Source organism: Promicromonospora sp. NPDC059942, assembly GCF_042731755.1.
GTDB lineage: Bacteria > Actinomycetota > Actinomycetes > Actinomycetales > Cellulomonadaceae > Promicromonospora.
Genome location: NZ_JBHWLR010000003.1, coordinates 323,098 through 379,524, shown reverse-complemented (window position 1 = coordinate 379,524; position 56,427 = coordinate 323,098). Strand labels below are relative to the sequence as shown.

The following is a 56,427-nucleotide window of genomic DNA, read 5'->3' as shown; positions in this document are numbered from 1 at the left end:
GCGTGGGCGCGCAAGCTGTCCGTGCCCACGGTCCCGGTGCTCATGGGTATAGCGGTCGTGCTCGCCCTCGTGAACCCCAACGTGGCGATCCTGGTCTCGGGCCTGACCACCGTCGTGACCTCCGACGTCCCCCTCGGGACGCAGGAGCTCGGCGTGCTGATCCTCGTCGTGGCGAGCGTGCTGGACTACGTGATCCCGACCGCGCTCTACGCGGCCGCTGGGATCCCCGGGCGCCGTCAGCTGCGCGACCTGCGGTTCTGGCTGATCCGACGCGACCGGGTCATCGGCGCGGTCGTGCTGCTGGTCTTCGGCGTGATCTTCACGGCGCGCGGGCTGTCCCGGCTGCTCGCCTGATCCCTGCTCGCCCGCTCCCGGCGGGTCTCAGGACTCTTCGGCGGGTTCTTCGGCAGGGGCCGGCTCGACCCGGTGGACGACGTCGTCGCTGTCGTCGTGGCCGCCGTCGCGGCGACGCTCGACCGCCGCGAGGGCCGCCCGGGTCGACTCGCCCAGACGCGGCGTCGCCCGGCGGACGTGCGCGCCGGCGAGGGTGCGCACCGTGCCGTCGCGTTCCCAGGCGTCGGCGACGTCCGGGTCCACGCCCGTGAGGTAGAGCGCGCCGTCCGCCCGGGCCAGCGAGCGGGCGTAGTCGCCGATCACCTTGAGGAACGTCGCCCCGAGCGTGGTGCGGCCGCGCAGGCGCAGGACCACCACGGGGCCGTCGTCCGAGCCCGTCGGTTCGCGAGTCGGCTCGGCCTGCGCCGGTGCGGGCAGACGGCGCTGGAGCGTGCGGGCGCCGGCGTAGAAGAGGGAGCCGTACGCCTCCAGGACCACGGTCTCGCCGGCCGACACGGTCCGGGGCGGGTCGGACTCCACGACGTGCCCCGCCGCGTCCCGGGCCAGGCGCACGACCCGGAGGTCGAGGGCCTCCTGGTTGAGCTGCAGGAGGAGCGAGACGATGACGCCGACGCCCACGGCCTGGGCCACCGGCAGGACGAGGACCGCGACGAAGGTGGCGGTCATGGCGAGCGCCGGGATCCGGCCCGCGCGCGCGACGGCGACGAGCTCCCGGGGCGTGACGGCCTTGGCCCCCGCGTAGATCAGGATGGCCGCCAGCGTGGGCATGGCCACCTTGCCGACCAGGCCGGAGAAGGCGAGCAGGATGATCGCCATCCAGATCCCGGACCAGATGCCGGCCCACCGGCTCGCGGCGCCGGCGGTGACGTTCAGCGCCGTCTGCCCGACGGAGCCCCCGACGGGCTGGCCGCCGAACAGGCTGGACAGGGTGTTGGCGATGCCCTGGGCGGCGAAGTCGCGGCGCGTCGAGCTGGGCGAGCCGTCCGTGTCGGGTACGGCCTCGGCCACGCCCGCGCCCTGGATGAGCACGAGCGCCGCGACCGCCGCCGCGCCGCCGACCAGGTCGACGCTCAGCAGGCTCAGGTCCGGCAGGGCCGGCAGCGGCAGTCCGTTCGGGATCCGGCCGGTGTCCTCGACCAGCGCGACCGAGGTGGCGCCCAGGAGCAGGACGCCGAGCGTGGGCAGCAGCAGGGCGAGCAGGGAGCTCAGCACCGACAGGCGGGTCAGGCCGAGGAGCACGAGGAGGGCGAGGGCCGCCGCGCCGCAGAGCGCGGCGGCCGGCTCGGCGTCGGCCAGGTGCGTGACGGTGTACCAGGCCTTGGTGACCGACACGGAGCCCTGCGCCTGGATGCCGAGCAGGTCCGGGATCTGGCCGAGCACCATGTTCACGGCGATGCCGGTCAGGAACCCGAGCATCACCGAGTACGAGACGAACCGGATGTAGCGGCTCAGCCGCGCCAGGGCGGCGCCGATCATGAGCAGGCCGGCCAGCAGGGTCAGCAGGATCATCGCGGCGGACCGGTCGCCGTCGGCGTACGGGGCGAGCGCGGAGCCCGCGGCCAGGGCTGCCGCGCTCGTCGTGGTGACGACCATCAGCCGGGTCGAGCTGGTCAGGCCCCCGCCGATCGGGCCCACGAAGGACGCGTAGAGCCCGTGGGCGGGGTTGACGCCGGCCAGGACGCTGGACGCCATCCCGTCGGGCACGCTGGAGATCGCGCCGGGCAGGCCGGCGATGATGTCGTCGCGCAGGTGCCGGCGGCGCGGCAGGACCTCGGCGGTCTCCGCCCGGACGCGCCGGCGGGCGCGCCGGGCGGCCCGGCGCACCCGCGGCCCGAACAGCGACGCGAGGTCGCGCTCGCCCGCGCCGCCGTCCCCGCCGGTCCCGGTCATTCGCGGGCCAGCGCCGCGGCCGCCTCCCGCTCGAGGTCGAGGTACTGCTCCTCGCTGACGTCGACCCCGACGCCCAGGATCGTGCCCCCGGTGAACCGGAACGGCGCCTGGTACAGGCGGCTGACGGGGTCCGCGCTGTCGTAGCCGACACAGAGGCCGTCGCCGCACAGGGTGAACTTGCCGACCTGGGCGCGCATCGGCGCCTCGGCCACGACCTCCTCCCCGACGAAGAGCCGGGCCCGGCCCACGGACTCGCCGTGGTCGCCCGCCGACTCCCGCACGAACTCCACGCCGAGCACGGCCTTGCCCGGTTCGAGCACGTCCGAGGTCAGCACCTGCTCGGGCTGGATGCCGAGGAAGTTGTAGACGTAGTGCAGGCGGTGGTCCTTGACGAAGAGCGTGTGCCCGCCGAAGCGCGACCCGTGCGCGAAGAGGACGCCCTCGGCGTCCGGCGTGAGGTCGACGTCGGCCACGATCTTGTACGAGCGTCCGCGGATGTTGACCGCCACCCCCTCGGGCACGGGGGCCGCGTCCGGGTAGTAGACGTACCGGCTGCGGGGCGCCTCGGCCTGCGGGCGGTCGACCGTCAGCTGCTCGACGGCGGACCGGTCGTCCAGGGGCAGCACGTCGTTGCGCTCCGCCTCCTCGAACCAGGCGGCGATCAGCTCGCGCAGCTTCTCGGGGTGCTCGGCGGCCAGGTCGTGCGCCTCGGCGCGGTCCTCGTCGACGTGGTAGAGCTCCCAGGCGTCCTGGTCGAACCGGCCGTGCCCGCTGATCGGGGCGTGGACCGCCGCGGCCTTCCAGCCGTCCTTCCAGATGGCCCGGGTGCCGAGCATCGCGTAGTACTGGCGGTCCTTCGTGGTCGGCGCGTCGCCGTCGTCGAAGCTGTAGCGCATCGACACCCCGTTCAACGGATGCTGGGGGACGCCGCGGTAGGTGTCGGGCATCTCGACGCCCGTCACGTCCAGGATGGTCGCCACGATGTCGGTCGCGTGGTGGTACTGGTGACGCACCGACCCGCGGGCCCTGATCCCGGCCGGCCAGTGCACGACCATCGGGTCGCACGTGCCGCCCGAGTACTGGGCGTAGCGCTTGAACATCTGGAACGGCGTGGAGAACGCGGCCGCCCAGCCGGTGGGGTAGTGGTTGTACGTCTCCGGGCTGCCCAGGACGTCCAGGTACCCGAGGTTCTCCGCGAGGTCGTCAGGGAAGCCGTTGAAGAACTTGTTCTCGTTGACCGACCCGTTGGGGCTGCCCTCGCCGGACGCGCCGTTGTCGGCGCAGTAGAAGACCAGCGTGTTGTCCAGCTGCCCGGTCTGCTCCAGATAGTCGATGACCCGGCCGATCTGCGCGTCCGTGTACTCGGAGAACCCGGCGAACACCTCGGCCATCCTGCTGAACAGGCGCTTCTCGTCGTCGCTCAGCTCCGCCCAGGGCCGCACGTGGTCTGCCGGGTTGGCGGCGTCCGCCGGCAGCGGGTCCAGCGGCGTGAGGTCGGTGCCCTCGGGCACGATGCCGCGCTCGATCATCCGGGCCAGCACCCACTCGCGGTAGGCCTCGTACCCGTCGTCGAACATGCCCTTGTACTTGTCGATGTACTCCTGGGGTGCCTGGTGGGGCGCGTGGTTGGCGCCCGGGCAATACCACATGAACCACGGCTTGGACGGGTTGGAGGAGTTCTGGTCCCGCAGCATCCGGATCGCCTGGTCGGCCAGGTCCTTGGAGAGGTGGTAGCCCTCCTCGGGGGTGTAGGGCGGCTCGATGAACCGGTTGTCCTCCACCAGGTCGGGGTACCACTGGTTGGTCTCGCCGCCGAGGAACCCGTAGAAGCGGTCGAAGCCCTTCTGCAGGGGCCACTCCGAGCGGCTGCCGCCGCTCGCGATGTCCTCCTCGGGGACGTTGTGGTCCTTGCCCAGCCAGAACGTGGACCAGCCGTTGTCCTGGAGCACCTGGCCGATGGTCGCGCACTCGGCGGGCAGGCGGCCCGCCGCGCCGGGGAAACCATTGGTGGCCTCCATGATCGCCGCGCACCGGTTGACGTGGTGGTTGCGGCCGGTCAGGAAGACGGACCGGGTGGGGGAGCACAGGGCCGTGGTGTGCCACTGCGAGTAGGTCAGGCCGCCCGCCGCCAGCCGGTCGAGGGTCGGCATGGAGATGCGGCCCCCGTAGGTGGACCACGCGGCCATCCCGGTGTCGTCGTAGAGGATCACCAGGACGTTCGGTGATCCCTCCGGCGCCTTCTTCAGCTCGTAGGGGGCCCAGTCCGGGACGGAGTCCCGGACGTCGAGCTCGATACGACCGTTGAACTCCACCATGTTCTCCACCTCACGTGTTGGTGACGACTGCGTTGGTGACGACGACGGTCATCGTCCGCGGCCCGTCTGCCCGGGCGGGTCACCTGGATCGGGTGACGCCGGGCCTCCTCGCCGTCCTCACCCGGTTCTCGCGAGGGCGGGCGGCACGGTGGCGGATACGGTCCGAGCCTGGAGTTCCCGCAGATCCGGAGGTGCCGTCGATGATCACCGTCACGAACGAGAACTTCGTCCGAGCCGAGACCAACCGGATGCTCGTGGGCATCCAGGCCCAGGCCGGCGGCGTGAACCGGTGGAGGCACAACCGGGAACCCGCCTCGGTCGACGAGCAGACGGTCATCCGGATGAACCGCGACACCCTGTACAGCTTCGCCGTCGTGAACATCTCCGAACCCGCGACGGTGACCGTCCCGGACGCCCGGGGCCGGTACCTGACGGTCATGGTCGTCAACCAGGACCACTACATCAACCGCATCCTCACCGAGCCGGGCGATTACCCGCTGACCATGGTCGAGTTCGACACCCCGTACGTCGTCCTGGTCGCCCGGATCCTCGTCGACGCCACCGACCCGGACGACGTCGCCGAGGTGAACGCCCTCCAGGACGGCTTCGCCCTGCAGGCCGCGGACGGCGAACCTCTCGTGCTGCCGGCCTACGACGAGGAGTCGTTCACCGCGACCCGCGAGGCGCTCCTTGCCGAGTCGGCCCATGGCCTGGACACCCACCGCATGTTCGGGGCCAAGAGCGAGGTCGACCCGCAGCGCCACCGGATCGGCACCGCGGGCGGCTGGGGCGGCCTGCCGGAACGGGAGGCGTTCTACGCCGGCGTCGCGCCGCACCTTCCCGTCGGCCGGTACGCCCTCACCGTCAAGGACGTCCCCGTCGATGCCTTCTGGTCCGTCACGGTCTACGGAGCGGACGGGTTCCTGCACAAGAACGGGCTGGACGCGTACAGCGTCAACAGCGTCTCCGGGACCACGAACGCCGACGGCTCGATCACGGTCACCTTCGGGGGCGGCGCTCGCGACCCGAACCCGTTGCCCCTGGACGAGGGCTGGAACTACACCGTCCGCATGTACCGGCCACGACCCGCGATCCTCGACGGGTCGTGGGTGTTCCCGGCGTGCGAGCCGGTCACCTGACGCCGGCTCGTCACGCCGTCGGGCCGATCGTCGACAGGCCGGCGACGGCCACCTGCAGGGTGCGGTCGAGCCGCGCGGCGAAGTCCACCTTCGTGGGGGCGAGCCGCGAGTCCCGCAGCGCCTCGGCGACGGCGTCCGACGGCTGGGCGAACGGCCAGAGCCCCGCGGTGTACACCACGGTCAGGGACACGAGTTCGCGCGCCTCGGCCCGGGTGGGCGCGGTCGTGCTGGTCGCCGTCCCGGTGGGCGCGGCGAGGTGGCGGTGGAGCAGGTCCGCCAGGTCGTCGAGCAGCCGGGTGTGCGTGAGCTTGAACTCCAGCGCCGTCTCGGTGGAGATGTTCCGTTCGAGCTCGGGTCCGAGCGCGCTGAGCAGTCCGCACAGGAGGGGCCGGGCGGCCAGCGACCGTGCCAGGGTGCCCGTGACGACGGCGGTGTCGGCGGCGGTGCTGGTGGTGGCGGCGTCCGCGGTCTCCAGGGCGGACAGCTCGCCCGCCAGGTCCGCGGTCCACTGTGCGAGCGAGCGGTTGAGGAGCTCGAAGAAGACCGCTTCCCGGGTCTCGAAGTAGCGCACGACGTTCGTCTTCGACAGCCCGACGCGGCGGCTGAGCTCGCGGAGGCTGATCTCCCCGACCGGCATCTCGTGCAGCAGCTCGGCGGCGGCGTCGAGGATGGTCTGCTGGCGGATCTCGCGCTGCTCGGCGCTGCGGGCGCGCTGGAAGCCTGTGGTCGGGCTGTCTGTCATCGTCGCTTCCTCAGTGAAGGTCTCCTGCGGTCGAGGGTGCCGCCTGCGAGCAACCATAGGCGCACGGGTCCGGACCTGTGTCGCAGGTCCGGACCCGTGGGTCTGCAGCTGCAGGTCCGGAACCGTGGGTCAGACGGACTCGCTCACGTGCCGCCACGCGGCGTCGCCCGCAGCGAGGGTGTCGGCCACGAGCTGACCGACCCGCACGGCGTCCTTCCCGAGGAGCAGGCGCAGCGGCGGCTCGTCGGCCTCGACGACGTCCAGGAGGATCTGGGCGACCCGCCGCGGGTCGCCGGCCTGCTTGCCGTCGGCCGCTCGTTGCCGCGCGATCGCCGGCTCGATGACCTCCTGGTACGGCTCGCTGACCGCCGGGGTGGCCATGGACGAACCGGCCCAGTCCGTGCGCATGGCGCCCGGCTCGGCGACGGTGACCTTGATGCCGAGGTGGGCCACCTCCTTGGCCAGGACCTCCGAGAAGCCGCCGACCGCCCACTTGGCGGCCTGGTAGGCGCCGAGGCCGGGACCCCCGATCCGCCCGCCGACGGACGAGATCTGGATGATGTGGCCCGCGCCCTGCTCGCGGAGAACCGGGAGGGCGGCGCGGGTGACGTTGACGACGCCGTAGAGGTTGGCGTCGATCTGGGCGCGGAAGGCCTGCTCGGACATGTCCTCGATTGCCGCCATGTCCGCGTAGCCCGCGTTGTTGACGACGACGTCCAGGCGGCCGTAGGCCTCCACGGCGACATCGACGGCCCGGCGTGCGGCCTCGGCGTCGGTCACGTCGAGGGTGACCAGCCGGATCCGGTCGCCGTACGTCTCGGCGAGGTCGGTCAGCGGTTCGGTACGGCGGGCCGTGGCGACGAGGTTGTCCCCGTTCGCCAGGACGGCCTCGGCGACGGCGCGGCCGAGTCCGCGGGAGCTGCCGGTGATCAGCCAGGTCTTGCTCATGATGATGCCTCTGTCTCGTTCTCGTGGGTGGGGGTGGGGGTGGGACGGTGTGGTGGGTGGGTCAGACGAGGAAGCCGCCGTCGACGGCGAGGTGCGCGCCGGTGATGTAGGAGGCCTCGTCCGAGAGCAGGAAGGCGACGGCCTGCGCCACCTCCGTGCCGGTGCCGAGCCGGCGCGCCGGGATCTTCTCCGCGATCCGCGCGACCTCCTCCGGGTTGCCCTGCTGCCGCGGGACGGGGATGACGCCGGGCTGGACCTCGTTGATGCGGATGCCGTGCTGCGCCCAGTCGGCGGCGGCCGCGCGCGTCAGCCCGCGCAGGCCGTGCTTGCTGGCGCTGTAGGCGGCGCGGTGGGACAGGCCGCGGTCGGCGAAGACGCTGGAGATGTTGACGACGGCGCCGCCGCCGGCGGCCCGCATGGCGGGGATCTGGTACTTCAGCCCGTAGAAGGTCCCGGAGAGGTTGGTCGCGAGGGTCGCGTCCCACTCGTCCTCGGGAAGGTCGGGGACGTCGAAGTGGGCGCCGGAGGTGCCCGCGTTGTTGACGGCGAGGTGCAGCGCGCCGAAGTGGCGGACGGTCTCGGCGACCGCCTGCTCGACGGCGCGCGGATCGCCCACGTCGGCGGGCAGCGCGAGCGCGCGGCCCCCGCTGCCGGTGATCTCGTCGGCGAGCTGCTCCAGCGGGCCGCTCGACCGGCTCACCAGGGCGACGCCGGCGCCGCGGGCGGCGAGCAGCCGTGCGATGTCGGATCCGATGCCGCTTCCCGCGCCGGTGACGAAGGCGGTCCGGCCGGCGAACTGGTCGTCGTAGTTCATGAGTTGCTCCTGTTCGTTGCTGTGGTGTCGTCGAGCGAGGGGTCGTCGAGCGAGGGGGTGTTGCGCGAGGGGGTGTTGAGCGCGCCGTAGCGCGCGCCCGCCACGCGCGCCGGGTCGAAGAGCGCGTCCAGGCGGGCCGTGTCGTCCGCGCTGAGCCGGACCGAGGTGGCGGCGACGTTCTCCCGCACCTTCGCGATGCGCCTGGAGCCCGGGATCGGGACGACGTCGTGGTGCCGGGCCAGCAGCCAGGCGAGGGCCGTCTGGCCGGGCGTCGCGCCGAGGTCGGCGGCGATCCGCTCCAGCCCGTCCACCAGCCGGCGGTTCTGCTCGAAGTTGGCGCCCTGGAACTTGGGCAGGGTCGAGCGGAAGTCGTCCTGGCCGAACGCCGGCCGGGCGAAGGCCCCGGTCAGCATGCCGCGCCCGAGCGGGCTGTACGGCACGAGGGTGACACCCAGGCGCCGGCACTCCGTGAGCACCTCGGCCTCGACCCCGCGTTCCCAGAGGGAGTACTCGCTCTGGAGCGCCGCCACGGGGTGGACGGCATGCGCCCGGCGCAGGATCTCCGGGGTGACCTCGCTCAGCCCGATCGCCCGGAGCTTGCCCTCGGCCACGAGCTCCGCCATGGCGCCCACCGTCTCCTCGACGGGCACCGCCCGATCGAGCCGGTGGTAGTAGTACAGGTCGATCCGGTCCGTGCCGAGCCGCTCCAGGCTGGCCTCGCATGCGGCCCGGACGTACTCGGGGCGGCCGTCGAAGGTGCTGCGGCCCTCGGGGGTCGGCCGGGCGGAGAACTTGGTCGCGAGGACCGCCCGGTCCCGGCGGCCACGCAGGGCCTGACCGAGCAGCCGCTCGTTGTGCCCGAAGCCGGCGACCGGCGCTCCCGGGCGGGCGCTGCTCGCCCCGTAGTAGTCCGACGTGTCGAACAGCTCCACGCCGAGCTCGATCGCGTCGCGGATGGTGCCGACCGACGCGCCCGGGTCGGCCGTCCCGTAGAACTGCGACATGCCCATCAGGCCCAGACCGATGGGCCGCACGGCGATGTCGGAGCTGCCCAGCCTGGTGCGGGCGACAGGTGCTGCGTCGTCGTCCATGGTGCGAACCGCCTTCCGTGGGTGCTGATCCGGCGACCATAAGAGGCCGCTGGAACTTTATGATTCGAGATTAAAGTGCCAGTGGCCTCTTGTCGAGGCGCACGGGTGTGGGCCACGTCACGGCGAGAAGCCGGCCGCCGTGCGGATACGGTCTCAACCTCTGAGGATCCCGGCGCGTGGGTAGGGGCATGAAGACACTTGCGGGAGAGCGGGTCGAGGTCCGCGTGGGTGGCGGGTCGCGGGACGCGGAGTTCGTCGCGTTCGTGGAGGAGGACGGCCCGTACCTGTTTCGGACGGCGTTCTTCCTGGTGGGCGAGCGGGCCCTGGCCGAGGACCTGGTCCAGGGCACCTTCGAGCGGGTCTACCGACGCTGGGACGCGGCCCGGGCCGGGAACCCGCGCGCGTACGCGCGGAAGGTGTTGGTCAACCTCAGGACCGACGCGTGGCGCCGGACGCGGCTGACCGACGTCCCGGGTGACGACAACGTGCCGGTCGATCACGCGGACGACCACGCCGTGCAGGTCGCGCTCCGGGACGAGCTCGCCCGGGCGCTGGGAAGTCTCTCGCCGCAGCAGCGCCGCGTCGTGGTGCTGCGGCACGTCCTCGACCTGCCGGAGGAGCAGGTCGCCCGCGAGATCGGGCGGTCGGTCGGCACCGTCAAGGCCGCGAGCTCCCGGGGCCTCGAACGGCTCCGCTCGCTCCTGACCGACGCGGACCCGGGCGCCGCGGACGAGCCGGTGTTCGACGGCCGCGAGACGCTGACCCGCAGCAAGGCCGCGGCGGCGCGGCAGACCCGCCGTGTCGCGGCGCTCGGCGCCGCCGCCGTCGCGGTGTGCGCCTTCCTCGCGTTGGTCCTGCACGGCCCGGTCGGGGTGCCGGTGCTGGATGCCGTCGCCGGCCCGGCGCACCGCTGGCTCGTGGAGACGTTCCGTCTGCCCGCGGTCGACAGCGACAGTGACGACGGCCCGGTCCGGGACGCCCGCGCGGTGACCGCGAAGGACGACGCCGTCGGGCTGGGCGACGTCGACATCCCCGCGATGGCGGCCGCCGCCCCTGACTGCGCCGGGCAGGACCTGCCCACGCCGGACGCGACCAGGACCATCCCGGTCCCCGCGGACGCCCCGACCGGTGACTTCACGATCGTCCGCGCGCTCGACGCCGAGGACGCCCGTCCGGCGGTCGAGTGCGTCGACTACGTCACCGACCACCGCCTGGACCTGGGGACTCCTCCTGACGTCATGGCCGGTTCGGACCCCAGCGTCCCGTTGGCTGTCCGCCGCGACGGGACCCTGGTCGTCAGGCTGGCCCGGCCCGACGTCGGACCCGGCTCCGAGCCGGTCACCGCGCTGGCGCGGCCGGCGGCCACGGGCTCGGCCGACGAGCCCGCGCTGGAGCACTGGCAGCTCACGGCGGCCTCGCCGGGTGCGGACAACGAGCCCAGCGAGTACGACGGCGTCGGGGGTGCTGTCCTCACCGACACCCAGGTCGCCTGGACCAGGGAGCTCAAGGACGGGTCGGTCCTGGTCAAGGCGCAGGGGCCGGACGGGGAGGTCCGTACCGTCGCGAGCTACCCGAAGGATCCCGACCGGTACGTCTGGCAGATCGCCGCAGGAGGGGAGACCCTGGCGATCCTGCACATCGAGGACGACAGCGCGGCCGGCGCGGACTGGTGCGGAGGGAGAATCGACCTGGTCGACCTGGGTGCCCCCGACGCCGACGCCGACGTCGTCCGCGACGCGGTCACCGACGTCTGCGCGATCTCCGACAGCGACCACGGTGTGGTCGTGTCCCGCAATCCAGCCGAGGGGCCCAGCACGATCGGTCTGCTCTCGGCGGGCTCCGGCCTGCGCGACCTCGTACGGCTGGACCAGGACGCGGTGTGGAACCACTTCGCCTACCTGTCCGGGGACACGCTGCTGTTCGACCAGGGCCGGTGGATCGTGGCGCTCGACACGGGCACGCGCGATGCCACGGTCGTCCTGGAGGATTCCGCGTGGACGGTCAGCGCGTTCGACGACGGCGTCCTCTGGGCCGACGGCGACAACATCTACTTCCTGCGGTTGGAACCGCGGGACGGCGTGGCCGCACCGGCCCTGACCATGCTCGGGCCGGGACCGAACGCGGACGGGACCGCGTGGCTGGACGTCGCGGCCGGTGCGAACCGTGTCGTCTGGATCGAGTACGACCGCGCCCAGATGGAGGGCTTCCAGAGCCAGGACTCCTGGAGCTACGCCGAGCTGCGGCAGACCCTGGTGTACACGCGGACGTCCTGGTGACGTCGCCGGCAGGGCGGACGGGGCTCCGGGGTAACGGCAGAACCTCCCACGACCGCCGGACCGTACGTAGCGTGGAGGGCATGACGAGCTCCATCCCCACCCTGAACCTGAACAACGGTGTGGCGCTGCCTGCCCTGGGGTACGGCGTCTTCCAGACCCCGCCCGCGGAGACGGTCGCCGCCGTCGAGACCGCGCTGCGCACCGGCTACCGGCACATCGACACGGCTGCCGCCTACGGCAACGAGCGGGAGGTCGGCGCGGCGATCCGCCGCTCCGGCGTCGACCGGTCCGAGATCTTCGTCGAGACGAAGGTCTGGATCAGCGACTACGGGTACGACGCCACGCTGCACGCGTTCGACAAGAGCGCGGGCAAGCTCGGCGTCGAGACGATCGACCTGCTGATCCTGCACCAGGCGCTGCCGAGCCGGTTCGACCTGACGATCGAGGCCTACCGCGCGCTGGAGACCCTGCTCGCCGACGGGAAGGTCCGCGCGATCGGCGTCAGCAACTTCATGCCCGACCACCTCGCGCGGCTCGCCGAGGCGACCACGGTCGTGCCGGCCGTGAACCAGGTGGAGGTGCACCCCTACTTCCGGCAGCCCGAGGTGCTCGAGGCGGACGCCGCCGCCGGGATCCTCACCCAGGCGTGGTCGCCCATCGGCGGCATCACGTTCTACCGCGACGCCGGCCACACCAGCACGCTCGAGGACGCCACGATCGTGGGTATCGCGAAGTCCCACGAGCGGACGCCGGCCCAGGTGATGCTGCGCTGGCACCTGCAGCAGGGCCGCTCCGCCATCCCCAAGTCGGTCACGCCGCACCGCATCGCCGAGAACTTCGACGTATTCGGCTTCGAGCTGACCGGCACCGAGCTGGCCGCGATCGACGCCCTGGACACCGGCCGCCGCGGGGGCCCGGAGCCCTCCGACGTCACGCTCGAGACCTTCGGCCGCGAGATCCCGGAGGCCTGAACCCGCGGCGGAGCGTCAGCGGGCGAGCGTCTGGGCCGGTCGCTCGCCGTAGGCGGCCCGGTAGGCGGTCGCGAAGTGGCCGAGGTGGACGAAGCCCCAGCGGCGCGCGACGGAGGCCACGGTGGTGGTGTGCGGGTCGGCGTACACGAGGTCGCGGTGGGCCCCGTCGAGGCGGGCCTGCCGCAGGCGCTCGCGCGGCGTGACGTCCAGGTGACGCCGGAACGCCACCTGCAGGCCGCGCGTGGACAGGCCGACCGCCCGCGCGACGTCGTCGACGGTGATCGGCTCGTGCGCGTGCTCGTCGATGAACGCGGTCGCCCGGCGCACGGCGACCGGAACCCCACGCGGCGCGGGAACCGTGGGAAGGTCGGCCAGCACGATGTTCGGGAACGAGTGCAGCAGGGTGAGCGCGAGGTGGTGCAGGAGCGAGCGCTGCAGGATCGGGCTGTCCAGCGTCGCGCTGTGCTCCCGCATCAAGGTCCCGACGAACCGGGCGGTGTCCTCCCAGAGGCGGCCGTGGGCGTCGTCCACCGGGGTGCCCGCCGTGAACAGGTGGGACGGCTGGTCACGGCCGGCGAGGACGGCTGCCACGGACCGGACGTAGGCACGATCGACGGAGAACCCGTCGGCGTGCAGCTGGTCCCACTGGACGTTGACCGGTGAGGCGTCGTCGAACAGCACCGCTCCCGTGACCGGCAGCTCCTGTCCGGCGTGCCGCAGCCGGCCCGCGCCCCTCAGCGAGAAGGCCAGCACCTGCTCCGGGGAGGCCAGCTCCCCTTGACCGGCCCAGTCGATCGAGTAGCCGACCGAGGACACGCCCGGCATCACCGCGGTGCGGAGCACGAAGTCGCGGAACATCGGAAGGGGGCGGAGCGCCACGCCCGGGAAGATCGTGTCCATGAGCTCTTCCATGGCGGCGGGGTCGTGCGCATGGAGCTCCGCCGCTGTCACCTCGTTGCCCATGCGACGATCGTGGCCTTGGCCTGCGCTCACTCGCATCCCGTTGCCGGGTGATCAATGCCAGGAACGCGCCGCCGGGCCGGGCTGGGTGCGCGTGCGGGCACCGCGTGTACGCGCTGAGGCACAGGCGGTTCCGACGGCGCGGCGCTCCTGCGGGAAGGACGCGTCGACCCGGTGGCCGACGCCGCCGCAATGCGCGCCTGACCAGCGACGGCGTCGCTGTGGGGTGATCGTGCGGAGCATGTCCGGCCGGTGCCTGGGCCTCGGTCCAGGCCGGGTCTCATCCGAACGCATCAAACCAAGAGTGACCTTTCGGGCAATGCGGGCGTCTGGCGTCCCTGGTTCGCGGGCGGGCGGCAGAACGTCTTCATACTCTGAAGGCGCGTGCCCTGGCGTCGCAGGGAGGGCCTCTCAAGGTTGAGACCGCACGCGATCCCCGCTGCAGCCGGGGATGCCCAGTACGACGGCAAGGCGCCCCGCCTCCCCAGAGGGCGGGGTTCCTTGTTTCAGCGCAGGCAGAATTCTTGACCGGAGGTCTGTCGTGGATCCGCGACGAGATCCGCGGGGCGACATCGAGACCCTGATCCTCAGCTTCGAGAGTCAGGGCTGGGTGGGGCGCTGGCTCGAACATCGGTCTGGTCGACGCTGTACGCCGCGGGGTGCGCCGACTCCCGCCGGCCGGGCAGCGCGTCGTGGGTCGCCCACGAACGCCAGCTGACGCTCGCCTGAGCGCAGGTGCCCTGTCGCAATTGCCCTATGTTTCTCGCGTGACGATCCCACCAGTCCTGCGCGAGTCATGGCACGCCCCCGAGTTCTGGGCGCGGTACACGTTCGCCCACGAGGACGGGCCGGGCGCGGACCGGCTCGGTGCACTGCAGGACGTGCTGGACGCGGAGGACGAGCTCGACGACATCGACGACGACGGCGAGGAAGCTGCCGACGAGGACCCTGCCGACGACGACACGTCGCTCGACGTGGCCTTCGAGGTCGGCCCCGGCCATCACGTGGTGCTGAGCGTCGACGTCTCCATCGACCTCCACAGCCTCGGCGTCACCACGCCCGGCACGGCCGAGCCGGCCGAGCTCGGCTGGGACGACATGGCGCACTGGCACCCGTACGCGCTGCGCTGGTCGGAGCTCGACCTGATCTGCCGGGCGATCGCCGCCAGCAGCCCCGAGCAGCCCGCCGGTCTGGCGCTGGCCCTGCTGTGCCGCTTCGCCGCCGTCTTCGAGGACGACGACGTGGACCAGGCCGTCGCCGCCGTGGAGGAGGCCTACGCCGCCCTGCGCCCCGCCGACTGGGACGGCTACTGGCCGCGCGGCACCGACTGGCTCGAACGCGCCGACTTCCGCGGCGAGGGCGTCACGTGGCAGCGCGACGACGCCGGCGACCTGTGGGCCGTCCAGCACGACGCCGACGCCCAACCCTTCTACAGCACCCGGGTCGGACCGGACCCGGGCACGGACCCCGACCCGGGCACGGGCGAAGGCTTTCCCCACGCCCAGCTCCGGGCCGTGCTGGACGCCGCGCGGGCGACGCTCGGCCGGTCGGCGACCGACCGCTAGCCCGCCGCGGCGCAGACGATGCAGGTGCGGGCCGTCGGCCGCGCGAGCAGGCGCTCGCGGGCGATGGCTCCTCCGCAGCGCTCGCAGCGGCCGTAGGTGCCGGCGGCGATCCGCGCGAGCGCGGCGTCGACGTCGGCCAGGTGCTCCCTGGCCGCGGCCAGCAACGTGCTCGCCTGCGAGCGCTCGAACGCGATCGTCGACCCTTCGGGGTCGTGCTCGTCGTCGGACGCGGAGAGCTGACTCGCCTCCACCATGGAGGCGATGCTCCCGGTCAGGGAGGCGATCAGCTCCGAGGTGCGCTCGCGGTCGGCGACCAGCAGCTCGCGCACCTCAGTGATCTGATCCATCGCCTCGCCGCCCTCCTCACCATGAGCCCTTCCCATGATGGACCCTCTTGACGATCATGCGGCCCGGGCGAACGGGCCGTCCAGCGCTGCCCACTGCAGCAGCAGGATCGTCTTGCCGTCGACGATGCGGCCGTCGCGGGCCATGGCGAGGGCCTCGGTGAACGGCACCTCCAGGACCTCGATGTCCTCGCCGTCCTCCTCGAGCCCGCCGCCGGCCCCGGTCCGGTCGGCCGGCGTGTACGGGGCGGCGTAGTAGTGGAGGCGCTCCGTGACGGAGCCGGGGCTCATGTACGCGTCGAGCACGTGGGTGAGCTCCCCGAGGATGACGCCGAGCTCCTCGGCGGCCTCCCGGCGGATCGCGGTGTCCGGGTCGTCGGCGTCGAGCAGCCCGGCGGCCGCCTCGACGAGCATGCCGTCGGGATGCCCGTTGACGTAGGCCGGGTAGCGGAACTGTCGCGTGAGCAGCACGCAGTCGCGCGCGACGTCGTAGGGCAGGACGACGGCGCCGTTGCCGCGGTCGTACGTCTCGCGCTGCTGGGTCTCCCACCGCCCGTCGCGGCGCCGGTAGTCGTATGTGGTGCGGCGCAGGACGTGCCAGCCCTGGGACGTGAGCTCGACGTCGCGGATCACGACGCCGGGGTTGCGGTCCAGGCCGCGCCCGGCCTGGTCGAGGCCCGTGCGTCCGCGGTGGTCCGGGACGTCGACGCCGGGGCGGCCCGTCACGCGATCTCCTGCGGGGTGAGGCGGGGGATCTCGGCCACGTCGTGGTAGACGGGCAGGCCGCGGCGACGGGCGATCGCGACGTCCTGGTCGGCGCCGGCGGAGTCGCCGGGCAGGCGTAGCACGGCGTCGCAGCGGGCGAGCAGCCGTTCGGCCGTCGGGTACAGGACCTCGTCGGCCAGGGGGTCGGTCGGTCCCGCGCCGGCGGAACGCAGGACCGGCAGGGCCACCCATTCCCCGATCATCGGGAGGTGGCCGGCGGCGAACACCGGCCACGCGGCGGCCTCCAGCCGGGCGAGGTTGGCGGCCATGGCGCGCGGGTCGTTGCCGGTGCCGGAGCGGTAGGGGCCGGCGATGAGGATGAGCAGAGGCTTGTCGGTCACGAGTGCTACCGTACATGCAGAAACGTGCAACAACGGGAGAGAATGCGAATGCTGGCCGCCGAACGTCGAGATCACCTGCTCGCACTGCTGGCCCGTGAGGGCAAGGTCGTCGCCAAGGATGTGGCCGCCGACCTGGGGATCTCCGAGGACAGCGTGCGGCGCGACCTGCGGGATCTGGCCGCCGAGGGCCTCGTCCAGCGGGTCTACGGCGGCGCGCTCCCGGTCTCGCCCGCGGTGGTCGACTACGCGGCCCGGCAGTCCGTCGCTCCCGACGGCAAGCGCGCGGTCGCCGCGGTGGCCGCCGGGCTGGTGCGTCCCGGCGGGGCGGTGATCCTCGACGGCGGCACCACGGCGCTCGCCGTCGCCCACGCGCTCCCGCCGGACCTGCGGTGCACCGTGATCACGCACAGCCCGACCATCGCGGTGGCCCTGCTGGACCACCCGGCCGCCGAGGTCTACCTGCTCGGCGGCCGGGTCTTCAAGCACTCGGCCGTGGCCTACGGCGCCGCCGCCGTCGAGGCGGCCCAGAACGTCTCCGCCGACCTCTGCCTGCTCGGCGTCACCGGGGTGCATCCCGAGGCGGGCCTGACCACGGGGGACGCGGAGGAGGCGGCGATGAAGCGGGCCCTGTCGGCGCGGGCCGCGGAGACCTACGTCCTCGCCTCGTCGGAGAAGATCGGGACGGCGTCGCGGTTCCGGGTGCTGCCCTGGGGCAGGGTGACCGGGGTGATCACCGACGCCGACCCGCACGACGCGGTCCTCCGGCAGGTCCAGGAGCTGGGCGTGGAGGTCCTGACCGCCGGCTGAGGCGAAGCGGTCAGACGGTGACGAGCACCTTCAGCGCCTCGCGCGCGTCCATCGCCGCGTACCCGGCGGGCACCTCGTCGATCGACACGGTGCGGTCGAACACCCGGCCGGGCTCGATCGTGCCGTCGAGCACGAGCGGGATGGCCTGCTCGATGTAGGCGCGGACCGGGGCGGGCCCACCGGTGAGCGTGATGTTCCGGCCGAACAGCGAGCCGAAGCCGACCGGCGCGTCCTCGTACTGCGGCACGCCGACGCGGGAGATCACGCCGCCGGCCCGCACGACCCCGACCGACTGCGTGTAGGCGGGCATGTGGCCCACGGCCTCCAGGACGACGTGGGAGCCCTCGCCGTTGGTCAGGTCGACGACCCGCGCGATGCCCTCCTCGCCGCGTTCGGCGACGACGTCGGTCGCGCCCCACTCCCGGCCCAGGTCCGTCCGCGCCTGGTGGCGGCCCATGAGGATGATGCGCTCGGCCCCGAGCTGCTTGGCGGCGAGCACCGCGGAGAGGCCCACGGCGCCGTCCCCGATCACGGTGACCGTCTGGCCCGGCCGGATCCGCGCCAGGTGCGCGGCGTGATAGCCGGTGAGGTAGACGTCCGAGAGGGTCAGGAGCGACGGCAGGACCGCCTCGTCCTTCTCGGTCACGCCGGGCACGGGCACGAGGCTGCCGTCGGCGAGCGGGATGCGGGCCAGCTCGGCCTGCAGCCCCGGAGTCTCCGGGGTGGCGTAGAAGCCGCCGTGCGGGCAGGCGGTCTGGAAGCCGTCCCGGCAGATCGGGCAGGTGTTGTCCGAGAACGCGAACGGCGCGATCACGAGCTCGCCCGGGCGGACGGAGGTGACGGCGGAGCCGACCTCCTCGACCACGGCGAGGAGCTCGTGCCCCATCGTCTGGCCGTGCTCGGAGCCCGGCATCGAGTGGTAGGGGTGCAGGTCGGAGCCGCAGACGCAGGTGCGCACGGTGCGCACGACGGCGTCGGTGGGCAGCAGGATGCTCGGGTCGGCGACGGTTTCGACGCGGACGTCGCCCGCGCCGTACATGACGGTGGCCTTCATGGTGTGTGTGGTCCCTCGGTCGGTGCGGTGTCCCGTTCAGTCTTGGCGGCGGCGCGGGGGAGAGGGAGTCCCTGGCGTGGGGTGTACCGACAGGGCACCCCGCGCCCCGGGCGCCCGACCTAGCCTGGAGGCATGGACAACCGTGCAGAGGTCCGCGAGTTCCTCATGACGCGCCGCGCCCGGCTCACGCCCCAGGACGCCGGCGTCCCCGCGGGGACGCAGCGCCGGGTCGCCGGGCTGCGCCGCAGCGAGGTCGCGGCGCTCGCGGGCGTCAGCGTCGAGTACTACGCGAAGCTGGAGCGCGGCGCGCTGGGCGGCGCGTCGGCGGCGGTCCTCGACTCCCTGTCGCGCGCCCTGCACCTCGACGACGCCGAGCACGCCCACCTGCTCGACCTCGCGCGTGCGGCCGACGGCATCCCGTCCTCGGGGCGCAGCCGCCGTCGGGCCGCCCGCCCGGGGGTACCGCGGCCGAGCCTGCAGTGGATGCTCGACTCCATCACGGACTCCGTCGCCATCGTCCGCGACCAGCGGCAGGACCTCGTCGCGGTCAACACCCTGGGGCGCGCCTTCTGGTCGCCGCTGATCGGGGACGGCGGCCGGACGCCGAACCTCGCGCGCTTCCAGTTCCTGGACCCCGCGTCCCGCGAGTTCTACCCGGACTGGGACCTCTTCGCCGGCATGTGCGTGGCCATCATCCGCGCCGAGGCCGGCCGCGACCCGCACGACAAGGGCATCCAGGACCTCGTCGGCGAGCTCTCGACGCGCAGCGAGACGTTCCGCACGCTGTGGGCGGAGCACGACGTCCGCACGCACGGCACCGGTACCAAGCGGTTCCGGCACCCCGTCGTCGGCGACCTGACGCTGGTCTACGAGGAGCTCGCCCTCACGGCCGAGCCAGGCCAGGTGATGCTCGTCTACAGCGCCGAGCCCGGGTCGCCGTCGGCCGAGGGCCTGCGCCTGCTCGCGTCCTGGTCGGCCGCTCAGCCGCGGCCGGCCTAGAGCGTGGTGCCGGTCTCCTGCGCCAGTGCCGCCAGGAGCCGGTCCTGGAACGCCACGTCGAGGGCCGCGGGGTGCGGCTGCTGCCGTTCCTGGTGGTACCAGTAGCCGCCGGTCGTCAGTGCTTCCGGGTCGTCGCTGGTGACGAGCCACTCCTGCGTGCGGTGCCCCAGCTCCAGGTCGTCCGGTGCGCCGGCCCCGCCCATCCGGGTGGGGACCCACCCGGGGTCGACGGCGTTGCTCGGCACCCCGGGGCGCAGGCGCGCGACGGCGGCCGCCAACGCGGTGACGAACAGCTTGCTGTCGCCGTACGAGCCCGGCGTCCGCCCCTGCCAGTCGACGCCGTCGAGCACCGGCCGGCCGCTGAAGTGGGAGCCGCTGCTCAGGTAGACGAGGCGACGGGGCCCGGGCATCAGGGCCGTGAGCAGGTATGGGGCGACGACGTTGACCGGCATGACGGCGCGCCCGCTCCACACACCGGCGTTGTGGATCACCGCGTCCGGCGGGGTCTCGGCCAGGGTGGCGGCGAGCTCGCGGACGTCGTCCCGCTCGCCGAGGTCCCCGACGACGAGCCGGGCGCCGCGGTCGACCAGCGGCGCCAGGGTCTCGGCGCGGCCGGCGTTCCGGCCGTGCACCACGACGTCGTGGCCCTGGTCCAGGAGGGCCTCGGCCGCGAGGCGGCCCAGGCCGTCGGCGGAACCGGTCACGAGAATTCGGCTCATGGGTCGATCATCCCCCGGAAATGACCCGCCCGGAGGCGGGCACCGCCTTTTCCGACGGCTTTCCTGAAGTCATTCTTCGGCCGTCCGAAAATGCTTCTTCCCAGGTCAGGGGTGTCAAAGTTCCGTGATCGGCGCCACTGGGCCGAACTGTTCACGCGGGCCGGAACCGTCGATATGGTCAGAGCAGCGAAGGGGAGTAGCCCGGCCGGAGCGTGTTTCCGGCAGAGGCGGTCGACATGCTGGCGCGGTGCGCCCGGCCGCCTCGCCGCGGTCCGCGGTGGGCGAGACCTTCGACCAGTCGTCCTTTCTGGTCGAAGGTCCGCACGCCCTGAGCGCGGCCCTCGACCGCTGCCCAGGAGGTCCCCGTGCCCGCTGCCGCCGTCGAGCAGGTCTCCCGCCCCGCACCGCCCGGCAAGACCCCCGGCATGCGCACCCTGGTGCGCTCGCTCGCGATCACCCTGGCGATCATGGCGCCCGCCCTGTTCCTGCGCCTGTCGTCCACCCACCCCGCGCCGGTGCTCTCCCTGGTCCTGTTCGGCGCGGCCGTCGTGGCCGCCTCGTTCGTGCTGGCGTGGGCGGCGGAGGCCGCCCAGGTCGACGTCTCGGGCGGGTTCGCGATCGCGGTCCTGGCGCTGATCGCGGTGCTGCCCGAGTATGCCGTCGACCTCTACTACGCGTACACGGCCGGGTCCGACCCGACGTACGTGCAGTACGCGGCCGCCAACATGACCGGGTCCAACCGGCTGCTCCTCGGGCTGGGCTGGCCCCTGGTCGTGCTCGTCGCGCTGTACGTCGCCGGCCGGCTGGGCAAGAAGCCCGCCGCCGCGCTCGCGCTGGAGCCCGGCAACCGGCTGGAGCTCGGCTTCCTGCTGATCGCGGGCGTCGCCGCCTTCGTGATCCCCGCGACCGGCCACATCCACCTGGTGCTCGGCGTCGCGCTGATCGCCTGGTTCGGCTTCTACATGTACAAGCTCACGCGCGGCGAGGCCGAGGAGCCTGACCTGATCGGCACCGCCGCCGCCGTCGGGAGCCTGCCGCGGCGGGCGCGCCGGACCACCGTCGTCGCCCTGTTCGTCCTGGCCGCCGGCGTGATCCTCGCCTGCGCGGAGCCGTTCGCCGAGTCGCTCGTGGAGTCGGGGTCGCAGCTCGGCGTCGACGAGTTCCTGCTGGTCCAGTGGCTCGCCCCGCTCGCCTCGGAGGCGCCCGAGTTCATCATCGCGGTGCTGTTCGCGTCGCGCGGCAAGGGCACCGCGGCCATCGCGACCCTGATCTCCTCGAAGATCAACCAGTGGACCCTGCTGGTCGGCTCCCTGCCGATCGCCTACCTGCTCGGCGGCGGCACCGCGTCCCTCGCACTGGACACCCGGCAGGTCGAGGAGGTGCTGCTCACCGCCACGCAGACGATGATGGGCGTCGCGATCCTCCTCGCCCTGCGGTTCCACCGCTGGTCGGCCTGGACCCTGCTCGGCCTGTTCGCGGTCCAGTTCGCCGTGACGTCCACGACCGGCCGGTTCGCGCTGTCGGCGGTCTACGCCGCGGTCACAGTCGTCCTCCTGGTCGTCCGGCGCGAGCACGTCCTGCCGACGCTCGCGGCGCCCTTCCGGCGCACCGGGGCGCGGTGACGCTCGCCCCCCCCCCCGGGCGCGGTGACGTTCGCCCCCCACCCGGGGCGCGCGTCACGGGTTGAGTCCGTGCTGGTGTGGCCAGCTCACGTGCACGGCGGGCCGGGTGGCGGCGGGGATGTCGCCCGGGTTCTTCTTCGGCGGATAGCCGACGGCGCCGCGCCGCCGGAGCCGCTCAGCGCCTCGGTGGCGTCGAGGCCCCCGCAGGGTCGGCGCGCGCTGACGGATGTCGTTTTACGCGCCCGGCAGAAGAGTGAGCGGATGTCAGCGGCGCGATCTAGGATCGAACAAACGTCCGTTGGAATGGTGTCGTTGGTTTATGTTTCGGTTCGAAGGGGGTGGCGGCATGGGCAGTCAGTGGTGCGACGACGGCGGCAGCGCGGCGGCAGCGACGTCCCCGGGCGCGGTGTCCGGCGACGATCTTGCGGACGGATCCATGCCCGACGACGCCTGGCTCGCCGCGCTGTTCGCCGCGGGCGAGGCCCTGTTCGGTGAGCGCGACCGGCAGCGCGCCCCGGGCGCACCGGTCGAGCTGGAGCGGTGGCCGGTCGAGTCGCTGTCCGGCGCGCCTGGCGCCGAGCTGGCGTGGGTGGTCGAGGGATACACCGGGCCGGGAGCCGCTGCCGAGGCAGGGTCTGCTCTGCTCGGCGGGTTGTCCGACGATCTGTTGGGGGAGCTGGCCGGTGCGTGCGCCCGGCTGCAGTCGTGGGCGGCTGGTGTGCAGGCGCTCGTCGTGGGGGAGCGGGCTGCGCGGGAGTCGAGTCCGTTGGCGCACAACTCGCTGGTCGGGCAGGTGACGGCTGAGCTGGTGATCACGCAGGCGGAAGGGTCCGAGGTGGTGGTGCGTGCCGAGTCGGGTGCGGAGCATCCGACGGTGATCGCGGCGCTGGTCTCGGGGCGGATCGATGTGCGGAAGGCGCACACGTTGTTGCGGTCGGCGGCGGACCTGACGGTGGCGGAGCGGGCGGAGGCGATTACCCGGTATCTGCCGCAGGCTCCGTATCGGACGTGGCGGTGGTTGCGGAACAAGCTGTTGGCGTTCGCCAAGTCGTTGCATGGTTCGGAGGAGGCCGCGAGGGTCGCGGCGGAGCACCGTAACGTGCAGCTGGACCGGGCGGAGAACGACATGGGTTGGTTGTCGGCGTACCTGCCCGCCGTGGACGCGGCGGCGGTGTGGGGTGTGGTGGACGACATGGCGCATCAGCTGCGGTACACCGCTGGTGAGGAGCGGACCCTGGGTCAGCTCCGTGCGGACTGCCTGACCGGGATCGTGACGGGCCGGCTGCTGCCAGGGGACCGCTTCGCCGCGATCGGGACGGAGGGGGCGCCGGGGACGAGTGCGACGGGTGCGACGGGCGCACGGACTGCTCTGGCTGTGTCTGCCGGCAGGGAGGCCGGCGTCGAGTACGTCGCCACCGCTGACACGGTGACCGGCGCAGGTGCTGATGCTGCCCCTGTCTGCCCGTGTGGTGGTCGGGCGCCCGTGGTGCAGGAGACGGTGGTGCCTGAAGCCGTGGTGCGGGTGATACCGACGCGTCCGGTGGTGCGGGTGACGGTTCCGGCAAGCACGCTCCTGGGTCTGGACGATGTTCCTGGTGAGCTCGACGGGTTCGGTCCGATCCCGGCGGAGACCGCCCGCCTGATCGCCGAGGATGCGACCTGGCAGCGCTTGGTGACCGACCCGGTCACCGGGGTGCTGACCGACTACTCCACGACCACCTACACGCCAGGCAGGGTGCTCCGGGCGGCGGTGGAGGCCAGGGACGGTACCTGCACATTCATCGGGTGCGACACCCCGGCGATGACATGCGACCTCGACCATATCGAGCCGTTCGACCACGACCACGACCGCGACCGCGAAGACGGCGCCGCTGCCGGGGGTGGGGGTGCGCGTGGCCAGACCAACGCGTGGAACCTGCATGCCCTGTGCCGTCGGCACCACCTGCTCAAGACGCACGCGGGATGGGGTGTCGAGCGTGATCCGGTCACGGGCGTCACGACCTGGACCACGCCCGCGGGCAGAGCGCATGTTCGGCGACCGTCGGTGCTGGACACCGGGGTCGACCTGGATCAGGTAGACCCGGGCGCCAGCCAGGATCTGACGCTGCGTGCCTTGACCGGACGTCGGCTGCCCCACGCCTACACCGAGGCCCGACATGCACCCGCTGCCGGCGCCGACGCTCCGTCCGGGCCCGGCGACCCGCCGTTCTGAGCCGCCGTCCGGTGAGCCGCCGAAACGCGCGCCCACCACGTTCCGTGTCCGGACACCCGATCTTCATCCGGGCTTCCGTTACAGGACCGCGGTCTCGTAATTCGCGGCCATCTGCGGGGAGTTCCATATCGATATCGCCAGTCGCGATATCCCGCCGGCCACCGGTCGGCCTCCCGAAAGGAACGCCCATGCGCCCCCGCGCACTCCCGGCTCTAGGCATGCTCGCCCTCGGCACCACCGTCCTGCTCAGCGGCTGCTCCAGTACCGCCTCTGCCGACGCCGCGGCGTCGGACCCGGATGCCCCCATCACCTTCGCCACCACCCCGCTCGGCGACGACCCCGGCGCCGAGAACCCCATCGAGGCGTTCGCCGGCTTGGTCGAGGCCGAGACCGGCCGCGAGGTCGAGATCGTCGACGTGCCCGACTACACGGCCGTCGTCGAGGCCCTGCGCAACCACCACGTCGACATCGGCTTCATGAGCGGTTTCCCGTCGGCCCTCGCGGTCAACACGGGGGAGGTCGACTCGCTGGTCGCGTGGCCGGGCAACGACGACCCGGTCTCGACCTGCCTCGTGCTCGACGGCTCGCCCCTGGCGTCGCTCGACGACATCACGCCCGACACGGTCGTGGCGTTCGCCGACCCGGCGTCCAGCAGCGGCTACTTCATGCCGGTGGCCATGCTGCACGACGCCGGCCTGGAGCAGGACGCCGACTACACCCCGATGTTCAGCGGCGGGCACGACATGAGCTTCACCGCCCTCAAGGAGGGCCAGGTCGACGTGGCCTGCACGTCCACGATCTTCCCGGCGATGGCGGGCCTGGGCGACCCGATGTTCCCGTTCGAGAAGGGTGAGACCCGTTCGATCGGTGAGAGCGCGTCGATGCCGGTCGCCGTCACCGTGCTCGCCGACCAGGAGCTCGCCGACGACAAGCGCGAGCTGCTGAAGCAGGCCCTGCCGAAGGTGTTCGTCGAGGAGAACGCCGACGCGCTCGGCGCGATGTTCGAGGCGATGCAGGGCACCGAGCCGATCGTCGACCCCGATCCGTCGATCTTCCAGCCCTTCGTCGACATCGCCGCGATCGCTGACGTCGACATCTCGGACCTGGGCTGAGCATGACCGGCCCAGCACTCGTCTCGGTGCGCGACCTGCGCGTCGCCTACGGCGACGGCCCCCTCGTGCTCGACGGCGTCGATCTCGACCTGTTCCCGGGCGAGATGGTCGCGCTCCTCGGCTCGTCCGGCTCCGGCAAGTCGACCCTGATGCGCAGCCTCACGGGCTTCGCGCCGATCACCGGCGGATCGGCGCACGTCGTCGGGCACGACCTGACGCGCCTCCCGCGCCGCCGGCTGCGCGACGTGCGCGCTTCGGCCGGCCAGGTGTTCCAGCAGTTCAACCTCGTCGGCCGGCTCAGCGTGCTCACCAACGTGCTGACCGGAGCGCTGCACGACGCCGGCCCGCTCAACCTCGCCGGCGGGTTCTCCGGCGCGCACCGCCGGCGCGCACTGGAGCTGCTCGACCGCGTCGGCATCGCCCACAAGGCCACCGAGCAGGCGCGCTCCCTCTCGGGCGGGCAGCAGCAGCGCGTCGCGATCGCCCGCGCGCTCATGCAGGAGCCGCGGATCATCCTCGCCGACGAACCCGTCGCCTCGCTCGACCCGAGGATGTCGCACGCCGTGCTGGACCTGCTGCGCGCGATCGCGCACCAGGACGGGATCCCCGTGCTTGTGAGCCTGCACGTGCTGCCGCTCGCGCTGGAGCACTCCGACCGCATCGTGGGCCTGCGGCACGGCAAGGTGCTCGTCTCGGCGCCGACCGACCGGCTCGACGCTGCGGCGCTCGACGTGCTCTACGACGACGGGGCTCACGACGACGAGGCACACGACCACGACGACAGGAAGGAGCCCCACCGTGTCGATGATCTCGTCTGATCCCGCGGCCCCGGCCGCGCCCCGGCGTGCCCGGAGCAGCCGGTCCACGCCGGAGCCGCAGCTCGACCCGCGCACCCGCGCCCGCCTGGAGCGTGCGGTGAACGTGCCCCGCGCGCGGTTCCTGCTCGGCCTGCCCGTCGCCGCCGTCCTGCTGGTGTGGTCGTTCGTCGGCGCGGAGTTCGACTTCGCGAAGCTCGGCGAGGGCACCGTGAACATGGGCGACTTCCTGCTGCGGCTCGTCCCGCCCACCTGGGACAAGTTCGGCACCATCGTCGAGCTGCTGGTGGAGACGCTGCAGATGGCGATCGTGGGCACCGTGCTCGGCGCGGTCCTCTCGCTGGTGGTCGCCTTCGGCGCGGCGTCGAACATCGCCCCGCGCTGGCTGTACTACCCGACGCGGTGGGTCATGAACGTGATCCGCTCCCTGCCCGACCTCGTGTTCGCCCTGATGTTCGTCTCCGCCGTGGGGCTGGGGCCGTTCGCCGGCATCCTCGCCATGACCGTCGGCTCGATCGGCTCCATCGGCAAGGTCTTCGCGGAAGCCATGGAGGCCGTCGACGACGGCCCGGTGACCGCCGTGCGCGCGGTCGGCGCCTCCCGGCGGCAGGTCGTCCAGTACGGGGTGCTGCCCCAGGCCGGGCCGCTGCTGGTGTCGTACACGCTGCTGCTCTTCGAGGGCAACGTGCGCGGCGCGACCATCCTCGGCCTGGTCGGCGCCGGCGGCATCGGCCTGGAGCTGACCACGGCCATGCGCATGTACGACTACGGTCATCTCAGCGCGATAGTCATCTGCATCATCGTGCTGGTCACGGTCATCGACCAGGCCAGCGCCGTCATCCGAAGGAAGATCACATGACCACCACCCCCGCGCTCACGCTCAGCGCCCCCGTCAACCTGCGCGACCTGGGCGGCATCCCCGTCGCGGGCGGCGTCGTCAGGGAGGGCTTCGCCCTCCGTGCCGACGACCTCGCCCTCGTGACGGACGACGTCGCCCGCGGCCTGGTCGACGGCGGCGTGCGGGCGATCATCGACCTGCGCTCGACCGACGAGCTCGGCGTGACCGGCCGCGGCCCGCTCGGCACGCACTCGAACGTGAGCTACCACCACGTGCCGCTGCTGGCCGACATCGGCGCGGCCGCCGGCGACGCCGGGGCGCACCTGGCCCGTTCCACGGAGATGGCCGCCGAGATGATGGACCAGACCAGGTTCGGCCGGATGTACCTGCGGATGTACGAGGGCGCCTCCCCGCAGATCGTCACGGCCCTCGCGATCATCGCCCACGCGCCAGGCACCGTCGCCTTCCACTGCGCCGCCGGCCAGGACCGCACCGGCGTCCTCGCCGCGTCGCTGCTGCTCGCGCTCGGCGCCGACCAGGACCACATCGTGGCCGACTACGTGCGCACCGGCGAGAACTCCGCCGCGATCATGGCGCGCATCTCGCCCGTGATGCGGCCGCTGATGAGCCGGTTCGGCATCGAGCTGGACGCCGCGGCCCTGGCCGCCGTCAGCACGGAGTTCTCGCCAGCGCCCATGCACGAGCTGTTCGCGGCGCTCACCGAGCGGCACGGCGACCCGCTGGCGCCGCTGCGCGCCGCGGGGCTCACCGACGGGCTCGTCGCCCAGCTGCGGTCCCGGGCGCTCGCGGGTTCCGGCACGGGCACTGCGCCGGGCACGGCGACGGGCACCGCGTAGGTGGCTGACGACATCCCGCGCGGCCCCGGCCGTCCGCGCGCCCAGGGGCACGACGAGCGGATCGTGGACGCCGCCGTCGAGCTCCTGGAGCGCGGCGAGGAGATCACGGTGAGCCGGGTCGTGGAGCGCAGCGGCGTCAGCCGCGCGGCGATCTACCGGCGATGGCCCAGCATGACCGACCTGGTCGCCACGGCCCTGGACCGGGGCCGCGCGCCGCACACCATCCCGCTGGAGGGCGACCTCCTGCAGAACGTGCTCGACGCGTACACGGTGTCGTCCGCCGGCATGTCGTCCTCCGCGACGCGCGAGACCTACTCCGAGGAGCGGTTCCGGCTGCGCATGCGGCTGGCGATGACGGACCGCAAGCTCGCCCAGGCGTACTGGCGCTCGCACGTCTCGCGGCGGCGCGGTGGCATGGTGGCGGTGCTGCGGGCCGGGATCGAGCGCGGCGTGCTGCGCCCGGACATCGACGTCGACGCCTGCATCGACCTGGTCAACGGGGTCTTCTACTACCAGTTCGTGGTGCGCGGGGTGACCCTGGACGACCCGGAGGCGCTGGCCCGCTGCCGCGAGGGCATCCGGGTCGCGTGGCGCGGGATGGCGGTGGGGGCTGCGTGAGCCCGGCGCAGGAGTTGAGCCCGGCAGAGGAGGTGAGCCCGGCGCAGGGGGTCGAGATCCCGCCGGCCCTCGTGGCGTCGTACACCAGGAGCTTCGGGGAGGCGGGCCGGGCATGGATCGCGGCGCTCCCGGCCCTGGTCGCCGAGGTGCTGGACCGCTGGGAGCTGCGGCGGGACGGCCCGCCCCGCTCGGGAGCGGCGTCGCTCGTGGTGCCCGTCGTCGGGAAGGACGGCGCGGGCGCCGTCGTCAGGCTGCAGCTGCCCCGCGCCGAGACCGCCGCCGCGCTGGCCGGGCTGCGGGCCTGGGACGGGCGGGGGATGGTGCGGCTGCTCGACCACGATCCCGCCACCGGCACGATGCTGCTGGAGCGTCTGGACGGCGCCCGCACGCTCGCCTCGGTCGAGGACGACGCCGTGGCGACGCAGGTCCTCGGCGAGCTGCACGCGCGGCTGCTCGCGGTCCCGGCGGCGCCCGGCCTGCCGCATCTTGGCGACGTCGCCGCGACGATGCTGGAGCAGGTCCCGCGAGCCGTCGCCGGTCTGGCCGATCCGGCCGAGCGGCGTGTCCTGCGGGACTGGGCCGCGGTCGTGGCGGAGCTGGTGGGCGAACCCGGCGACCGGATGCTGCACTGGGACCTGCACCACGACAACGTCCTCGCCGCCCAGCGGGAGCCGTGGCTCGCGATCGACCCGGAGCCGCTCGTGGGTGACCCCGGCTTCGACCTGTGGCCGGCGCTGGACAGCCGGTGGGGCGACGTCGTCGCCGGCGGTGACCCCGGGCGTGTGGTGCGCCGGAGGTTCGACCAGCTCACGGAGGTGCTCGAGCTCGACCGAGAGCGGGCGTCCGGCTGGACGCTCGGGCGGCTGCTCCAGAACGCGCTGTGGGACCTCGAGGACGGCGAGAGTGCGCTCGCTCCCGCGGCGCTGGTCGTGGCGGGAGCCCTTCCCTGACCTGCCCGGACCGCGATCCGGTGTCACGATGGCGCGTATGAGCGAGACGAGAGACCTCCCGGTCCTGGTGGGCGTGGACGGCTCGGACTCGGCCACGGAGGCCGTGCGCTGGGCAGCGCGCGAGGCCGCCCGGCGCGGTGCGCCGCTGGTCCTCGTCAGCGTGTGGACGCCGGTTCCTCCGGGTGTCCCGCATGCCGCCATGCTCGGGTCGTACGAGGACGCGCTGATCGCACAGGGCACGCAGTGGCTCGACGACGCCGCCGCGGCGGCCGCGCGGGAGGCGCCCGACGTCCCGGTCACCACGCGGCTGGCCATCGGCTCGGTGGCGGGGCAGCTCGTGGGCAGGTCGGCGACGGCCGGACTGGTCGTGCTCGGCTCGCGCGGGCTCGGCGGGTTCACCGGGCTGCTGGTGGGCTCCATCGCGGTGGCCGTGGCCACGCACGGGCACTGCCCGGTCGTGGTGGTGCGCGGCCAGGGCGCGGCGTCCGCCCAGGAGGGACCGGTGGTGGTCGGCGTCGACGGGTCGCCCACGAGTCGGGAGGCGATCCGTTTCGCCTTCGACGCCGCGGCCCTGCGCGGCGCACCCCTGGTCGCCGTGCACGCATGGCGCGACGCACCGGCGCCGGCCCTCGGCCGACGGGAGTCCCCGGGCCAGGCCGTGCAGGATCAGGCCGTGCAGGATCAGGACGTGCAGGAGCACGGCGCCCAGGCCCTGGGCCGCTGGCTCGCCGACGCCCGGGCGGACCACCCGGACGTCCGCGTCGAGCGGGTCGTCGCCCCGGACGGGCCCACCGCCGCCCTGCTCGACCGGGCCCAGGGCGCCCAGCTCGTCGTGGTGGGGTCCCGCGGGCGCGGCGGGTTTCGTGGCCTGCTGCTGGGCTCCACCAGCCAGGCGCTGATCTACCACGCCCCCTGCCCGGTGGCGGTCGTGCCGCCGGCGGAGTGACGGGCGCCACGTACCGGGTTCCCCGCGTGGCTTGACGCGGGTGCCCGAAGGATTAAGTTAGGTCAGGCAAACCTAAGTCGCGCCACGCCGTCCGGTCCGGGCGGCGTTCCTTTCGCCTGCACGAGGAGCCTTCCGCATGCCCTCACACCTGCCCGCAGTGACGCAGCCAGTGCCCACCGCTCCCTCGGGTTCGAGCCACGACACGACCGCGCTGCTGCGCGGGGCCACCGCGAGCACCTATGCGGACACCGTCCGCGCGGTCGCTGACGACATCGCCCTCCGGCTCGCGTCCGTGAGCCAGCCTTTCTCGGGCGCGAGCCGCTCCGAGCTGCAGGGTCTGGTGGACGCCGTCGACCTGGACGGCCCGCCCTCGGGCACCCAGGCGGCGCTGCGCGAGGCCGCGGACCTGTACGCGCAGCATGCGATCTGGTTCCACGAACCCACCTACGCCGCGCACCTCAACTGCCCGGTCGTGCTGCCCGCCGTCGGCGCGGAGACGATGCTCGCCGCGATCAACACCTCGGTCGACACCTACGACCAGTCCACGGTCGCCACCCTCATGGAGCGGCGCCTGGTCGAGTGGACGGCGGGCCGCATCGGCTTCGCCCTGCCTGGAGACGGGGGTGGGGACGGGGACGGCGGCGGCGCAGACGGCATCTTCACCTCGGGCGGCACCCAGTCCAACTTCCAGGCCCTGTTCCTGGCCCGGGAGCGCGCCCGCCGCGACGGCGTCCGCCTGGAGGCCATGCGGATCCTCGCCACGGGCGCGAGCCACTTCAGCGTCGCCAAGTCCGCGCTGCTGCTGGGCCTGCCGCACGACGCCGTGGTCGAGGTGGGCACCGACGCCGAGGGCCGGATGAGCCCGGACGCCCTCGGCCAGACCCTCGTCGACATCGAGCGCACGGGCGACACGGTGGTCGCCGTCGTCGCGACCGCCGGCACCACCGACCGCGGCCGTATCGACCCGCTGGTCCCGATCGCCGACCTGTGCGACGCCGTCGGCACCTGGCTGCACGTCGACGCCGCCTACGGCTGCGGCCTGCTGGTCAGCCCCACGCGCCGGCACCTGCTCGACGGCATCGAGCGCGCCCGCAGCGTCACCGTCGACTTCCACAAGTCGTTCTTCCAGCCCGTCTCCTCCAGCGCCCTGATCGTGCGCGAGCAGCCCGACCTCGCCCCCGTGGCCTGGCACGCCGACTACCTCAACCCGGCGCAGGAGTCCGGGGAACCGACCCCCGACCCCAATCAGGTCGACAAGTCCCTGCAGACCACGCGCCGCTTCGACGCGCTCAAGCTCTGGGTCACGCTGCGCGCGCTCGGGGCGGACGGCGTCGGCGCCCTGGTGGACGCCGTCTGCGACCTGGCCGCCGCCGTGCACCAGGACCTCGCCGGAGACCCCGACTTCCGCCTGGTGGGGGGCACCGACCTGTCCACCGTCCTGTTCCGCTACGAGCCCGAGGGCCTCGACCCCGAGCGCGCCGACGCGCTCGTGCCCCAGGTGCGGCGCGTCCTGTTCGACTCCGGCCGTGCCCTGGTCGCCAAGACCGTGATCGACGGCCGCCCCTGCCTCAAGCTCACCCTGCTCAACCCCGACGCCACGCTCGCCGACATCCGCGGCGTCCTGGAACTCGTCCGCTCCGCCGCCCACGGGCTGCTCGCGGGGGAGGCGCTCGCGGACACGGACGAGCCGCCGTGCCGGGACGTGCACCCGCGGCTGGCGCGCGGCGAGGGGGAGACGCGATGAGCAAGGAACAGACGGAACAGACGAGCACGGAACAGATGAAGGTCCACGACCTGCTCGGCATCGGCATCGGCCCGTTCGACCTGGGCCTCGCGGCGCTCGCGCAGCCCCTTCCCGACGTCGACGCCGTCTTCCTGGACCAGCGCGACGGCTTCTCCTGGCACGCGGGGATGCTCATCGAGGGCACCACGCTGCAGGTCCCGTTCCTGGCCGACCTGGTGACGATGGCCGACCCGACGTCGCCGTACTCGTTCCTGGCGTGGCTCAAGGCGACGGGGCGGCTGTACCCGTTCTACATCCGCGAGTCGTTCTACCCGCTGCGTGCCGAGTACGACCAGTACTGCCGCTGGGTGGCCGAGCAGCTCCCGACGCTGCGCTGGGGTCGGCGTGTCACCAGCGTGGTGCGGGTCGCCGACCTGTCCGCCGGAGCAGGCGGGCCGTCCGGCGAAGGTGACTACCTGTTCGAGGTGACGGCGGAGACCGCTCACGGCGTCGAGAAATACTGTGCCAAGCACCTCGTGCTGGGCACCGGCACCCAGCCGCGGCTGCCCGCCTTCCTCGCTGCCCTGGAGGAGGGTCCCGGCGGCACGGCCGGCCCCGTGGTGCACACGAGCGACTACCTGCCGCGCCGAGCGGAGCTCGCCGCGGCCGGCTCGGTCACGGTGGTCGGCAGCGGGCAGTCCGCGGCCGAGGTGTACCGCGACCTGCTGGAGGGCTGCGGCACCGGGCCGGGGGAGCACCGCGTGGACTGGGTGACGCGCTCGCCGCGGTTCTTCCCGATGGAGTACACGAAGCTGACGCTCGAGATGACGTCGCCCGAGTACACCGACCACTACGTGTCGCTGCCGATCGAGCAGCGCGACGTGCTGGGTCGCGAGCAGCGCAACCTCTACAAGGGCATCAGCGGCGACCTGATCGACGACATCTACGACACCCTGTACCGCAAGTCCGCGCTGGGCGTAGAGGTGCCGACGACGCTGCTGTCCGACACGGAGGTGGTCGCGGCGCGGTTCGAGCCTGCGGGCACCGGCCCCGACGGCCTCGACGGCGCCGGCGAGTACGTGCTCACCCTGCGCCACGCCCAGCTCGGCACGACGGCGGAGCACCGCACCCGCGCGATCGTCGCCGCCACGGGCTACGCCGCCGCGGTCCCCGCCTTCCTGGCGCCCGGCCTGGTCGACCTCGACGCGCGCGGCCGTTACGCCGTGCGCCGCGACTACACCGTGGACGACGACGGGCGCATCCACGTGGTCAACGGCGAGGAGCACACCCACGGCGTCACGGCCCCCGACCTCGGCTTCGGCGCCTGGCGCAACTCCGTGATCCTCGCGAACGTCACGGGCCGCGAGCCGTACCCGATCGAGCGCCGCATCGCCTTCCAGCAGTTCGGCCTGCCCGACGGCGGGGACGGGCCGGGACCCAGCACTACGCACCCGACCGACCGACAGACCGACAACGAGATGGAGGCCGCCCGGTGAGCGCCCCGACGACGGTCCACACGTTCGCGACCACGACCCGTCTCGGCGAGGTGACGCTCGAACCCGTCGACCCGGTGCGCGACGCCGAGCTGGTGCAGCGCTGGCTGGCGCACCCGGCGTCGGCGTTCTGGCAGATGAGCGAGCTGCACGTCGACGACGTGCGCGAGTACCTGGCCGGCATCCAGGGCCGCCCCGGCGAGGACGCCTGGCTCGGCCGCCTCGACGGCGAGCCCGTCTTCCTCACGGAGACGTACGACCCGCGCCTGCTGCTCGACGGCGTCCACGACACGCAGCCCGGCGACCTCGGCATGCACCTGCTCGTGGCCCCGCCCGCGACGCCGCGGCACGGGCTGACCGACGCCGTGATGACGGCGGTGATGCGGTTCTGCCTGTCGGGATCCGGCATCGGCACGGACCCGGCGGCCGGCCGCGGCGCCACGCGCGTCGTCGTCGAGCCCGACGTCGGCAACCGGAAGATCGCCGCCAAGAACGCGGCAGCCGGGTTCCGCGTGCTGCGCGAGGTGGACCTGGGCCGCGGCGTGCACGCCAAGCGCGCCGCCCTGAGCGTCGCGACCCGCGAGGACTTCGCGGCGTCCGCCCTCGGGGACGGGTTCGCGCCCGGCAGGGAGCCCGCGACCCATCGGCCCGACCCCATGGTCGCCACGCACCTCACGGCGGAGCACATGGAGCACGCCCACCGGCACCTGGCCGCCAAGGCCCTCGCGGAGCTCGCCCACGAGCGGCTGTTCGCGCCGGAGAGCGACGCCGCATCGGACGAAGGCACGGCCGGCGCCTACCGCCTCGACCTCGACGGCGTCACCTACCGGTTCACCGCCCGCCGGTACGCCCTGGAGCACTGGGTGATCGACCCGGCGTCGATCAGCCGCACGGCCGACGCCGGCGTGCGAGGCGCCGTCGTCCTGCCCGTGGACGCGCTGGAGCTGATCGCGGAGCTGCAGCCGCTGCTCCAGGTACCCGACGCCCTGCTCGCGACCTACCTCGAGGAGCTGTCCTCAACTCTGGCCAGCGCGGCCGCCAAGCGGGAGCGCGAGCTCGACGGCACCACGCCCTCGGTGCGCGGCCTGCTGGAGGCGGCCCGGACGGCGTCCGGCGCGCACGCCACCGCGGAGGCGTTCCAGCAGGTCGAGGCCGCGATGTCCGAGGGGCACCCGAGCTTCGTCGCGAACAACGGGCGTATCGGCTTCTCCCTGCGCGACTACCGCGCCTACGCGCCCGAGCGCGGCCGGCGGCTGCGCATGCTGTGGCTCGCCGCGCGCCGCGAGCACACCCACCTCGCGCTCGCGGCCGACCAGAGCGAGGCCGGCCACTACGGCAGTCCCGGCACCCCGGGCGAGCTGTCCGACGCCGAGCGCGCCGCCTTCGCCGACCGCCTCGCCGCCCGCGGCCTCGACCCCGCCGACTACCTGTACCTGCCCGTGCATCCCTGGCAGTGGGAGCACCGCGTGGCGATCACGTTCGCGGCCGACGTCGCACGCGGCGACCTCGTGCCGCTCGGCCCCGGCTCGGACGAGTACCAGGCCCAGCAGTCGATCCGCACCATGTTCAACCGCACGCGCCCCGAGCGGCACTACGTCAAGGTGGCGCTCGCGATCCAGAACATGGGGTTCCTGCGCGGGCTGTCCCCGGCCTACATGCGCGCCACCCCGGCGATCAACGACTGGGTCGCGGACCTGGTCGGCGGCGACGAGACCCTGCGCCGCGCCGGGTTCGGCGTGCTGCGCGAGCTCGCCTCGGTGGGTTACACGGGCGACGTCTACCACCGCACGCCTCAGCCCAACCCGCACCGCAAGATGCTCGCCGCCCTGTGGCGCGAGTCGCCCGTGCCCCGGCTGGCGGACGGCGAACGCCTCGTGACCATGGCGAGCCTGCTGCACCGCGACGCGGGCGGGGCGTCGTTCGCCACGGGCCTGGTCCGCGAGTCCGGCGTCGCGCCCGAGCAGTGGCTGCGCGCCTACCTCGACGCCTACGTCTACCCGCTGGTGCACTGCCTGCTGAGCTACGAGCTCGCGTTCATGCCGCACGGCGAGAACCTCATCCTGGTGCTGCGCGACGGCGTGGTGCAGCGCGCGATCATGAAGGACATCGGCGAGGAGGTCGCCCTGCTGGGCCACGGCCCCCTGCCGGACGGCGTCGAGCGCATCCGGTCCGTCGTGGACGACGACGAGAAGGCGCTCGCGATCTTCACCGACGTGTTCGACGGCGTGCTGCGGCACCTGGCGGGCATCCTCGCCGAGGACGGCGTGCTGGCCGAGGACCGGTTCTGGGCGCTGGTCGCCGAGACGATCGACCGGCACGCTGCCGAGCACCCCGATGTGCGGGCCCGGACGGGGATCGACCTGCGGGCGCCGCGGTTCGCGCACTCGTGCCTCAACCGGCTGCAGCTGCGCAACACCCTGCAGATGGTGGACCTGACCAACCAGTCCGAGTCGCTGATCTACGCGGGTACGCTCGCGAACCCCGTGCGGCGTCGAGAGAGATGAACCGAGAAAGATGAACCCGGAGAGATGATAGGGAACGTGGACTTCGACCTGTTTCGTGACGACCTCGGCATCCCGCACGTGCGGGCCGCGACCGAGACGGCGCTCGCCTACGGCCAGGGTTGGGTGACCGCCCAGGACCGCGGGCTGCAGGTCGAGGCGGACCGGATGCGCGCCGAGGAGCGGTTCGGCGAGCTCGCCGGCGCGGCGGGGGAGTCGTGGGACCGGTTCGCAGCGCGGGAGCGGCTGGCGGCCACGGCGCGCGCGATCCACGACGCCCTGGCCCAGCCGGAGCGCGACTGGCTGGCCGCGTACGCGGACGGCGTCAGCGCCGGGCTCCTGGCGGGCGGCCGGGACGTGCCGGAGCTGGCCGGGGTGCCGTTCCGGCCCTGGGCGCCGTGGACGCCGATCGGCGTGTTCCTGGCGAGCCACGTCCTGTTCAACGGGTTCCCGGGCGTCCTGTGGCGGGCGCACGTCGCCCGGCACCTGCACGTCCCGGGCGTGCCGCTGGACCGGGTGCTGGGCCTGTTCGTGGCCGACGGCGGTTCCGGGTCCAACGCGTGGGCGGTGCACGGCCGGTTCACGGAGTCGGGCAGCCCGCTGGTCGCGGGCGACCCGCACCGCACCCTGGAGCTGCCGGGCCCGTACCAGCAGGTCAGGCTGGCGTGCACCGACCCCGCCGCGCCCTACGACGTCGTCGGCCTCGCCTTCCCGGGCGTGCCCGGCGTGCCGCACTTCGGGCACGCGGTGGACGGCGCGGCGGGGTCGGGCGGGCGTCCGGCGTCGGCCGTGGCCTGGGGCATCACCAACGCCCTGGCGCACCACGTCGAGGTCGTGTCCGACGGCTCGGACAGCGGCCGGCCCGAGGGCTGGCGCCTGCACTGGCCGGGCCGCGAGCTGTCCGACGTCGGCGTGGGCGCGTGGCGCGCGCTGCTGCACGCCCGCACCGCCCGGGACGTCGCCGACGCGTTCGGCGGCTGGGTCGACCCCGTCAACCGGGTGCTGACCGCGGACAGCACCGGCGAGGTGCTGAGCCTGACGGCGGGAAAGGTCCCGGACGTGCCGGCCGGCGCGCCGGAGCGGGCGCTGCCGACCGCCAAGCCTGCGGACGGCTACGTGGACCTCCCGGCGCCGGCCCTGGTGACCGAGGTCGCCGTCGACGCGAACGAGCGGCCCGTGACGCAGCGGCCCGCCGACCAGGACGGTCGCCCGGGCTCCGGCCCGCGCGACCTGCGTCCCGGCCGCGAGGCGCACGACCTCGGCTGGTCCTACCCGCCGTACCGCGCGGAACGCATCCGACAGCTCCTCGCCGCGGCCACCGCGCCGGAGTCGCCCGCCACGCAGGCCCGGATCCACGGCGACACCCGCGACCTCGGCGCCGCCGGGCTCGTCGAGCACCTGGCGGACGACGCCTCCCCGGCCGCAGTCCGCCTGCGCGCCTGGGTGGCCGACGGCGCCCACGTGGACGCCGCCTCCGCCGACGCGGCCCTGTACATGTGCTGGCGCGACACCCTGGCCCGCCGCCTCGCCGCGCACCCCGTGTTCGCGTCGCTGCACGAGCCGCACGGGCAGGACCCGGCGCTCATGCCGGTGCTCGGCGGCGTCTTCGACGTCCCGACGGCGGTCGGGGCCGGGCTCGCGCGGATCCTGGCGGCCGACTGGCTCGTCGTCGCAGGTCCGGACGGGCGGCGCCTGCGGATCGACGCCGCCGCGGAGGCGAGCGCGGCGCTGGCCGAGGTGGCGCTCATGGACCAGCCCTGGGGCGACCTGCACGTCCCCGCCCCGCTGCTGCCCGTGCCGGACCTGGGCGCGCCCGCCGTGCCGGGCCGGCCGCTCGGCGTGACGCCCGCCCCGGTCTCGGGCAACAACGAGACGGTGCGCTGCACGGGTGGCGCGCCCGGGGTGGCGCCCACCGCGTACCGGGCGTCGGTGGCGCGGTACGTCTGGGACCTGTCGGACCGCGCCAACAGCCGGTGGGGCGTGCCGTTCGGGGCCGACGGGCGGCCGGGCAGCCCGCACTTCGACGACCAGCACGCCACGTGGGCCGACGCCCGCACCTCCGCCGTCGTCACCGACTGGGACCGGCTGCGCCCCGCTGACACCAGCCTGCGGCTGCTGAACGGGCCCCGCGGCGCGGAGGTGTGGCGCCGCGACTTCGGCGCGGACGGCGTCGTCACCGTGCACGTGCTGGACCCGGACGCCGACGCCGACCTGCTGCACGGGTGGTTCACCCGGCCGCGCGCGGCGTTCTGGGGGATGGGGGAGCACACGCGCGACGAGGTGCGCGACACGTACGCGTTCGTGGACTCCCTGGAGACCCACCACGCCTACCTCGTGCGGTGGGACGGCGAGCCCGTGGTGCTCGTGCAGGCCTACCACCCGGAGCACGACCCGATCGGCACCGCCTACGACGTGCGGGAGGGTGACCTCGGGCTGCACTTCTTCCTGGGCAACCGCGGCCCGGTCGCCCGGCAGGGGGCACCCGCGGACGCCTGGTCGGTGCTCGGGCCCGCGATGCGCGGCTTCCTCTTCGCGGGGGCGGGAACGCGCCGCGTGGTCGGGGAGCCGGACGCGCACAACGAGAAGGCGCTGCGCCGCATGCTGGCGATGGGGTTCACCGCGGGTGAGGTGGTGTCGTTCGAGTCGCCCCAGGGGCCGAAGACGGCGCGGATGGCCTACCTGGACCGATAGCGCAGGACCGATAAAGTCCGTGAACCCGAAGTCCAGCCCGGGGCGGTAGCGTCGCGGGATGGTCACCGCACAGCCCGCCGCCCCGTCGGCCCCGGAGGAACTGCACCGCACCCTGCTCGTCCGCCCGCCGTCGCCCGCCCTGGCCGACGGTGAGCTGACGCACCTCGAACGCGTCCCCGTCGACGCGGACCTGGCCGCCCGGCAGTGGGCCCGGTACGTGGACGTGTTCCGCGGCCTGGGCTGGGCGGTGCGCGAGCTGCCCGCGGCCGACGCCCACCCGGACGGCGTGTTCGTCGAGGACGCGGTGGTCGTGTTCGACGGCTCTGCCGGTGGCGCTGCCGGTGGGCTGGTGGTCCTGACCCGGCCCGGGGCCCTGTCCCGGCGCGGCGAGATCGACTCGATGCGGCCCGTGGCCGAGGCGGCCGGCCGCGAGGTCGCGGAGATCGCCGAGCCGGGCACCCTGGAGGGCGGCGACATCCTCAAGGTCGGCCGCACCGTCTACGTCGGGCGCACCGAGCGGACGAACGCCGAGGGCGCGGCGCAGCTCCGCGCGCTCCTGGAGCCCCGCGGCTGGCGCGTCGTGGAGGTACCGGTGACCCGGGCGCTGCACCTCAAGTCGGCCGTGACCGCCCTGCCGGACGGCACGGTGATCGGGTACGAGCCGCTGGTCGACGACCCGGGCGCGTTCGAGTCGTTCCTGGCCGTCCCGGAGGCGGAGGGCACCGCCGTCGTCGTCCTGGACCCGACGACCGTGCTGCTGTCGGAGTCCGCGCCGGCCACCGCGCAGCTCCTGCGGGGGCGCGGGCTCACGGTGCTCACCACGCCGGTCACCGAGTTCGAGAAGCTCGAGGGCTGCGTCACGTGCCTCTCGGTGCGGGTGCGCTGACCCGCACGGTGACGCAACTTCCAGGCCCGCGGGCCTGTGGTGCAGGTCACAGGGAAAGAAGGTGCTTACCGAAACTAACAACTTGCCTCCGGCGGGATAATGGTTGTGATGCCTCCCACAGACCAACGCTCGAATCGATCCGATCCTTCTTCTGACCCCATCAGTCCGCCCGGCGACGAGCGCAGCACCTTCGCCTCGATCCGCCGCCTGTACCCCTACGTCCGCCCCGCGATGCCGCGGCTGATCGGCGGCCTGCTCGCCTCCCTCGGCGCCAGCCTCATGGCGCTCGCCATCCCGCGCGTGCTGCAGTGGGTCACCGACGGTCCGCTCACGGCGGGCGCGCGCGAGCACGACTGGACGGGCCTGATCTGGTCCGTCGTCCTCGTGGCCCTGCTCGGCGTGGGCGAGGCGGGCCTGATCCTGCTGCGCCGCACGCTCGTCATGTTCCCCGGCACGCGCGTCGAGGCCGTGATGCGCATGGCGCTGTTCAAGCACCTGCAGGACCTCCCGGTCGCGTTCCACGACCGCTGGCCCGGCGGGCAGCTGCTCAGCCGCATCATGGGCGACCTCGGCCTGCTGCGCCGCTGGCTCGTCTTCGGCATCCTGCAGCTCGTGGTCAGCTTCGTGACCATCGTCGTCGGCGTCGGCCTGCTCGTCGCCACGGGCGGCTGGCTGGGCATCATCTTCCTGTGCGGCGCGATCCCGGTGACGATCCTGGCTTTCCGGTTCTCCCGCAAGTACCGGAAGATCTCGCGGCTCTCGCAGGACCAGTCGGGCGACCTCGCCACCACCGTCGAGGAGTCCGTGCACGGCATCCGCGTGCTCAAGGCGTTCGGCCGCGGCCCCGACGCCCTGGACTCGTTCACGGACCAGGCGTCCGAGCTGCGCGAGACCGAGATCCGCAAGGCCACGACCGACGCCGGCCTGACCACGGCGCTGCGCGTGATCCCCGAGGTGACGCAGGGCGTCGCGCTCGTGGTCGGCGTCTACCTGGTGGCCCAGGGCGACATGACGCTCGGCGCCCTGGTCGCGTTCTTCACCACCACCGCGGTCATCAACGGCCCGGTCGTCGACCTCGGCATGACCCTGTCGATGACGCTCAACGCGCGCACCGCCGTCGACCGGTTCTTCGAGGTGATCGAGACGATCAACCCGCTCACGGACCCGACGCGGCCCGCTGACCTGCCAACCGGCACCGCCCGGGCCGCTAAGGGCAGCGGGGGCGGGCACGTCGCCTTCCGGAACGTCACCTTCCGGTACGACGACGCCGAACGGCCCGTGCTCGACCAGGTCGACCTGGAGCTGCCGCCCGGCACCACGACCGCCTTGGTCGGCCTCACCGGCTCCGGCAAGTCCACCCTGGCGATGCTCCCGCCCCGGCTCTTCGACGTGACGGCGGGCGTGGTCGAGGTGGACGGCGTCGACGTGCGCGACCTGACCCGCGCCCAGGTGCGGGAGCGCGTCGCCGTCGCCTTCGAGGACCCGACCCTGTTCTCCGCCTCCGTCCGGGACAACGTGCTGCTCGGCGTCTCCGACGACCTGCCAGAGGCCGAGCGGGAGGCGCTCATGACGCAGGCGCTCGACGTCGCCCAGGCCCAGTTCGTGCTGGACCTGCCAGACGGCGTCGGCACCCGCATCGGCGAGGAGGGCATGTCGCTGTCCGGCGGGCAGCGTCAGCGCCTCGCCCTGGCCCGTGCCATCGCCGCCCGGCCGCGCGTGCTCGTGCTCGACGACCCGCTGTCCGCCCTGGACGTGACCACCGAGGAGGCCGTCACCGCCCGACTGCGGGACGTGCTGCGGGACACGACCAGCCTGATCATCGCGCACCGCCCCTCGACGGTGGCCCTGGCGGACCGGGTGGCCGTGCTGCAGGGCGGGCGCATCACCGCCGTCGGCACGCACCACGACCTGCTGGCCACCGACCCGCACTACCGGTACATCATCTCGAGCCTCGAGGAGGACTACGAGGCGCACGACGGCGAGAACGCCGAGCCCCGAAACGCCGAGTCCCGGAACGCCGAGCCCGAGAGCCAGGAGGCGCTGTCATGACCGCGACCACGCAGACCACCCCTGAGACAGCAGGCCGCCGTCGGCCCACCGACGCCGCCGCGGACGACGAGACCCGCCTCGGCAAGGACGCGTCCCAGGCCGTCCGGCGCCGCTCCATGCAGCTGCTCGGCGACCTGCTGCGCCCCCACAAGCGCGCCCTGGCCTGGGCCGCCGTGCTCGTGGTCGCGTCCACGCTCGGCCAGGTCGCCGGGCCGTGGCTCGTCGCCGTGGCCATCGACAAGGCCGTGCCCGCCCTGCAGGACGGTTCGGTCACGCCCCTGGTCCTGACGGGCGCCGGGTACCTCGTCGCGGCCGTGCTCGGCGGCGTCGCCGCCGGCGCCTACGTGCGAGCCGCGGCCCGCATCGCCCAGGCCGTCCTGCTCGACCTGCGCCGCCGCGTGTTCCGCCAGACCCAGCGGCTCTCGCTCGAGTTCCACGAGTCCTACACCTCGGGCCGCATCATCTCCCGGCAGACCTCCGACCTGGAGGCGCTGCGCGAGCTGCTCGACGGCGGCCTCACCGGCGTCGTCTCCTCCCTGCTGCTGATGGTCTTCACCTTCGTCAGCCTGCTGCTCATCGACTGGCGCTCCGGCCTCGTGCTCGCCGTCGCGTTCCTCCCGGCCTGGCTGCTCACCCGCTGGTTCCAGCGGATGTCGCAGCGCTACTACCGGGAGCAGCGGACGGCGTCCGCCCGCCTCATCGTCAAGTTCGTCGAGACGATGACCGGCATGCGCGCCGTGCAGGCGTTCCGCCGCGAGCCCACCACCGAGGCGGACTACGGCAAGCTCGGCGAGGACTACCGCGACGCCAACCTGCAGATCTTCGGCGTCAACGGCCGGTTCCAGCCGGGCCTGATCCTCATCGGCAACCTGACGGTCGTGGCGGCGCTCGCCGTCGGCGGCTGGCGGGTGCTGGACGGGGCGATGGAGGTGGGCGTGCTCGCGGCCGTGCTGCTGTACTGCAAGCGGTTCTTCCAGCCCGTGCAGCAGCTCGGCATGTTCTACAACTCGTTCCAGTCCGCCACGGCGGCGCTGGAGAAGGTCTCGGGCCTGCTCGCCGAGGAGCCCACCGTCGTCGAGCCCGCCCGCCCGACGCCGCTCGTGACCACGGGCGAGCGGGCCCGCGGCGAGCTGCGGCTGGACCACGTGCGGTTCCAGTACGGCGACGGCCCCGTCGTGCTGCCCGACCTGGACCTCACGATCCCGGCCGGCCAGACCGTGGCCGTGGTGGGCACTACCGGCGCCGGGAAGTCGACGGTGGCGAAGCTGGTGACGCGGTTCTACGACGCGTCCACCGGCGCGGTACGGCTCGACGGCATCGACGTGCGCGACCTGGCCTCGGCCGACCTGCGGCGCGCCGTCGTCATGGTGACGCAGGAGGCGTACCTGTTCAGCGGGTCCGTGCGCGAGAACATCTCGCTCGGCCGGCCCGGCGCGAGCCAGGCCGAGATCGAGGCCGCGGCCCGCGCGGTGGGAGCGCACGAGTTCGTCATGGAGATGCCCGACGGGTACGACACCGACGTGAACAAGCGCGGCGGGCGGGTCTCCGCCGGGCAGCGGCAGCTCCTGTCGTTCGCGCGGGCGTTCCTCGCGGACCCGGCGGTCCTGGTGCTCGACGAGGCGACGTCCTCGCTCGACATGCCGGGCGAGCGGCTCGTGCAGCGGGGCCTGCAGACCCTGCTGGCCGACCGGACGGCGATCATCATCGCCCACCGGCTGTCCACGGTGGCGATCGCCGACCGGGTGCTCGTCATGGAGCACGGCCGGGTGGTCGAGGACGGCACGCCCGCCGAGCTGATCGCCGGCGACGGCCGGTACGCGCGGCTGCACGAGGCGTGGCAGGACTCGCTGGTCTGAGCTGGGTTCTCTGCCGGGCCGGGCCGGGCCGGGTCAGCGGCCGCGCAGGCCGGCGGTGATCGCGGCCAGGGCCCGGTCGAGCTCGGCATCGGTCACGCCGCCGAAGCCGAGCACCAGGCCCGTCAGGTCGGCGGTCCGGCAGTACGACTCCAGGAGTCGCACCTCGAACCCCGCGGCGCGGGCCGACGCCCGCGCCGCGGCGGCCGCGTCCGGGCTGGTCAGCCACGTCGAGTACATCCCGGCAAGCGGCCCGGCGAGCTCGGCGTGCGGCGCCATGGCGGCGGCGACCCGGGGCGCCCGGTCGGCATAGACGCGGCGCGCGGTGCGCACCACCTTGTCGACCCAGCCGTCGCGCAGCAGGGTCAGCAGGGCGCGCTGGTTGGGCCAGGGCGGGGTGTCGTGGGTGATCGCCCGGCGGTCCAGGAGTCGCTCGTGGACCGCCGGCGGCGCGACGAGCCACCCGAGCCGCAGGCCGGGGCTGACCGACTTGGACGCCGTCCCGACGTACGCCACGCACGATCGGTCGAGGGCCGCCAGGGCGGGCACGGGGGCGACGTCGTACCGGAACTCGGAGTCGTAGTCGTCCTCGACCACCACGGCGCCCGCGGCGCGGGCGGCCGTCAGCAGCGCGAGCCGGTCCGCCGCCGGCATGACCCGGCCCAGCGGGTGCTGGTGCGCGGGCGTCACGTACGCGGCGGCGCATCCGACCAGGTCGGTGACGGGCTCCAGCGCCGGATGGTCGACGACGTCGCGCCCCGCCGCACGGATCGTCTCGACGGCGGCCCGGTAGCCCGGGTCCTCGACCAGGACGTCGCCGGGGCCGAGCGCCCCCAGGAGCTGGCGGAGGGCATCCGTGGAGCCGCTGGTCAGCAGGATCTCGTCGGGTCCCACGGTCAGGCCGCGGGTGCGGGCGAGGCGCTCGGCGAGGGCCTCGCGCAGCTCCGGGAGCCCGGCCGGGTCGGGGTAGCCGCGGGGCGGCGTCGTCGCGGATACCTCGCGCCAGGCTCGGCGCCAGCCCGCGAGCTGGCGTGGGTCGATCCAGGGCGTGCCCGCGTCCAGGTGCGTGTACTCGGTGGCTCGCGTGGCGGGCCGGTTCGGCCGCGGCTGCGCCGGGAGCGTCTCCCCGGAGGCCACGAACGTGCCGGCGCCGCGCCGGGTGGAGACCCACGCCTCGGCCAGGAGCTGGTCGTACGCCTGCTCGACGACGGCGCGAGCCACACCCAGGTCGGTCGCCAGGGCGCGGCTGGAGGGCAGCCGGTCGCCGGTGCTGAGCGTCCCGTCGGTCACGAGGGCGCGGACGGCGGCGGCGAGCTGGGCGGGGAGGGGTTCGGCGCGGGTGCGGTCGAGTCGGACGGGGAGCATGGAGGGGCTTTCGGGGTGGTGGCGGGGCAGGTTGGTTGGGTCGGCGGGGTGGGTGGGGAGGTTGGTTGGCAGGACTGGAGCCGACGGCTTGCCCGGACAGGTCTGGGGCCAAGTGGCCTGTTCAACTGCTGCCCGAATGGCTCGTGTCCGCCAGCCACTCCAGGGCCAGGCTAGCCGTATGACGACACAGCAGCTCACGCCGGGACCGGCCGCATCCGGGAGTCCGGTGCCCGACACGTCCGTGCCAGATGCGTCCGCGCCCGTCCCGTCTACGTCTGGTTCGCCCGCACCTGGCCGGTCCGCGCCTGGCCGGTCCGCGCCCGGCCTGTCCGCGCCCGCCGCGTCCGCACCCGCCGCGTCCGCGGCCCCGCTGTCGCCCACGGACCGGACGACGCCGACCCGCGGACGTAACCGTCAGGTCGACGAGCGGGACCGGCTCATGGCGTTGCTGGCAGACGCGCTGATCGCACACCTAGGGGTCGTGGCCGGTGCACACCCGGTGGTCCTGCCCACCGCCTTCGCAGTCGACCCCGCCGGCCCCGACGACGGCGGAACCCTGTATCTGCACGGCTCGGTCGCGGCCGGCTGGCTCGCGCCGGCACTGGAGCAGGACGTGTGCGTCACGGTCACGGAGCTGGACGGCCTGGTGCTGGCGCGGACCGGCTTCCACCACTCGATGAACTACCGGTCGGCGGTGGTGATCGGGCGGCCCCGCCGGGTGACCGACCCGGGGGAGCGGCGCCGGGCGCTCGACCTCATCGTGGACCACATGGTGCCCGGGCGTGCCGCGACGCTGCGGCCCCCGACCCGCAAGGAGCTCGCGGCAACCGTGGTGATCGCGTTGCCGCTCGCCGAGGCCTCGATGAAGCAGCGCGCGGGCGGCGCCACCCTCGAGCCCGGAGACCTCGAGCTCGACGGCTGGGCCGGGCTCGTGCCGGTGCGCCGGGTCGCCTCGGCGCCCGTCACCGAGGACTACGTGTCCGACGAGGTGCCGGAGCTCGTTCTGCGCCGTGCTGCAGAGCTGGGTGGCGGGGCTGTGTGACAGGTCGGTGGGTGAGGCCTGAACGATCAGAAGGGTGGGTCTCCCGGGACGGGCCGGCACTGTTCAACGGAGTCGGGTGTGGTGTGAGGTCCCGCGTCGGACGGAGTGCCGGCCGAGCGGTCCGGGCCCTGCCGTCCGAGGCGTTGCCGGATGTCTTCGGCGAGGCTGGTGATGTCGGTGTCGGTGTCGGTGTCGGTGTCGATGTCCGTCGCGGTGGCGGTGCCGCTGCCCGCGTGGTCGTTGCTGACGTGGCCGATCTGGGTGGGTGGTCGGGTGTGGGTGTGCCCGGTGGGTGCGGTCCAGGTGGTGTTTCCGGTGTCGGGGTCGCGGGTGACGTTCCAGCCGCCGTGTGTCTTGGCGAGGTGGTGTGCTCGGCACAGGGGTTGGAGGTTGGTGGCGCGGGTCTGTCCGGGGGTACCGGGTGGCTGCTGGGTGGGGTCGAGTGCGTGGTCGTAGGGGTTGATGTGGTCGAGGTCGGCCCAGCGGGCGGGTCGGTCGCACTGCGGGAAGCAGCACGTCTCGTCCCGTTGGGTGACGGCTTGGCGCAGGATCTTGCCGGGTTGGTAGGTCGTGGTGGAGTAGTCGGTCAGGACACCCGTGACCGGGTCGGTGATCAGGCGTTGCCAGGTGGCGTCGGTCGCGATGCGGGCGGCGGTCTCGGCGGGGATCGGGCCGTACCCGTGAAGGTGGCCTGGGGTGTCGTCCAGGCCGAGGAGCGTGGTCGCCGGGACCGTGACCTTGAGCTGGGGCTTGGTCGTGACGACGCGGACGTTCGTGCCGCCGCACAGGCATCCGCCGCAGGTGCACCCGGTGGCGGGCGCGGTGGTGCGCGGCATGCCCTGCTCGCCCGGCGCGGTGTCCCTGCCCGTCGTGGTGCCCGTGCCCGGCGGGACGGTGCCGTCGGGGGTGCATTCGGGTTGGGGCGGGACGATGATGCGGCCGGTGGTGATGGCGACGAGGGCGTCGGCGCGGGCCTGGGTCAGGGTGCGGGTGTTGCCGGGGGTGCGGCGCAACGTGTGGGCGGCTTGTTCGATGGTGTCCCAGACGGCGGCCGCGTCGGTGGCGGGCAGGTTCGCGCTGATCCAGGCCATGGAGTTGTCGGCGGGGTCGAGGTAGACGGAGCGGCGGGTGGTGGCGTGCTTGGCGACTTCGGTGGTGCCGTGCAGGTGGGTGGCGTGCTGGTTCATCTTGTCGCGTAGCCATCGCCGGGTGTGGTCGGGGGCCTGGGGGAGGTAGAGGGTGATGGCGTGGTCGCGTTCCTCGATGGTCAGGGGGTTGCCGGCGCGTAGCAGGATGTCGGCCTTGGTGGTGTCGATGGTGGCGTTGTGGAGGGCGTTCATGACCTGGGGGTGGTCGGTCAGGCCGGTGCCGCGGGCCATGAGCTTGTTCGCGTCGCCCTGTGGGATGTGCAGGCGGGCGCTGATCTCGGCGGTGGCGGTGGTGTGTTCGGTGGTCCAGCCGCGTCGTCGGGCGATCTCACCGGTGGCGCGCGACTGCATGGCGGTCGCCCAGGAGATGACGTCCTGCCACCGGGCCGCGACGTCCAGCAGGTCCGCGTCATCGGTATCCGCCACCTCGACCGCGGTCAGCACGGCCACCAGACCTGCGCCCACGGGCAGGTCGCACAGGTCGTTTTGTCCGGTCGACTCGTCAACAGGGTCACGCGTCGTCCGACGGGTGGCGCCCCCGTGGCCGGTCCAGGTGACGACGACCTCGGACGCCGTCCTACCGCCGTCCAGCGGAAGCGCGGTCCAGCTCATGCAAGGAGACGTCACATAGATCCGCGTGCGCGAACCGGTCCCGGGCTCAGCGGACAGCGCTCGGCCCAAGGCCTGCTCCAGCGACCACTCGACAGCCGCGACAGGGCCAGCACCACTACCCACGATCTCGTCCATCCCCGCCTCCTCGTCGGCTCGTCCAGCCCATCATTCCCAAGCATCACTGACACATCGAATATATGTTCGATAAGAGCGCGCCGCATTCTCAGATCCAAAGTTGTGGACAACGCCCTGCACGCCCGAGAACCGCTGCTAGCATCCCGATCGTGACTCCGATCCGTTCCGTCCTGCCGCCCCCGGTCGTCTGACCGGAGCGGCACCACGACCGGCCTACCCGGGCCGGGAATGCGGCGTGCTCCGAGATGTCTGCCCTCCCGGACGCCTGACGGACCTCGGCACCTTCGCCGTGAGCTCCGGCCGGCCCTCCGGACCCCTCGGAACACACCGGGGCCTGCGGGCCCCGGTCAGGAGCACACATGTCATCACCTCGAAGCGGGCTGCTGCTCGTCTGTCTCGCCGGCGTCCTCTGGGGCACCGGCGGCCTCGCCCTGGAGATCCTGCGGGACCACTCCTCGATGTCCGTCCTCACGGTCAGCGCGTACCGGATGCTCATCGCTGCCCTCGCCCTGGTCGCGGCGTCGTTCGTGCTGCGCCGGGGGCCGCAGCTCGCGGCCCTGGGTGCGCGCGCACCCGGTACGCGCGGTTCTCGTGGGCCTGGGGACGGGCGCCTACCAGGCGCTGTACTTCGGGTCCGTGGCGACCGCGGGCGTCACCGTCGCCACGGTCGTCAGCCTGGGTCTCGCGCCGGTCCTCCTCGCCGCGGTGGACCTCCTGCGGGCCCGACGGCGGACGGCGGCCCGCCCCCGCTCCACCCTGCGCCTCGGGCGGGTCATCTCCGCGGCGCTGTCCGGCCTCGTGCTGGTCAGCGTCGCGTCCGGGGCGGCCGCCGTCGGGTCGCGTCCGGTGCTCGGCCTGCTGCTGGCCGTCGCCTCAGGTTCGGTCTACGCCGCGACGACGGCGCTCGGCGGCACCCTGCTGGCGGCGCCGGACGTGGACCCGCTCGCACTGACCACGGTGGCGACGACGGCGGGCGCCGTCGGCCTCGTCCCGGCCGCACTGGCCGGGGGCGGGCCGCTCGTCACGAGCGACCCGGCCGCGCTCGGCACCCTCGCCTATCTCGGCTTGTTCACGATGGCCCTCGCGTACGGGCTGTTCTACGCCGGGCTGCGCACCACACGCAGCCGCGCGGCGGTCGTCGCGACCCTGCTGGAACCCGTGACGGCGGCGGTCGCGGCCGCGGTCGCGCTGGGCGAACGGCTGGGCCCGGCCGGGATCGTCGGCTCGGTGCTCATCCTGGCCGCGGTGGCGGGGTTGGACGAGACGTAGCCGGCACGCTCAGGCGTGCGACCACTCAGGCGTACGACCAGCGTCCGTCCTGGCGCGGCTTCCGCTGCGCCGGGGCGGACGCGTCGTACTCGACGGCGGTCATCTGGCCGGTGTTGTACTGGTCCGCGATGTACTGGCTGAACTGGCCCGAGTCGAGCGTGTGCGCGTTGTCCTCGTAGTCGTACTCGTTGTAGCTGCCCTGGGTGCCGTACCCGCCCGGCGCGGCGGGAGCGGCGGTCGGCGCCGCCGCCTGCGTCCCCGCGGGTGCGGCGTAACCGGGCTGCGCGGCCCCCGCGACGGGCGCAGTGGGATACATGCCCGAGCCGTACGCCTGCTGGCCGGACCCGTAGTCCAGCTCGGAGCCCGCCGCGTACTGCGGCTCGTACCCCGTCGGCTGGTACCCCGTCTGGTACCCCGTCCCGGAACCGGGCTGGGCGCCGCCCTGCGCGACGGCGTCCGCGGCCGGCTGGTACGACGGGTAGGCGCCCGTGTTCACCTGCTGCGCGGCAGGCTGCCAGAGGTCGGCCGGCGGGTTCGGCGAGTCGAACGACGGCGTCGACCCGGCCAGGCTGTGGGCCGCCTGGTTCTGTGCGGCCTCGTGCTGTGCAGCCTGGTCTTGCGCCGCCTGGTTCTGTGCCGTGTAGGCCTGCGCTGCCTGATTCTGCGCGAACTGGTTCTGCGCCGCGAACAGCGCCGACGCCCCGGCATCCGGCTGCACGCCGTTCAGCTCGCCGTGGATCCGGCCGGCGAGGTTCGCGGCGATGGCGAACCGCAACGGGGCGAGGGAGTTCACCGACATCGTGCCCGTCACGGCGGGCGGCGGGAGAAACGCGAAGACCTCGTCGTCGCCGAGCCGCATCCCCTGATCGAGCGCCGTGTTGAGCGTCTCCTCGAGGAGGTACTCGGCGCGCCCGTCCTCGCCCTCCAGGTCGGCGAACATGTCGTCCATCGAGTTCCAGCGACGTTCCAGCGTGCCCTCGACCGTGTCGAGGAACCACCACCCGTCCTGCGACTCGAGGAACATGTCGCCAAAACAGGAGGCGAAGCGTGGCGTCTTGCCACCCGTTCCTATCCACGACCAGGACGACAGCGCGAACTCGTAGGCGTCAGGTGCGAATTCTCGGATCAGGTGCACCTTGCGAATGTTGCCACGGTCACACTCCGAGCAAAAGGGGCGTACTGGATATGTAACGATTCGGCTCGGACGAATCACCCAGTTTTTTCCTCCCGGAAACACTTGGTGCTCGTCCGCCGGTGATCGCTAGCGTCGGGCCATGGAGCGCATCGACAGCAATACCAGGGACAACGCCCAGGAGAACGCCAGGCAGAGCACCGCCGGCGATCAGCTCGCGCTCGACGCGCGGGTCCAGGAGTACTACGCGGGCCTGACCGGCTGGGACGAGCACGCCAGGCTCACCGCCCGCTCGGCGCAGGGCCCGCTCGAGCACCGCAGGACGCAGGAGCTGGTGCGGCAGCGCCTCGCCCCGGGCGCGCGGGTGCTCGACGTCGGGGGCGCCACCGGAGTGCATGCCGCACCCCTCGCGGCGGACGGCTACGACGTGCTGCTCGTGGACCCCGTCGCCGAACAGGTCGCGCGGGCGGCTGAGCACGGCACGTTCGCCGCGCGCGTCGGCGACGCCCGCGACCTCGCCGCGCCGGGCCTCGCTCTGCCGGACGACGCGTTCGACGCCGTGCTGCTGCTCGGCCCGCTCTACCACCTCGCGTCGCGCGCCGACCGGCTGCGGGCGCTGCGGGAGGCCGTGCGCGTGGCCCGGCCCGGCGGCACGGTGGTCGCCGCGGGGATCACGCGGCTCGCGGCGCTGGTCGGCGGCGGGTACGAGGGCTTCCGGCCGCCCACCTGGCAGGCGATCCTGGAGCACGGCGCGGCGCCGTCCGACATCGCGTTCCCCGCGGCGCACTTCCACGACGCCGCGGAGCTGGCGGGGGAGGCGACCGAGGCGGGGCTGTCCGACGTCGTCGTCCACGGGGTCGAGGGGCCGGCCGGCGGGGCGCTGGAACGGGTGCCGCTCGCCGACCCCGAGGCGCCCGCGCTGATCGACGCCGCGCTCACGCTCGCCCGCGCCCTGTCGACCACGCCCGGCGTCGCGGACATGAGCCAGCACGTGCTCGCGATCGGTACGGTCGCACCATGAGCGCCGAGACCAGCCCTGCGACGAGCACCGAGACCAGCCTGGAGACCGGCCCGGAGCTCACCGAGATTCCCCGGACCGACCCGCCCCTGGCCGCCGACGAGACCACCATGCTGCGCTCGTTCGTCGACTTCTACCGCGCCACGATCCGGCGCCAGTGCGCGGGCCTGACGGCGGAGCAGCTCCGCACGCCGCACCCGCCGTCGACCATGACGCTCGCCGGGATGCTCAAGCACCTCGCCTACGTCGAGGACTTCTGGTTCTCCGTGCGGCTCCTGGGGAACGATCCCGCCCCGCCGTGGGACACGGTCGACTGGGCCGCCGACCGCGACTGGGACTGGAACAGCGCCCTGACAGATAACCCGGAGAGCCTGACCGCGCTGTTCGACGGCGCCGTCGCCGCCTCCGAGCGGATCCTGGACGAGGTGCTGGACCAGAGCCAGAGTCAGAGCCGCGGCCTGGACCAGGAGGTCGCGCGCCCGGCCGGGCACGCCGGGCACGGCGGGCGCGTCACGCTGCGCTGGATCCTCGTGCACATGGTCGAGGAGTACAGCCGGCACGCGGGGCACGCGGACCTGCTGCGCGAGGCCCTGGACGGCGCGACCGACCTGTAGAACGAGCTCAGATAGAACGAGCTCAGAACAGGAACCACGCGTAGTCGGCGGCCTCGAGCACGATCCAGAAGCGCAGGAACCGCCCGACCAGCCCGGTGCTCAGGAACAGCCACATCCGCACGCGCAGCACGCCGGCGACCACGGACATGACCATGAACGGCGGGAGCCCCGCGAACGCCGAGGCGAAGAGCACCAGGCCGAGGTAGACGGGGCGGCCGTCCGTGCGGTCGCGCCAGCGCGTCATCGCGGCCGCCACCTTGGGCGAGTCCAGCTTGCTGCGCAGCCACGGCAGACGCGTGGTCCCGGCGCCGGCCCAGTACCAGAGCAGCTTGCCGGTGATCTGGCCGACGGCGGCGACGGCGGCCAGCACGAAGCTCGGGTACGTCTGGTCGGCGGCGGCGACCGCGAGGTAGGCCTCCAGGGCCAGGAACGCCGCGACGGCGGATCCTGCCGAGTAGAAGAACGTGGACAGCAGGAGCATCGGGCCGGGTCTGTCCTCAGCAGGAGGGTCGCGAGCCGGAGGGCCGCGAGACGGGTGGCTGCGTGACGGTGTTGTCGCGAGACGGAGGAGCCCGGCCGAGTGGCCCGGGTCACATCGTGACGGTAGCGCCTACGGCCACGAGCTGCCGAATCAGGGCCTCCGCGGGCGGCGCGGGCGGGCCGACGGTGAGCGCCATGACGCGCCGCAGCGCCCCGGGCAGGGGAGCGGAGGCGATCCCCGGGTGCCGGTGGGCGAGCAGGGTCAGCCCCGGCAGCAGGCTCACGCCCGCCCCGGCGGCGACCAGCGCCTGCACCGCCACGTAATCGTCGGTCTCGAACGCGATCCGGGGCGCGAAGCCCACGGCGGCGCAGCGCGCGACCATGTCGGCGCGGCAGCGCTCGCAGCCGGCGATCCAGTCGGCGTCGTCCAGGGCCTTGAGGTCCGGGGTGACGCCGGGGCCCGGCGCGGCGTCGAGGTCCGCGGCCGTCACCAGGTTGACCGGCTCCTCCAGGATGGTCGTCGACTCGAACCGCGACAGGTCGTCCATGGAGCGGGCGTGCCGCACGTCGATGTGCTCGAACACCAGCGCGACGTCGACCGCCCCGGACTGCAGGGCCGCGACGGCGTCCGGCGGCTCGTGCTCGACCAGGCCCACGGACAGGCCGGGGTGCTCCTGCACGAGCCGGGCGACGGCGTCCGGCACGAGGGTGGCCAGGGCGGAGGGGAAGGCGGCGAGGCGGGCGCGGCCCGCGCGCAGCCCGGCCAGGGCGTCGAGCTCGCGGCGCGCGCCCTCGACGCGGCCCAGGATCTCCTCGGCGCGGTTGGCGAGCAGGCGGCCGGCCTCCGTGAGGCGGACGCCGCGGCCGTGCCGCTGCAGCAGGGGGATGCCGGCGTCGGCCTCCAGGCGGGACAGGTGGTGGCTCACCGACGGCTGGGCGTAGTGCAGCTCCTTCGCCGCGGCCGTGACGGAGCCCGTACGGGCCACCGCCGCGAGCACCCGCAGCCGGGTGAGGTCGAGCTCTGCGGTCATGTCACCAGGCTAGCGCAGAAAGATAGGTGCGATCGATCGAAAGTCCAAGTAACAGGTATTTGACCTATGGGTCATGGGCGGGTCACGCTGGATTCATGATGGTCGCGCCCGCCCCAGACGCCGCCCACGCCGATGTCAGCCGCACCGCCGTCTCGATCGCCGACGTGCTGGCCGCCCAGTCGCGCCTCGACGGCACCGTGGTCCGCACCCCGGTGGGCCAGTACCCCGACATCGACCGCGCCGCCGGCACCACCCCCGGTACCACCGTCGTCGTCAAGCACGAGAACCAGCAGCGCACCGGAGCCTTCAAGGCCCGCGGCGCCACCAACCTCCTGCTGTCCATGTCCGACGCCGAACGGGCCCGCGGCGTCGTCGCCTACTCCACCGGGAACCACGCGCAGGGCGTCGCCTACGCCGCCCGCCTGACCGGCACCGCCTGCACCATCGTCATGCCCGACGACCCCAACCCCGTCAAGCTCCGGGCCGTGCTCGACCAGGGCGCCGACGTGCTGCTGCAGGGCGCCACGTTCGACGACGCCCGCGCGCAGGCCACGGCGCTCGCGGCTGCCTCGGGGGCGCGGCTGGTGGGCGCCGCGAACGAGCCCGCGATCATCGCCGGCGTCGGCAGCCTCTACCTCGAGCTGTTCCAGCAGGCACCCGGCCTCGACGTGCTCGTGGTCCCCGTCGGCGGCGGGTCCGGCGCCGCCGCGGCGGGCCTGGTCGCCTCGGCCGTCGCACCCGGCACCGAGGTGATCGGTGTGCAGTCCGCGGCGTCGCCCGCCGCGCACGACTCCTGGCACGCCGGGACCCTCCTGGAGCGGGCCAACACCACGCGCGCCGAGGGCCTGGCCGTCGGCTGCGGCTTCGAGGTCACCCAGGCCCTCATGCGCCGGCACCTGGCCGACTTCGTGCTCGTCACCGACGAGCAGATCAGCACCGCCCAGCAGCTCTACCTCACCGGGGCCCACACGGTCGCCGAGGGGGCCGGGGCCGCCGCGCTCGCCGCCGTCCTGGCCGATCCGGAGCGGTTCGCGGGCCGCCGCGTGGGCGTCGTCTGCACCGGTGGGAACGCGAGCGCGGACGAGCTGCGGCGCGCGCTGGGTCGCGCCGACGCACCCGCCCCCGACTAGGCTCGGCCGCATGGCCCGCTACTTCGACGTCCACCCCGTCGACCCTCAGCCGCGCGCGGTCGCGCAGGTGGTCGCGATGCTGCGCGACGACGCCCTCATCGCCTACCCGACCGACTCCTCCTACGCGCTGGGCTGTCGCATGGAGTACCACGACGGCGCGGACCGCATCCGCGGCATCCGGCGGCTCGACGACAAGCACCACTTCACGCTGGTGTGCTCGGACTTCGCCCAGCTCGGCCAGCTCGTCAAGCTGGACAACTCCGCGTTCCGCGCCATCAAGGCCGCCACGCCCGGGCCCTACACGTTCATCCTGCCCGCCACCGCCGAGGTGCCGCGGCGGCTCGCGCACCCCAAGAAGAAGACCGTGGGCGTGCGCATCCCCGACTCCGCCGTCACCCAGGCGCTGCTCCGTGAGCTCGGCGAGCCCCTGCTGTCGTCCACCCTGATCCTGCCGGACCACGCCGAGCCCCTCACCGACGGCTGGACCATCAAGGAGGAGCTCGACCACGTGCTCGACGCCGTGGTCGACGGCGGCGACGCCGGGACCGAGCCCACGACCGTCGTCGACTGGTCCGACGGTTATCCACAGGTGGTTCGAGAAGGTGCCGGCGACCCGGCCCGTTTCGAATAGCCTGGGGGTCATGACCGACCCCACCGGGCTCGAGCAGGCCCGCACCAAGATGACCCAGGCAGGCGTGGCACCCGCCGCGATCGAGACGTTCACGCGCTTCTACCACCTGCTGGAGTCCGGCGAGACCGGCCTGATCCGCGAGAACGACATCGACCCCCTGGTCGACATCCCGAACCGCGCCGAGCTGACCATCAGCGACGACGACGCGGCCGCCGCCCTGGCGCAGACCGCCATGCTCAAGCTCAACGGCGGCCTCGGCACCTCCATGGGCATGGACCAGGCCAAGTCCCTGCTGCCCGTCCGCGAGGCGCCCGACGGCGAGGGCGAGCTGCTCACGTTCCTCGACATCATCGTCGGCCAGGTCCGGGCCGCCCGGCAGGCCACCGGGGCCCGCCTCCCGCTGCTGTTCATGAACTCGTTCCGCACCCGGGACGACTCGCTCGCCGCCCTGGAGCGGTACGCGGACATCGCGGTGGACGCCCTGCCCGTCGACTTCCTGCAGAACCGCGAGCCCAAGCTGCTGGCCTCGGACCTCACCCCCGTCACCTGGGAGCAAGACCCCGACCTCGAGTGGTGCCCGCCCGGGCACGGCGACCTCTACCCGGCGCTGCACGCCTCCGGCGTCGTCACCGCGCTCCTGGACGCGGGGTTCCGGTACATGTGCGTCTCCAACTCCGACAACCTCGGCGCCACCCCCGACGCCACCATCGCGGGCTGGTTCGCCGCCTCCGGCGCCCCCTACGCCGCCGAGCTCTGCCGCAAGACCGCCGCCGACGTCAAGGGCGGCCAGCTCGTCGTCCGCAAGGCCGACGGCCGCATCGTGCAGCGCGAGACCGCGCAGACCCACCCCGACGACGTCGCCGCCTCGCTGGACGCGACCCGCCACCCGTTCTTCCACACGAACAACCTCTGGTTCGACCTCCAGGCGCTCGCGGACGAGCTGGAGCGCACCGGCGGCGTGCTGGAGCTGCCGCTGATCCGCAACGACAAGACGGTCGACCCGTCGGACGCGTCGTCGCCCGAGGTCGTGCAGATCGAGTCCGCGATGGGCGCGGCCGTCGCCGTCTTCGAGGGTGCGACCGCCATCGAGGTGGAGCGGTCCCGGTTCCTGCCGGTCAAGACCACGAACGACCTGCTGGTGCTGCGCTCCGACGTCTACACCCTGACGGCCGACTACCGGCTCGAGGCCCAGGCGCCCGCGCCGCTGGTGGACCTCGACAAGGCCCACTACAAGCTGATCGACGGCTTCACGCAGCGGTTCGCCGCGGGCGCGCCGTCGCTGCGCGACGCCGACTCCCTGACCGTGCGCGGCGACTGGACCTTCGGTTCGGGCGTGCGGGCCGAGGGCAAGGCTGCGCTGTCGGGCGAGGGCGGCACGGTGCCGGACGGCGCGACGATCGGGGCCGAGGGGTTCTGAGGCGCTTGAAGTACTGACGCGCGGCTGCTGGGCCGCTGCGCGCCGGGCAGGGCCGGGCGGTCGGTGGGGCTGTCAGGTGGGGGGGCCTCCCAGCTTCTAACCCCCCCCACACCCCCCACTCACCTGACTACCCAAGAACACGC

47 protein-coding genes and 1 pseudogene (1 of these 48 only partly in view) are annotated in these 56,427 nt (G+C 73.4%); 31 read left to right on the top strand and 17 right to left on the bottom strand.

Going from position 1 to position 56,427, the window contains the following annotated elements; translation table 11 throughout:
- A protein-coding gene (locus ACFV9Q_RS06790; protein WP_377233738.1) for a GAP family protein crosses the window boundary here: on the top strand, positions 1-354 show its 3' portion. It extends 324 nt beyond the left edge of the window; only the last 354 of its 678 coding nucleotides appear in the window; the start codon falls outside the window, past its left edge; the stop codon is at positions 352-354.
- Positions 355-381: 27 nt separating this feature from the next.
- Here ACFV9Q_RS06790 and ACFV9Q_RS06785 read toward each other — a convergent pair whose 3' ends face one another.
- Positions 382-2,244 (bottom strand): SulP family inorganic anion transporter, encoded by a 1,863-nt coding sequence (locus tag ACFV9Q_RS06785; RefSeq protein ID WP_377233737.1) that lies wholly within the window; start codon positions 2,242-2,244, stop codon positions 382-384.
- Positions 2,241-4,559 carry an arylsulfatase gene (locus ACFV9Q_RS06780; protein WP_377233736.1) on the bottom strand — a complete coding sequence of 773 codons (2,319 nt, stop codon included), beginning with the start codon at positions 4,557-4,559 and terminating at the stop codon, positions 2,241-2,243. The genes ACFV9Q_RS06785 and ACFV9Q_RS06780 overlap by 4 nt, the downstream gene beginning before the upstream one ends.
- Positions 4,560-4,759: 200 nt before the next feature.
- On the opposite strand from ACFV9Q_RS06780, the gene ACFV9Q_RS06775 reads away from it, so the two are divergent.
- The gene (locus tag ACFV9Q_RS06775) at positions 4,760-5,698 is read left to right on the top strand and encodes a DUF1214 domain-containing protein (protein WP_377233735.1); all 939 of its coding nucleotides are present in this window, start codon (positions 4,760-4,762) and stop codon (positions 5,696-5,698) included.
- A gap of 10 nt (positions 5,699-5,708) precedes the next feature.
- Here the strand turns inward: ACFV9Q_RS06775 and ACFV9Q_RS06770 are convergent, their stop codons facing one another.
- From ACFV9Q_RS06770 to ACFV9Q_RS06755, 4 genes are all read right to left on the bottom strand, one after another.
- Positions 5,709-6,440, bottom strand: coding sequence for a TetR family transcriptional regulator (locus tag ACFV9Q_RS06770; protein WP_377233734.1), 732 nt, complete (start codon positions 6,438-6,440; stop codon positions 5,709-5,711).
- A gap of 129 nt (positions 6,441-6,569) precedes the next feature.
- Positions 6,570-7,388: an SDR family NAD(P)-dependent oxidoreductase gene (locus ACFV9Q_RS06765; protein WP_377233733.1), complete on the bottom strand. Its 819-nt coding sequence runs from the start codon at positions 7,386-7,388 to the stop codon at positions 6,570-6,572.
- Positions 7,389-7,449: 61 nt separating this feature from the next.
- On the bottom strand, positions 7,450-8,202 hold the full coding sequence (locus ACFV9Q_RS06760; protein WP_377233732.1) for an SDR family NAD(P)-dependent oxidoreductase: 753 nt from the start codon (positions 8,200-8,202) through the stop codon (positions 7,450-7,452).
- Positions 8,199-9,293 (bottom strand): aldo/keto reductase, encoded by a 1,095-nt coding sequence (locus tag ACFV9Q_RS06755; RefSeq protein ID WP_377233731.1) that lies wholly within the window; start codon positions 9,291-9,293, stop codon positions 8,199-8,201. Before ACFV9Q_RS06755 ends, ACFV9Q_RS06760 begins: the two co-directional genes overlap by 4 nt.
- A 188-nt stretch (positions 9,294-9,481) precedes the next feature.
- Between ACFV9Q_RS06755 and ACFV9Q_RS06750 the strand changes: the two genes are divergently transcribed.
- Together ACFV9Q_RS06750 and ACFV9Q_RS06745 are read left to right on the top strand one after the other, a co-directional pair.
- Positions 9,482-11,569: a SigE family RNA polymerase sigma factor gene (locus ACFV9Q_RS06750; RefSeq protein ID WP_377233730.1), complete on the top strand. Its 2,088-nt coding sequence runs from the start codon at positions 9,482-9,484 to the stop codon at positions 11,567-11,569.
- An 80-nt stretch (positions 11,570-11,649) separates the two neighbouring features.
- Complete coding sequence (locus tag ACFV9Q_RS06745; RefSeq protein WP_377233729.1) at positions 11,650-12,540, top strand: aldo/keto reductase; 891 nt, start codon at positions 11,650-11,652, stop codon at positions 12,538-12,540.
- A gap of 15 nt (positions 12,541-12,555) precedes the next feature.
- Here ACFV9Q_RS06745 and ACFV9Q_RS06740 read toward each other — a convergent pair whose 3' ends face one another.
- A complete protein-coding gene (locus ACFV9Q_RS06740; protein WP_377233728.1) occupies positions 12,556-13,503 on the bottom strand; it encodes a helix-turn-helix transcriptional regulator in 948 nt (315 codons plus the stop codon).
- Between the two features lie 764 nt (positions 13,504-14,267).
- On the opposite strand from ACFV9Q_RS06740, the gene ACFV9Q_RS06735 reads away from it, so the two are divergent.
- A complete protein-coding gene (locus tag ACFV9Q_RS06735; RefSeq protein WP_377233727.1) occupies positions 14,268-15,065 on the top strand; it encodes a hypothetical protein in 798 nt (265 codons plus the stop codon).
- On the opposite strand, the gene ACFV9Q_RS06730 is transcribed toward ACFV9Q_RS06735, so the two are convergent.
- From ACFV9Q_RS06730 to ACFV9Q_RS06720, 3 genes are read right to left on the bottom strand one after another with little or no spacing between them, the layout of a single operon-like run.
- Positions 15,062-15,412, bottom strand: coding sequence for a TraR/DksA family transcriptional regulator (locus ACFV9Q_RS06730; protein ID WP_377233726.1), 351 nt, complete (start codon positions 15,410-15,412; stop codon positions 15,062-15,064). The two genes, ACFV9Q_RS06735 and ACFV9Q_RS06730, sit on opposite strands and share 4 nt — an antisense overlap.
- 54 nt (positions 15,413-15,466) lie before the next feature.
- Positions 15,467-16,135, bottom strand: a complete 669-nt coding sequence (locus tag ACFV9Q_RS06725; RefSeq protein WP_377233725.1) for an NUDIX domain-containing protein — start codon at positions 16,133-16,135, stop codon at positions 15,467-15,469.
- Positions 16,132-16,515, bottom strand: a complete 384-nt coding sequence (locus tag ACFV9Q_RS06720) for a DUF4406 domain-containing protein (RefSeq protein ID WP_377229004.1) — start codon at positions 16,513-16,515, stop codon at positions 16,132-16,134. Before ACFV9Q_RS06720 ends, ACFV9Q_RS06725 begins: the two co-directional genes overlap by 4 nt.
- A gap of 42 nt (positions 16,516-16,557) precedes the next feature.
- On the opposite strand from ACFV9Q_RS06720, the gene ACFV9Q_RS06715 reads away from it, so the two are divergent.
- On the top strand, positions 16,558-17,322 hold the full coding sequence (locus tag ACFV9Q_RS06715) for a DeoR/GlpR family DNA-binding transcription regulator (RefSeq protein WP_377233724.1): 765 nt from the start codon (positions 16,558-16,560) through the stop codon (positions 17,320-17,322).
- A gap of 10 nt (positions 17,323-17,332) precedes the next feature.
- On the opposite strand, the gene ACFV9Q_RS06710 is transcribed toward ACFV9Q_RS06715, so the two are convergent.
- Positions 17,333-18,376: a zinc-binding dehydrogenase gene (locus ACFV9Q_RS06710; protein ID WP_377233723.1), complete on the bottom strand. Its 1,044-nt coding sequence runs from the start codon at positions 18,374-18,376 to the stop codon at positions 17,333-17,335.
- Between the two features lie 132 nt (positions 18,377-18,508).
- Between ACFV9Q_RS06710 and ACFV9Q_RS06705 the strand changes: the two genes are divergently transcribed.
- The gene (locus tag ACFV9Q_RS06705; protein WP_377233722.1) at positions 18,509-19,375 is read left to right on the top strand and encodes a helix-turn-helix transcriptional regulator; all 867 of its coding nucleotides are present in this window, start codon (positions 18,509-18,511) and stop codon (positions 19,373-19,375) included.
- Here the strand turns inward: ACFV9Q_RS06705 and ACFV9Q_RS06700 are convergent.
- Positions 19,372-20,094: an SDR family NAD(P)-dependent oxidoreductase gene (locus ACFV9Q_RS06700; RefSeq protein WP_377233721.1), complete on the bottom strand. Its 723-nt coding sequence runs from the start codon at positions 20,092-20,094 to the stop codon at positions 19,372-19,374. The two genes, ACFV9Q_RS06705 and ACFV9Q_RS06700, sit on opposite strands and share 4 nt — an antisense overlap.
- A gap of 365 nt (positions 20,095-20,459) precedes the next feature.
- On the opposite strand from ACFV9Q_RS06700, the gene ACFV9Q_RS06695 reads away from it, so the two are divergent.
- The 16 genes from ACFV9Q_RS06695 (at position 20,460) to ACFV9Q_RS06620 (ending at position 43,263) form a co-directional block, all read left to right on the top strand.
- Positions 20,460-21,716 (top strand): sodium:proton exchanger, encoded by a 1,257-nt coding sequence (locus tag ACFV9Q_RS06695; RefSeq protein ID WP_377233720.1) that lies wholly within the window; start codon positions 20,460-20,462, stop codon positions 21,714-21,716.
- Between the two features lie 346 nt (positions 21,717-22,062).
- Positions 22,063-23,928: an HNH endonuclease gene (locus tag ACFV9Q_RS06690; RefSeq protein WP_377233719.1), complete on the top strand. Its 1,866-nt coding sequence runs from the start codon at positions 22,063-22,065 to the stop codon at positions 23,926-23,928.
- Between the two features lie 188 nt (positions 23,929-24,116).
- The gene (gene phnD, locus ACFV9Q_RS06685) at positions 24,117-25,040 is read left to right on the top strand and encodes a phosphate/phosphite/phosphonate ABC transporter substrate-binding protein (RefSeq protein WP_377233718.1); all 924 of its coding nucleotides are present in this window, start codon (positions 24,117-24,119) and stop codon (positions 25,038-25,040) included.
- A 2-nt stretch (positions 25,041-25,042) separates the two neighbouring features.
- Entirely contained in the window at positions 25,043-25,858 is an 816-nt protein-coding gene (locus ACFV9Q_RS06680) for a phosphonate ABC transporter ATP-binding protein (protein WP_377233717.1), read from the top strand.
- Positions 25,845-26,714 carry a phosphonate ABC transporter, permease protein PhnE gene (phnE, locus tag ACFV9Q_RS06675; RefSeq protein WP_377233851.1) on the top strand — a complete coding sequence of 290 codons (870 nt, stop codon included), beginning with the start codon at positions 25,845-25,847 and terminating at the stop codon, positions 26,712-26,714. The genes ACFV9Q_RS06680 and phnE overlap by 14 nt, the downstream gene beginning before the upstream one ends.
- The gene (locus ACFV9Q_RS06670) at positions 26,711-27,550 is read left to right on the top strand and encodes a tyrosine-protein phosphatase (RefSeq protein ID WP_377233716.1); all 840 of its coding nucleotides are present in this window, start codon (positions 26,711-26,713) and stop codon (positions 27,548-27,550) included. Before phnE ends, ACFV9Q_RS06670 begins: the two co-directional genes overlap by 4 nt.
- The gene (locus ACFV9Q_RS06665) at positions 27,551-28,168 is read left to right on the top strand and encodes a TetR/AcrR family transcriptional regulator (RefSeq protein ID WP_377233715.1); all 618 of its coding nucleotides are present in this window, start codon (positions 27,551-27,553) and stop codon (positions 28,166-28,168) included.
- A gap of 32 nt (positions 28,169-28,200) precedes the next feature.
- Positions 28,201-29,118, top strand: a complete 918-nt coding sequence (locus ACFV9Q_RS06660; protein ID WP_377233850.1) for an aminoglycoside phosphotransferase family protein — start codon at positions 28,201-28,203, stop codon at positions 29,116-29,118.
- A gap of 37 nt (positions 29,119-29,155) precedes the next feature.
- Positions 29,156-30,064, top strand: a complete 909-nt coding sequence (locus ACFV9Q_RS06655) for a universal stress protein (protein WP_377233714.1) — start codon at positions 29,156-29,158, stop codon at positions 30,062-30,064.
- A gap of 136 nt (positions 30,065-30,200) precedes the next feature.
- Positions 30,201-31,808 carry a pyridoxal phosphate-dependent decarboxylase family protein gene (locus ACFV9Q_RS06650; RefSeq protein WP_377233713.1) on the top strand — a complete coding sequence of 536 codons (1,608 nt, stop codon included), beginning with the start codon at positions 30,201-30,203 and terminating at the stop codon, positions 31,806-31,808.
- Positions 31,805-33,283 (top strand): lysine N(6)-hydroxylase/L-ornithine N(5)-oxygenase family protein, encoded by a 1,479-nt coding sequence (locus ACFV9Q_RS06645; RefSeq protein ID WP_377233712.1) that lies wholly within the window; start codon positions 31,805-31,807, stop codon positions 33,281-33,283. Before ACFV9Q_RS06650 ends, ACFV9Q_RS06645 begins: the two co-directional genes overlap by 4 nt.
- On the top strand, positions 33,280-35,784 hold the full coding sequence (locus ACFV9Q_RS06640) for a GNAT family N-acetyltransferase (protein ID WP_377233711.1): 2,505 nt from the start codon (positions 33,280-33,282) through the stop codon (positions 35,782-35,784). Before ACFV9Q_RS06645 ends, ACFV9Q_RS06640 begins: the two co-directional genes overlap by 4 nt.
- Positions 35,785-35,820: 36 nt before the next feature.
- Positions 35,821-38,472, top strand: coding sequence for a GNAT family N-acetyltransferase (locus ACFV9Q_RS06635; RefSeq protein ID WP_377233710.1), 2,652 nt, complete (start codon positions 35,821-35,823; stop codon positions 38,470-38,472).
- A 58-nt stretch (positions 38,473-38,530) separates the two neighbouring features.
- The gene (gene ddaH, locus ACFV9Q_RS06630) at positions 38,531-39,358 is read left to right on the top strand and encodes a dimethylargininase (RefSeq protein ID WP_377233709.1); all 828 of its coding nucleotides are present in this window, start codon (positions 38,531-38,533) and stop codon (positions 39,356-39,358) included.
- A gap of 108 nt (positions 39,359-39,466) precedes the next feature.
- Entirely contained in the window at positions 39,467-41,407 is a 1,941-nt protein-coding gene (locus tag ACFV9Q_RS06625; RefSeq protein WP_377233708.1) for an ABC transporter ATP-binding protein, read from the top strand.
- A complete protein-coding gene (locus ACFV9Q_RS06620; protein WP_377233707.1) occupies positions 41,404-43,263 on the top strand; it encodes an ABC transporter ATP-binding protein in 1,860 nt (619 codons plus the stop codon). The genes ACFV9Q_RS06625 and ACFV9Q_RS06620 overlap by 4 nt, the downstream gene beginning before the upstream one ends.
- A 33-nt stretch (positions 43,264-43,296) precedes the next feature.
- Here ACFV9Q_RS06620 and ACFV9Q_RS06615 read toward each other — a convergent pair whose 3' ends face one another.
- Complete coding sequence (locus tag ACFV9Q_RS06615) at positions 43,297-44,625, bottom strand: PLP-dependent aminotransferase family protein (RefSeq protein WP_377233706.1); 1,329 nt, start codon at positions 44,623-44,625, stop codon at positions 43,297-43,299.
- A gap of 325 nt (positions 44,626-44,950) precedes the next feature.
- On the opposite strand from ACFV9Q_RS06615, the gene ACFV9Q_RS06610 reads away from it, so the two are divergent.
- Positions 44,951-45,667 carry a pyridoxamine 5'-phosphate oxidase family protein gene (locus tag ACFV9Q_RS06610; RefSeq protein WP_377233849.1) on the top strand — a complete coding sequence of 239 codons (717 nt, stop codon included), beginning with the start codon at positions 44,951-44,953 and terminating at the stop codon, positions 45,665-45,667.
- Between the two features lie 26 nt (positions 45,668-45,693).
- Here ACFV9Q_RS06610 and ACFV9Q_RS06605 read toward each other — a convergent pair whose 3' ends face one another.
- Complete coding sequence (locus ACFV9Q_RS06605; RefSeq protein ID WP_377233705.1) at positions 45,694-47,562, bottom strand: HNH endonuclease; 1,869 nt, start codon at positions 47,560-47,562, stop codon at positions 45,694-45,696.
- A 359-nt stretch (positions 47,563-47,921) separates the two neighbouring features.
- On the opposite strand from ACFV9Q_RS06605, the pseudogene ACFV9Q_RS06600 reads away from it, so the two are divergent.
- Positions 47,922-48,047: pseudogene (locus ACFV9Q_RS06600) on the top strand (EamA family transporter); the annotation flags it as partial.
- Positions 48,048-48,153: 106 nt separating this feature from the next.
- Positions 48,154-48,831 (top strand): EamA family transporter, encoded by a 678-nt coding sequence (locus ACFV9Q_RS06595; protein WP_377233704.1) that lies wholly within the window; start codon positions 48,154-48,156, stop codon positions 48,829-48,831.
- A 25-nt stretch (positions 48,832-48,856) separates the two neighbouring features.
- On the opposite strand, the gene ACFV9Q_RS06590 is transcribed toward ACFV9Q_RS06595, so the two are convergent.
- Entirely contained in the window at positions 48,857-49,855 is a 999-nt protein-coding gene (locus ACFV9Q_RS06590; protein WP_377233703.1) for a hypothetical protein, read from the bottom strand.
- A 250-nt stretch (positions 49,856-50,105) separates the two neighbouring features.
- Between ACFV9Q_RS06590 and ACFV9Q_RS06585 the strand changes: the two genes are divergently transcribed.
- Together ACFV9Q_RS06585 and ACFV9Q_RS06580 are read left to right on the top strand one after the other, a co-directional pair.
- Complete coding sequence (locus ACFV9Q_RS06585) at positions 50,106-50,984, top strand: class I SAM-dependent methyltransferase (RefSeq protein WP_377233702.1); 879 nt, start codon at positions 50,106-50,108, stop codon at positions 50,982-50,984.
- A complete protein-coding gene (locus ACFV9Q_RS06580; protein ID WP_377233701.1) occupies positions 50,981-51,595 on the top strand; it encodes a DinB family protein in 615 nt (204 codons plus the stop codon). Before ACFV9Q_RS06585 ends, ACFV9Q_RS06580 begins: the two co-directional genes overlap by 4 nt.
- A gap of 22 nt (positions 51,596-51,617) precedes the next feature.
- Here the strand turns inward: ACFV9Q_RS06580 and ACFV9Q_RS06575 are convergent, their stop codons facing one another.
- Positions 51,618-52,076, bottom strand: a complete 459-nt coding sequence (locus tag ACFV9Q_RS06575) for a hypothetical protein (protein WP_377230206.1) — start codon at positions 52,074-52,076, stop codon at positions 51,618-51,620.
- Positions 52,077-52,185: 109 nt separating this feature from the next.
- Positions 52,186-53,106 carry a LysR family transcriptional regulator gene (locus ACFV9Q_RS06570; protein WP_377230205.1) on the bottom strand — a complete coding sequence of 307 codons (921 nt, stop codon included), beginning with the start codon at positions 53,104-53,106 and terminating at the stop codon, positions 52,186-52,188.
- 95 nt (positions 53,107-53,201) lie between these two features.
- Here ACFV9Q_RS06570 and ACFV9Q_RS06565 point away from each other — a divergent pair, with 95 nt between their 5' ends.
- From ACFV9Q_RS06565 to ACFV9Q_RS06555, 3 genes are read left to right on the top strand one after another with little or no spacing between them, the layout of a single operon-like run.
- A complete protein-coding gene (locus tag ACFV9Q_RS06565) occupies positions 53,202-54,236 on the top strand; it encodes a threonine/serine dehydratase (RefSeq protein ID WP_377233700.1) in 1,035 nt (344 codons plus the stop codon).
- A gap of 10 nt (positions 54,237-54,246) precedes the next feature.
- Positions 54,247-54,867 (top strand): L-threonylcarbamoyladenylate synthase, encoded by a 621-nt coding sequence (locus tag ACFV9Q_RS06560; RefSeq protein WP_377233699.1) that lies wholly within the window; start codon positions 54,247-54,249, stop codon positions 54,865-54,867.
- A 10-nt stretch (positions 54,868-54,877) separates the two neighbouring features.
- Positions 54,878-56,284 carry a UTP--glucose-1-phosphate uridylyltransferase gene (locus tag ACFV9Q_RS06555; protein WP_377233698.1) on the top strand — a complete coding sequence of 469 codons (1,407 nt, stop codon included), beginning with the start codon at positions 54,878-54,880 and terminating at the stop codon, positions 56,282-56,284.
- The last annotated feature ends 143 nt before the right edge of the window (positions 56,285-56,427 follow it).

Bases quoted from the DNA above. Each gene is read 5' to 3' on its own strand.
- ACFV9Q_RS06705 (WP_377233722.1), top strand. From the start codon at position 18,509: ATGGACAACCGTGCAGAGGTCCGCGAGTTCCTCATGACGCGCCGCGCC.
- ACFV9Q_RS06740 (WP_377233728.1), bottom strand. From the start codon at position 13,503: ATGGGCAACGAGGTGACAGCGGCGGAGCTCCATGCGCACGACCCCGCC.
- ACFV9Q_RS06570 (WP_377230205.1), bottom strand. From the start codon at position 53,106: ATGACCGCAGAGCTCGACCTCACCCGGCTGCGGGTGCTCGCGGCGGTG.
- ACFV9Q_RS06585 (WP_377233702.1), top strand. From the start codon at position 50,106: ATGGAGCGCATCGACAGCAATACCAGGGACAACGCCCAGGAGAACGCC.
- ACFV9Q_RS06560 (WP_377233699.1), top strand. From the start codon at position 54,247: ATGGCCCGCTACTTCGACGTCCACCCCGTCGACCCTCAGCCGCGCGCG.
- ACFV9Q_RS06615 (WP_377233706.1), bottom strand. From the start codon at position 44,625: ATGCTCCCCGTCCGACTCGACCGCACCCGCGCCGAACCCCTCCCCGCC.
- ACFV9Q_RS06750 (WP_377233730.1), top strand. From the start codon at position 9,482: ATGAAGACACTTGCGGGAGAGCGGGTCGAGGTCCGCGTGGGTGGCGGG.
- ACFV9Q_RS06745 (WP_377233729.1), top strand. From the start codon at position 11,650: ATGACGAGCTCCATCCCCACCCTGAACCTGAACAACGGTGTGGCGCTG.
- ACFV9Q_RS06625 (WP_377233708.1), top strand. From the start codon at position 39,467: ATGCCTCCCACAGACCAACGCTCGAATCGATCCGATCCTTCTTCTGAC.
- ACFV9Q_RS06715 (WP_377233724.1), top strand. From the start codon at position 16,558: ATGCGAATGCTGGCCGCCGAACGTCGAGATCACCTGCTCGCACTGCTG.
- ACFV9Q_RS06755 (WP_377233731.1), bottom strand. From the start codon at position 9,293: ATGGACGACGACGCAGCACCTGTCGCCCGCACCAGGCTGGGCAGCTCC.
- ACFV9Q_RS06555 (WP_377233698.1), top strand. From the start codon at position 54,878: ATGACCGACCCCACCGGGCTCGAGCAGGCCCGCACCAAGATGACCCAG.
- ACFV9Q_RS06645 (WP_377233712.1), top strand. From the start codon at position 31,805: ATGAGCAAGGAACAGACGGAACAGACGAGCACGGAACAGATGAAGGTC.
- ddaH (WP_377233709.1), top strand. From the start codon at position 38,531: ATGGTCACCGCACAGCCCGCCGCCCCGTCGGCCCCGGAGGAACTGCAC.
- ACFV9Q_RS06580 (WP_377233701.1), top strand. From the start codon at position 50,981: ATGAGCGCCGAGACCAGCCCTGCGACGAGCACCGAGACCAGCCTGGAG.
- ACFV9Q_RS06780 (WP_377233736.1), bottom strand. From the start codon at position 4,559: ATGGTGGAGTTCAACGGTCGTATCGAGCTCGACGTCCGGGACTCCGTC.
- ACFV9Q_RS06670 (WP_377233716.1), top strand. From the start codon at position 26,711: ATGACCACCACCCCCGCGCTCACGCTCAGCGCCCCCGTCAACCTGCGC.
- ACFV9Q_RS06620 (WP_377233707.1), top strand. From the start codon at position 41,404: ATGACCGCGACCACGCAGACCACCCCTGAGACAGCAGGCCGCCGTCGG.
- ACFV9Q_RS06565 (WP_377233700.1), top strand. From the start codon at position 53,202: ATGATGGTCGCGCCCGCCCCAGACGCCGCCCACGCCGATGTCAGCCGC.
- ACFV9Q_RS06575 (WP_377230206.1), bottom strand. From the start codon at position 52,076: ATGCTCCTGCTGTCCACGTTCTTCTACTCGGCAGGATCCGCCGTCGCG.
- ACFV9Q_RS06655 (WP_377233714.1), top strand. From the start codon at position 29,156: ATGAGCGAGACGAGAGACCTCCCGGTCCTGGTGGGCGTGGACGGCTCG.
- ACFV9Q_RS06770 (WP_377233734.1), bottom strand. From the start codon at position 6,440: ATGACAGACAGCCCGACCACAGGCTTCCAGCGCGCCCGCAGCGCCGAG.
- ACFV9Q_RS06760 (WP_377233732.1), bottom strand. From the start codon at position 8,202: ATGAACTACGACGACCAGTTCGCCGGCCGGACCGCCTTCGTCACCGGC.
- ACFV9Q_RS06710 (WP_377233723.1), bottom strand. From the start codon at position 18,376: ATGAAGGCCACCGTCATGTACGGCGCGGGCGACGTCCGCGTCGAAACC.
- ACFV9Q_RS06730 (WP_377233726.1), bottom strand. From the start codon at position 15,412: ATGGATCAGATCACTGAGGTGCGCGAGCTGCTGGTCGCCGACCGCGAG.
- ACFV9Q_RS06650 (WP_377233713.1), top strand. From the start codon at position 30,201: ATGCCCTCACACCTGCCCGCAGTGACGCAGCCAGTGCCCACCGCTCCC.
- ACFV9Q_RS06700 (WP_377233721.1), bottom strand. From the start codon at position 20,094: ATGAGCCGAATTCTCGTGACCGGTTCCGCCGACGGCCTGGGCCGCCTC.
- ACFV9Q_RS06590 (WP_377233703.1), bottom strand. From the start codon at position 49,855: ATGTTCCTCGAGTCGCAGGACGGGTGGTGGTTCCTCGACACGGTCGAG.
- ACFV9Q_RS06680 (WP_377233717.1), top strand. From the start codon at position 25,043: ATGACCGGCCCAGCACTCGTCTCGGTGCGCGACCTGCGCGTCGCCTAC.
- ACFV9Q_RS06605 (WP_377233705.1), bottom strand. From the start codon at position 47,562: ATGGACGAGATCGTGGGTAGTGGTGCTGGCCCTGTCGCGGCTGTCGAG.
- ACFV9Q_RS06785 (WP_377233737.1), bottom strand. From the start codon at position 2,244: ATGACCGGGACCGGCGGGGACGGCGGCGCGGGCGAGCGCGACCTCGCG.
- phnE (WP_377233851.1), top strand. From the start codon at position 25,845: ATGATCTCGTCTGATCCCGCGGCCCCGGCCGCGCCCCGGCGTGCCCGG.
- phnD (WP_377233718.1), top strand. From the start codon at position 24,117: ATGCGCCCCCGCGCACTCCCGGCTCTAGGCATGCTCGCCCTCGGCACC.
- ACFV9Q_RS06690 (WP_377233719.1), top strand. From the start codon at position 22,063: ATGGGCAGTCAGTGGTGCGACGACGGCGGCAGCGCGGCGGCAGCGACG.
- ACFV9Q_RS06775 (WP_377233735.1), top strand. From the start codon at position 4,760: ATGATCACCGTCACGAACGAGAACTTCGTCCGAGCCGAGACCAACCGG.
- ACFV9Q_RS06765 (WP_377233733.1), bottom strand. From the start codon at position 7,388: ATGAGCAAGACCTGGCTGATCACCGGCAGCTCCCGCGGACTCGGCCGC.